52 protein-coding genes, 2 tRNA genes and 1 riboswitch (1 of these 55 only partly in view) are annotated in these 55,993 nt (G+C 66.6%); of the genes, 27 read left to right on the forward strand and 27 right to left on the reverse strand.

Features of this window, described 5'->3' with window-relative positions; genetic code table 11:
* Positions 1-2: 2 nt before the first annotated feature.
* The 5 genes from ACH0CP_RS15165 to ACH0CP_RS15185 form a co-directional block, all read right to left on the reverse strand.
* Positions 3-76 (reverse strand) — tRNA-Asp (locus ACH0CP_RS15165).
* 90 nt (positions 77-166) lie between these two features.
* Positions 167-243: transfer RNA gene (locus tag ACH0CP_RS15170), tRNA-Asp, on the reverse strand.
* Positions 244-267: 24 nt separating this feature from the next.
* Positions 268-1,509 carry an AI-2E family transporter gene (locus tag ACH0CP_RS15175; protein ID WP_406875604.1) on the reverse strand — a complete coding sequence of 414 codons (1,242 nt, stop codon included), beginning with the start codon at positions 1,507-1,509 and terminating at the stop codon, positions 268-270.
* Positions 1,510-1,543: 34 nt separating this feature from the next.
* Complete coding sequence (locus tag ACH0CP_RS15180) at positions 1,544-2,302, reverse strand: Crp/Fnr family transcriptional regulator (RefSeq protein WP_406875605.1); 759 nt, start codon at positions 2,300-2,302, stop codon at positions 1,544-1,546.
* A 32-nt stretch (positions 2,303-2,334) separates the two neighbouring features.
* Positions 2,335-4,032, reverse strand: a complete 1,698-nt coding sequence (locus ACH0CP_RS15185; protein ID WP_406875606.1) for a class I adenylate-forming enzyme family protein — start codon at positions 4,030-4,032, stop codon at positions 2,335-2,337.
* Positions 4,033-4,182: 150 nt separating this feature from the next.
* Here ACH0CP_RS15185 and ACH0CP_RS15190 point away from each other — a divergent pair, with 150 nt between their 5' ends.
* The 8 genes from ACH0CP_RS15190 (at position 4,183) to ACH0CP_RS15225 (ending at position 14,740) form a co-directional block, all read left to right on the forward strand.
* A complete protein-coding gene (locus ACH0CP_RS15190; RefSeq protein WP_294445067.1) occupies positions 4,183-5,406 on the forward strand; it encodes a serine hydrolase in 1,224 nt (407 codons plus the stop codon).
* 61 nt (positions 5,407-5,467) lie between these two features.
* Positions 5,468-7,498 (forward strand): 3-hydroxyacyl-CoA dehydrogenase NAD-binding domain-containing protein, encoded by a 2,031-nt coding sequence (locus tag ACH0CP_RS15195; protein WP_406875607.1) that lies wholly within the window; start codon positions 5,468-5,470, stop codon positions 7,496-7,498.
* A gap of 105 nt (positions 7,499-7,603) precedes the next feature.
* A complete protein-coding gene (locus tag ACH0CP_RS15200; protein ID WP_294445064.1) occupies positions 7,604-8,926 on the forward strand; it encodes an amidase family protein in 1,323 nt (440 codons plus the stop codon).
* Positions 8,923-9,327, forward strand: coding sequence for a VOC family protein (locus tag ACH0CP_RS15205; protein WP_227770390.1), 405 nt, complete (start codon positions 8,923-8,925; stop codon positions 9,325-9,327). Before ACH0CP_RS15200 ends, ACH0CP_RS15205 begins: the two co-directional genes overlap by 4 nt.
* The gene (locus ACH0CP_RS15210; RefSeq protein WP_294445062.1) at positions 9,324-10,508 is read left to right on the forward strand and encodes an acyl-CoA dehydrogenase family protein; all 1,185 of its coding nucleotides are present in this window, start codon (positions 9,324-9,326) and stop codon (positions 10,506-10,508) included. Before ACH0CP_RS15205 ends, ACH0CP_RS15210 begins: the two co-directional genes overlap by 4 nt.
* 139 nt (positions 10,509-10,647) lie before the next feature.
* Positions 10,648-11,775 (forward strand): acyl-CoA dehydrogenase family protein, encoded by a 1,128-nt coding sequence (locus ACH0CP_RS15215; protein ID WP_294441852.1) that lies wholly within the window; start codon positions 10,648-10,650, stop codon positions 11,773-11,775.
* A 130-nt stretch (positions 11,776-11,905) separates the two neighbouring features.
* Entirely contained in the window at positions 11,906-12,817 is a 912-nt protein-coding gene (locus ACH0CP_RS15220; protein WP_294441848.1) for an acyl-CoA thioesterase II, read from the forward strand.
* Between the two features lie 93 nt (positions 12,818-12,910).
* Positions 12,911-14,740 (forward strand): DUF885 domain-containing protein, encoded by a 1,830-nt coding sequence (locus ACH0CP_RS15225; protein WP_406875609.1) that lies wholly within the window; start codon positions 12,911-12,913, stop codon positions 14,738-14,740.
* 19 nt (positions 14,741-14,759) lie between these two features.
* Here ACH0CP_RS15225 and queE read toward each other — a convergent pair whose 3' ends face one another.
* The 7 genes from queE to ACH0CP_RS15260 all read right to left on the reverse strand — a co-directional run bounded on the left by queE (position 14,760) and on the right by ACH0CP_RS15260 (position 21,447).
* Positions 14,760-15,392 (reverse strand): 7-carboxy-7-deazaguanine synthase, encoded by a 633-nt coding sequence (gene queE, locus ACH0CP_RS15230; protein ID WP_294441846.1) that lies wholly within the window; start codon positions 15,390-15,392, stop codon positions 14,760-14,762.
* A 14-nt stretch (positions 15,393-15,406) separates the two neighbouring features.
* Entirely contained in the window at positions 15,407-16,105 is a 699-nt protein-coding gene (gene queC, locus ACH0CP_RS15235; protein WP_294441845.1) for a 7-cyano-7-deazaguanine synthase QueC, read from the reverse strand.
* Positions 16,106-16,268: 163 nt separating this feature from the next.
* Complete coding sequence (locus ACH0CP_RS15240; RefSeq protein WP_294441844.1) at positions 16,269-16,679, reverse strand: hypothetical protein; 411 nt, start codon at positions 16,677-16,679, stop codon at positions 16,269-16,271.
* A 98-nt stretch (positions 16,680-16,777) separates the two neighbouring features.
* A complete protein-coding gene (locus ACH0CP_RS15245) occupies positions 16,778-17,686 on the reverse strand; it encodes an Hsp33 family molecular chaperone HslO (protein ID WP_294441843.1) in 909 nt (302 codons plus the stop codon).
* 107 nt (positions 17,687-17,793) lie between these two features.
* Positions 17,794-18,714, reverse strand: coding sequence for an ornithine carbamoyltransferase (gene argF / locus ACH0CP_RS15250; RefSeq protein WP_294441842.1), 921 nt, complete (start codon positions 18,712-18,714; stop codon positions 17,794-17,796).
* Between the two features lie 127 nt (positions 18,715-18,841).
* A complete protein-coding gene (locus ACH0CP_RS15255; RefSeq protein ID WP_406875610.1) occupies positions 18,842-20,032 on the reverse strand; it encodes an aspartate aminotransferase family protein in 1,191 nt (396 codons plus the stop codon).
* 116 nt (positions 20,033-20,148) lie between these two features.
* Positions 20,149-21,447: an O-acetylhomoserine aminocarboxypropyltransferase/cysteine synthase family protein gene (locus ACH0CP_RS15260; protein ID WP_294441840.1), complete on the reverse strand. Its 1,299-nt coding sequence runs from the start codon at positions 21,445-21,447 to the stop codon at positions 20,149-20,151.
* A 204-nt stretch (positions 21,448-21,651) separates the two neighbouring features.
* Here ACH0CP_RS15260 and ACH0CP_RS15265 point away from each other — a divergent pair, with 204 nt between their 5' ends.
* Both ACH0CP_RS15265 and ACH0CP_RS15270 read left to right on the forward strand, forming a co-directional pair.
* On the forward strand, positions 21,652-22,479 hold the full coding sequence (locus ACH0CP_RS15265; protein ID WP_046410897.1) for a TIGR00266 family protein: 828 nt from the start codon (positions 21,652-21,654) through the stop codon (positions 22,477-22,479).
* Positions 22,480-22,532: 53 nt separating this feature from the next.
* The gene (locus ACH0CP_RS15270; protein WP_136451537.1) at positions 22,533-22,913 is read left to right on the forward strand and encodes a VOC family protein; all 381 of its coding nucleotides are present in this window, start codon (positions 22,533-22,535) and stop codon (positions 22,911-22,913) included.
* A 24-nt stretch (positions 22,914-22,937) separates the two neighbouring features.
* Here the strand turns inward: ACH0CP_RS15270 and ACH0CP_RS15275 are convergent, their stop codons facing one another.
* The 3 genes from ACH0CP_RS15275 to cas5c form a co-directional block, all read right to left on the reverse strand.
* Positions 22,938-23,366 (reverse strand): hotdog fold thioesterase, encoded by a 429-nt coding sequence (locus ACH0CP_RS15275; protein ID WP_294441839.1) that lies wholly within the window; start codon positions 23,364-23,366, stop codon positions 22,938-22,940.
* Positions 23,366-24,901, reverse strand: a complete 1,536-nt coding sequence (gene proS, locus ACH0CP_RS15280) for a proline--tRNA ligase (RefSeq protein WP_294441838.1) — start codon at positions 24,899-24,901, stop codon at positions 23,366-23,368. Before proS ends, ACH0CP_RS15275 begins: the two co-directional genes overlap by 1 nt.
* A 62-nt stretch (positions 24,902-24,963) precedes the next feature.
* A complete protein-coding gene (cas5c, locus tag ACH0CP_RS15285; RefSeq protein ID WP_294441837.1) occupies positions 24,964-25,548 on the reverse strand; it encodes a type I-C CRISPR-associated protein Cas5c in 585 nt (194 codons plus the stop codon).
* Between the two features lie 336 nt (positions 25,549-25,884).
* Between cas5c and ACH0CP_RS15290 the strand changes: the two genes are divergently transcribed.
* Both ACH0CP_RS15290 and ACH0CP_RS15295 read left to right on the forward strand, forming a co-directional pair.
* On the forward strand, positions 25,885-26,790 hold the full coding sequence (locus ACH0CP_RS15290) for a DMT family transporter (RefSeq protein WP_294441836.1): 906 nt from the start codon (positions 25,885-25,887) through the stop codon (positions 26,788-26,790).
* A 40-nt stretch (positions 26,791-26,830) separates the two neighbouring features.
* Entirely contained in the window at positions 26,831-28,585 is a 1,755-nt protein-coding gene (locus tag ACH0CP_RS15295) for a DUF885 family protein (RefSeq protein ID WP_294441835.1), read from the forward strand.
* Here the strand turns inward: ACH0CP_RS15295 and ACH0CP_RS15300 are convergent.
* From ACH0CP_RS15300 to ACH0CP_RS15330, 7 genes are all read right to left on the reverse strand, one after another.
* The gene (locus ACH0CP_RS15300; protein WP_294441834.1) at positions 28,578-28,889 is read right to left on the reverse strand and encodes a hypothetical protein; all 312 of its coding nucleotides are present in this window, start codon (positions 28,887-28,889) and stop codon (positions 28,578-28,580) included. The two genes, ACH0CP_RS15295 and ACH0CP_RS15300, sit on opposite strands and share 8 nt — an antisense overlap.
* Entirely contained in the window at positions 28,889-30,484 is a 1,596-nt protein-coding gene (gcvPB, locus tag ACH0CP_RS15305) for an aminomethyl-transferring glycine dehydrogenase subunit GcvPB (RefSeq protein ID WP_294441833.1), read from the reverse strand. Before gcvPB ends, ACH0CP_RS15300 begins: the two co-directional genes overlap by 1 nt.
* Positions 30,485-30,488: 4 nt before the next feature.
* Positions 30,489-30,638: a hypothetical protein gene (locus tag ACH0CP_RS15310; protein WP_294441832.1), complete on the reverse strand. Its 150-nt coding sequence runs from the start codon at positions 30,636-30,638 to the stop codon at positions 30,489-30,491.
* Between the two features lie 215 nt (positions 30,639-30,853).
* Positions 30,854-32,212, reverse strand: a complete 1,359-nt coding sequence (gene gcvPA / locus ACH0CP_RS15315) for an aminomethyl-transferring glycine dehydrogenase subunit GcvPA (protein WP_294441831.1) — start codon at positions 32,210-32,212, stop codon at positions 30,854-30,856.
* A gap of 125 nt (positions 32,213-32,337) precedes the next feature.
* Positions 32,338-32,709, reverse strand: coding sequence for a glycine cleavage system protein GcvH (gcvH, locus tag ACH0CP_RS15320; RefSeq protein WP_294441830.1), 372 nt, complete (start codon positions 32,707-32,709; stop codon positions 32,338-32,340).
* A 1-nt stretch (position 32,710) separates the two neighbouring features.
* On the reverse strand, positions 32,711-33,856 hold the full coding sequence (gene gcvT, locus ACH0CP_RS15325) for a glycine cleavage system aminomethyltransferase GcvT (protein WP_294441829.1): 1,146 nt from the start codon (positions 33,854-33,856) through the stop codon (positions 32,711-32,713).
* Positions 33,857-34,015: 159 nt separating this feature from the next.
* Positions 34,016-34,117: riboswitch (glycine riboswitch) on the reverse strand.
* 77 nt (positions 34,118-34,194) lie between these two features.
* Positions 34,195-34,842 (reverse strand): hypothetical protein, encoded by a 648-nt coding sequence (locus ACH0CP_RS15330; protein ID WP_294441828.1) that lies wholly within the window; start codon positions 34,840-34,842, stop codon positions 34,195-34,197.
* 78 nt (positions 34,843-34,920) lie between these two features.
* Between ACH0CP_RS15330 and ispH the strand changes: the two genes are divergently transcribed.
* From ispH to rnhA, 3 genes are all read left to right on the forward strand, one after another.
* Positions 34,921-35,871, forward strand: a complete 951-nt coding sequence (ispH, locus tag ACH0CP_RS15335; RefSeq protein WP_406875612.1) for a 4-hydroxy-3-methylbut-2-enyl diphosphate reductase — start codon at positions 34,921-34,923, stop codon at positions 35,869-35,871.
* A gap of 68 nt (positions 35,872-35,939) precedes the next feature.
* Positions 35,940-36,881 (forward strand): homoserine kinase, encoded by a 942-nt coding sequence (thrB, locus tag ACH0CP_RS15340; RefSeq protein WP_294441826.1) that lies wholly within the window; start codon positions 35,940-35,942, stop codon positions 36,879-36,881.
* Positions 36,878-37,330, forward strand: coding sequence for a ribonuclease HI (rnhA, locus tag ACH0CP_RS15345; protein ID WP_294441825.1), 453 nt, complete (start codon positions 36,878-36,880; stop codon positions 37,328-37,330). The genes thrB and rnhA overlap by 4 nt, the downstream gene beginning before the upstream one ends.
* A 44-nt stretch (positions 37,331-37,374) precedes the next feature.
* Here the strand turns inward: rnhA and ACH0CP_RS15350 are convergent, their stop codons facing one another.
* Positions 37,375-38,445, reverse strand: a complete 1,071-nt coding sequence (locus ACH0CP_RS15350; protein WP_294441823.1) for an FAD-binding oxidoreductase — start codon at positions 38,443-38,445, stop codon at positions 37,375-37,377.
* Complete coding sequence (locus ACH0CP_RS15355) at positions 38,442-39,368, reverse strand: alpha/beta fold hydrolase (RefSeq protein WP_294441822.1); 927 nt, start codon at positions 39,366-39,368, stop codon at positions 38,442-38,444. Before ACH0CP_RS15355 ends, ACH0CP_RS15350 begins: the two co-directional genes overlap by 4 nt.
* A 77-nt stretch (positions 39,369-39,445) precedes the next feature.
* Between ACH0CP_RS15355 and ACH0CP_RS15360 the strand changes: the two genes are divergently transcribed.
* Genes ACH0CP_RS15360 through ACH0CP_RS15395 form a run of 8 tightly spaced genes read left to right on the forward strand, consistent with a single transcriptional unit; the run spans position 39,446 to position 47,041 of the window.
* Positions 39,446-39,895: a prepilin peptidase gene (locus ACH0CP_RS15360; protein ID WP_406893926.1), complete on the forward strand. Its 450-nt coding sequence runs from the start codon at positions 39,446-39,448 to the stop codon at positions 39,893-39,895.
* 55 nt (positions 39,896-39,950) lie between these two features.
* On the forward strand, positions 39,951-40,994 hold the full coding sequence (gene cpaB, locus ACH0CP_RS15365) for a Flp pilus assembly protein CpaB (protein ID WP_294441821.1): 1,044 nt from the start codon (positions 39,951-39,953) through the stop codon (positions 40,992-40,994).
* Between the two features lie 2 nt (positions 40,995-40,996).
* Entirely contained in the window at positions 40,997-42,580 is a 1,584-nt protein-coding gene (locus ACH0CP_RS15370; protein WP_294441820.1) for a type II and III secretion system protein family protein, read from the forward strand.
* 23 nt (positions 42,581-42,603) lie between these two features.
* Positions 42,604-43,236, forward strand: coding sequence for a CpaD family pilus assembly lipoprotein (locus tag ACH0CP_RS15375; protein ID WP_406893924.1), 633 nt, complete (start codon positions 42,604-42,606; stop codon positions 43,234-43,236).
* Position 43,237: 1 nt separating this feature from the next.
* Positions 43,238-44,530 carry a pilus assembly protein CpaE gene (locus ACH0CP_RS15380; RefSeq protein WP_294441818.1) on the forward strand — a complete coding sequence of 431 codons (1,293 nt, stop codon included), beginning with the start codon at positions 43,238-43,240 and terminating at the stop codon, positions 44,528-44,530.
* Between the two features lie 58 nt (positions 44,531-44,588).
* The gene (locus tag ACH0CP_RS15385; RefSeq protein WP_294441817.1) at positions 44,589-45,563 is read left to right on the forward strand and encodes a type II secretion system F family protein; all 975 of its coding nucleotides are present in this window, start codon (positions 44,589-44,591) and stop codon (positions 45,561-45,563) included.
* A gap of 4 nt (positions 45,564-45,567) precedes the next feature.
* Positions 45,568-46,569 carry a type II secretion system F family protein gene (locus ACH0CP_RS15390; protein WP_294441816.1) on the forward strand — a complete coding sequence of 334 codons (1,002 nt, stop codon included), beginning with the start codon at positions 45,568-45,570 and terminating at the stop codon, positions 46,567-46,569.
* Between the two features lie 58 nt (positions 46,570-46,627).
* Positions 46,628-47,041 carry a hypothetical protein gene (locus tag ACH0CP_RS15395; RefSeq protein ID WP_294441815.1) on the forward strand — a complete coding sequence of 138 codons (414 nt, stop codon included), beginning with the start codon at positions 46,628-46,630 and terminating at the stop codon, positions 47,039-47,041.
* A gap of 21 nt (positions 47,042-47,062) precedes the next feature.
* On the opposite strand, the gene ppdK is transcribed toward ACH0CP_RS15395, so the two are convergent.
* The 3 genes from ppdK to ACH0CP_RS15410 all read right to left on the reverse strand — a co-directional run bounded on the left by ppdK (position 47,063) and on the right by ACH0CP_RS15410 (position 52,751).
* Positions 47,063-49,756 (reverse strand): pyruvate, phosphate dikinase, encoded by a 2,694-nt coding sequence (gene ppdK, locus ACH0CP_RS15400; protein ID WP_294441814.1) that lies wholly within the window; start codon positions 49,754-49,756, stop codon positions 47,063-47,065.
* A gap of 101 nt (positions 49,757-49,857) precedes the next feature.
* The gene (glyS, locus tag ACH0CP_RS15405; RefSeq protein WP_294441813.1) at positions 49,858-51,885 is read right to left on the reverse strand and encodes a glycine--tRNA ligase subunit beta; all 2,028 of its coding nucleotides are present in this window, start codon (positions 51,883-51,885) and stop codon (positions 49,858-49,860) included.
* Positions 51,882-52,751 (reverse strand): glycine--tRNA ligase subunit alpha, encoded by an 870-nt coding sequence (locus tag ACH0CP_RS15410; protein WP_294441812.1) that lies wholly within the window; start codon positions 52,749-52,751, stop codon positions 51,882-51,884. The genes glyS and ACH0CP_RS15410 overlap by 4 nt, the downstream gene beginning before the upstream one ends.
* Positions 52,752-52,881: 130 nt before the next feature.
* Here ACH0CP_RS15410 and ACH0CP_RS15415 point away from each other — a divergent pair, with 130 nt between their 5' ends.
* From ACH0CP_RS15415 to proB, 4 genes are all read left to right on the forward strand, one after another.
* Positions 52,882-53,778, forward strand: a complete 897-nt coding sequence (locus ACH0CP_RS15415) for a TraB/GumN family protein (RefSeq protein ID WP_294441811.1) — start codon at positions 52,882-52,884, stop codon at positions 53,776-53,778.
* A gap of 134 nt (positions 53,779-53,912) precedes the next feature.
* Complete coding sequence (locus ACH0CP_RS15420; protein ID WP_294441810.1) at positions 53,913-54,527, forward strand: 50S ribosomal protein L25/general stress protein Ctc; 615 nt, start codon at positions 53,913-53,915, stop codon at positions 54,525-54,527.
* A 101-nt stretch (positions 54,528-54,628) separates the two neighbouring features.
* Positions 54,629-55,198, forward strand: a complete 570-nt coding sequence (gene pth, locus ACH0CP_RS15425) for an aminoacyl-tRNA hydrolase (protein ID WP_294441809.1) — start codon at positions 54,629-54,631, stop codon at positions 55,196-55,198.
* A gap of 47 nt (positions 55,199-55,245) precedes the next feature.
* Positions 55,246-55,993: the 5' portion of a glutamate 5-kinase gene (gene proB / locus ACH0CP_RS15430; RefSeq protein WP_294441850.1), read on the forward strand. Its footprint extends 353 nt past the window's final position; 748 of the gene's 1,101 nt are visible here — the first part of the coding sequence; it begins with the start codon at positions 55,246-55,248; the stop codon falls past the right edge of the window.

The following is a 55,993-nucleotide window of genomic DNA, read 5'->3' on the forward strand; positions in this document are numbered from 1 at the left end:
GGCGCGAGTGACGGGGCTCGAACCCGCGACCTCCGGCGTGACAGGCCGGCGCTCTAACCAACTGAGCTACACCCGCTCGTATCAAGCTTGCACCCATGCCGTTTGGCCGGGCGCGCACCCGATCTATTCAAATGCCTTCCTGGCGATCGCAACCATCCGTGAAGGATGGCGCGAGTGACGGGGCTCGAACCCGCGACCTCCGGCGTGACAGGCCGGCGCTCTAACCAACTGAGCTACACCCGCTTGGATCAGCGTGGAGGCGCGCCACTATGCCACGGTTGCGGGGCTGTCAACGACTGACGCCTCGCTTTTTTCACCGCGCCGGAACCGCCCGCGCGGCTGGCGTACCAAAGTGCCATGTTCGAACAGGAAGCCGGCGATGTCCGGCTTGCCCGCCGCGCCCAGGATCGTCTGCACGATGATCAGCAGCGGCACCGCCAGCAGCGCGCCGATCGTGCCCCACACCCACCCCCAATAGCTCAGCGAGACAAGGATCAGCACCGGATTGATCGTCAGCCGGTGCCCGACGATCAGTGGCGTCACCACGTTCGCCTCGATGAGGTGGAGGCCATACATGATCGCCGGCGCCGCCAGCGCGGTCCAGATGTCGGAAAAGGTCATCAGCCCGCCGATCGCCACGAGCAGCGCGGCGATCACCGGCCCGAAATAGGGGATGTAGTTGAAAAGCGCGACGATCCCGCCCCACATCAAGGGGAAGGGCATGCCGAGAAGGTACAGCGCGCCTGCCGTCACCAGGCCCAGCACGATGTTGATCGCGGTGATCGTGCCGAGATAGCTCGACACGTCGTCGATCACGTCCTGGATCACCCGCGCCGTCGCCATCGCGCCGCCGAAGCTTTCGCGGTTGGTGATCATCTTCGCGCGAAACTTCGTCCACCCCGACAGGAAGAAGAAGGTGACGAGAACGGCGTAGAGCACCTGAATGATGACGCCAGGCGCCGAAGTCGCGGCCAGCTCCAGGATCGAGCTCGGCGGCGCGACCGCGGCGGTGGGCGAGGACCGGATCGGCGTCGAGGCAAGCTGCCGCAGCGTCCGGTTCGCATAGCGCTCGAGGTTCGAATAAAGATCGAGCAGCGGCGCCAGGTTCTCCTGGATCCGCCCGATGCGGCTTGGCAGCAGCCGGAAGAAATCGGTCGCCGGCACCACGATCGCTGCCAGCGCCACGTTCGCCGCGATCAGGAACACCAGAACGCAGAACAGCGAGGCGACCGCGGACGGGATCCGCCGCGACTCCAGCCATTCCAGCAGCGGGATCAGCGCCACGCCAACCACCAGCGCCGCCGCGGTCGGCATGAAGAACTCGGCCCCCGCCTTCAACGCAAACGGCAGTCCCAGCGCCAGCCCCGCGCCGGCGGTCAGCGTCAGGGCTGCCAGCAACCGGTCACGTCGGAGGCCGATCCGCGGATCCTCCGGAAGCACCGGAGATGCAGCAGGCGGGGTGCCCGCCGTTAAGGGAGCAAGCGGGTCCTGCGGCGCGGGATCTGACATATGGGCCGATCTTACTGGGGTCAGTGTCCGCCGCCTAGCGATATCGATTGGCGGTTCGGCGCTGCTCGCCTTCGGTCCACGGCCCGTCGCTGAGATACAGGTAATCCGAATCGAACTCGCCCAGCCGGGCAAGCTGCTGGAAGTTGTGGATCTCGGCGCGCCCGCGCCCCACGGTTGCCAGCCCCTCCTCGCGCAGCCGCCGGATCACGCGGTTCACGTGCACGCTGGTCAGCCCCACCGCCTCGCCCAGATCCTGCTGCGTCATCGGCAATTCGAAGCTGCCGTCGCGCACCCGTCCCACCGCCTCCATCCGGCAACAGGTTTCGCACAGGAAGTGCGCGAGCCGCCCGATCGCGTCGAGCCGGCCGATGCGGAAGATCCATTCCCGGTGCATCGCCGCGTCCAGCATCGTGCTGAACCACAATTGCCGGGCAAGGTGCGGCCGCTCCGCCATGATCGCCTCGAGCCGCTCGTGCGGCACCAGGCCAATCGTCGATTCGCTGATCGCCGCGATGTCATGGTCGATATACCGGGTCGGGAAGCCGTGCAGGTCCACGAAGTCGCCCGGAACCTGATAGGACAGCAGCTGCCGGTATCCGTCGCGGGCATCCATGTATCGGCACATGAAGCCGCCGATCAGCAGCGTGCTGTAATGCAGCCGCTCGCCCCGTCGCGAGATCACCTTGCGCGCCGGCACCGTGTCGACGCGCTCGATAGCGGCCTCCAGCGCCGCAAGATCGTCCTCCGACAATTCGTGTCGCCGCCGGCCACGCAGAAAGTCGTCGGTCTTCATCTCGCTGCCCTTCGTTTCGACCGGGTAACGCTTCAGGCCGCAGCACGATCCTCGAAATAGGCCTTCAGGTCACGCTTCAGGATTTTCCCATTGGCATTGCGCGGCAACATCTCGTCGCAAAAGCGGATCGCCACCGGCACCTTGAAGGCGGCAAGCCGATCGCGGACCCACGCCTGAAGCTCCGCTTCGCTGGCGCTGGTGCCCGGCGCCAGGTGCACCACCGCCGCCGGCTCCTCGCCCAGCGTACGGTGCGGAATGCCGATCAGCGCGCAATCGGTGACGGCGGGGTGATCGTAAAGGCAGTTCTCCACCTCGCTGGAATAGATGTTCTCTCCGCCGCGGATCACCATGTCCTTGGCGCGGTCGACGATGAAGCAGAAGCCTTCCTCGTCCAGCCGTGCAAGGTCCCCGGTGCGCACCCAGCCATCGACGAACGTGGCTGCGGTCGCCTCGGGCTTGTTCCAATATCCCTTCACGATCATCGGCCCGCGCGCCCACAGCTCGCCCACCTCGCCAGCCGGCAATTCACGCACGCCATCGGGATCCATGATCCTGAGGTCCGCCACGGCCACGGCGGGGCCGCAGCTTTCGGGCCGGTTCACATAATCCTCGCCGGAATGGGTGGTGACCGTCGCGGTGGTCTCGGTCATGCCCCATCCGTTGCCCGGCGCGCTCTTCAGCTCGCCGGCGATCTTGCGCACCAGTTCCGGCGCGGACGGCGCGCCGCCATAACCGATCGTCTCCAGGCTTGAGAGGTCGTAGCGGTGGCGTTCGGGATGCTCCAGCAACTGCCAGGCGATGGTGGGCACGCCGCCCGTCGAATTCACCTTCTCGCGCTCGATGATCTCCATCGCGCGGATCGGCTCGAACTTGCGCATGTAGATGATGGTGTGGCCGCCAGCCATCGCGCCCATCAGCCCGGCGGACAGGGCGGTTGCGTGGAACAGCGGAATGACGGTCAGCGCCACCTTCGGCGTCGGCTCGGGCAAGGCCTCGCCACGCCGCAGTATCGTCCGCGCGGCGGCATAGGCGGTCGACAGGATGTTGGTCATGAAGTTGCGGTGGGTGCCCAGCGCGCCCTTGGGCTTGCCGGTCGTGCCGCTGGTATAAAGGATTGTCGCCTCGTCCTCCGGCATCAGCGCCACCGCCGGCAGGTCACGCGTTGCCAGCCCGGCCCAGTCGCGCGGCGTGCCGATCACGTCCTCCAGTCGCTCCGCGCCGTACAGCGGCTGGGTGGCGCGACTCACCAGGACGCGCGCCACGCCCGGGATCTCGCTGCGTAGCGGCGCAAGCCGGTCCCAGCGCTCGTCATCGGTGATCAGCACCTTCGCGCCCGCGTCATTCAGGCCGTAGACCAGTTCCTCGCCCGTCCACCACGCGTTCAGCGGGACCGCGATTGCGCCGAGCGTGGTCGCGGCAAAAAAGGCGACGATCCATTCCGGTAGGTTGCGCATCGCCACTGCCACGCGGTCGCCCTTGGTCACGCCACCGGCGGCGAGGTCGGCGGCCAGAGTCGCGATCGCGCGGAACTGCGCTTCGTAGCTGACGCGCTCATCCTCGTAGATCGTCGCCAGCCGTTCGCCATGCGTACGCGATAGCTGGACGAGCGCGGCCATGTGCGGCGGCGCGTTCTTCCATACGCGCGTCGGCACACCGCGAATGTCCACCGTCTCCATCTCGAACTTGGCGCCGGGTGCCGTCAGCAGCGCCTCTACCTCTTTGATGGACATGGCCGGCCATGATGCGGCCGATGCTTGTGTCGCCACGGCGATCCTCCCCAGATCGAAAAACGAGTGTGCAGGACCTCGCATTAGGATTGATTCATGCCTCGCTCAAGCGATAGGGAGATCAGGATTTAGAAACCGGGGTATGGAGGGGCCATGAAGATCGCTGCACCCGAGAAGCACGGGTTCGACGGCAGCCGCCTGCGCGCCATCGATACGTTCCTGAAAGAGCGGTACCTCGATTCGGGCGAGTTCCCGCACGCCCAGCTGCTGGTATCGCGCGACGGCGAAATCGTGCACTTCTCGTCTCAGGGTGCGGCGCGCGAGGGCGGGTCCGCCACCATCGACGAAGGCAGCCTGTTCCGCATCGCCTCGATGACGAAGCCGATCACTTCGGTCGCGTTCATGATGCTGGTGGAAGAGTGCAAGGTCGCGCTCGACACGCCGGTCCACCACGTCCTGCCGGAATTCAGGAAGACCGGCGTCTATGCTGGCGGCGGCGCGGGTGTGCCGTTCATCACCAAGCGCACCGATGAACCGATGCGGATGGTGGATCTCCTGCGGCACACCTCCGGCCTCACCTACGGCTTCCAGAACCGCTCGAACGTCGATGCCGCTCACCGCGAGCTGAAGCTGGAGAACTGGCACGGCAACTACGATCTCGACACCTTCGTCGCCGAGCTCGCGCGGCTGCCGCTCGAATTCTCGCCCGGAACGAGCTGGAACTATTCGGTCTCGACCGACGTGCTCGGTGCGGTGGTGCAGCGCGTCTCGGGCATGTCGCTGGCGGACTTCTTCGAACAGCGCATTTTCAAGCCGCTCGGCATGAACGACACTGGCTTCACCGTGCCGGCAGACAAGCTCGATCGCCTCGTCGATTGCTACACGCTCGTTCCCGGCAAGGGCCGCGTGATGTTCGATCGCGCGCAAGAAAGCATGTGGTCGAGCCCGTTCAAGCTCGTCTCGGGCGGCGGCGGCCTCGTCTCCACTGCGCTCGATTACCAGCGCTTCTGCCAGATGTGCCTCAACGGCGGCACCCTCGATGGCACGCGGATCCTCGGCCGCAAGACGATCGAGCTGATGACGCAGAACCACTTGCCCGGCGGTGCGGATCTGTCGGCCATGTCGAAGTCGCTGTTCAGCGAAACGCAGAATGCCGGCACCGGCTTCGGCCTCGGCTTTGCGGTGACGATCGATACCGCCCGCTCGATGATGCCGGGCAGCGTCGGCGAATATTACTGGGGCGGCATGTTCTCGACCGCCTTCTTCATCGATCCGGTGGAGCGCGTCACGATGGTGTTCATGACTCAGCTGTCGCCCAGCATGATCTACCCGATCCGGCGCGAGCTGAAGACGATGATCTACTCCGCCCTTACCTGACCAGCTTTCGGCCCCGGGCAACCGGGCCGCACGTCCTTCCTGTATTGGAGAGCAACGCACAATGACCTCCCCCGTCCGCTTCGAACGCCACGACGACGTTCTCGTCATCATTTCCGATTCGCCGCCGGTTAACGCGCTTGGCGCCGGCGTGCGTGACGGGCTGAAGGAAGGCGTCTCTCAGGGCATCAACGATCCCGCGGTGAAGGCGATGGTGATCCGCTGTGACGGCAAGACCTTCTTCGCCGGCGCCGACATCACCGAGTTCGGCAAGCCGCCCAAGGGCGCCTCGCTCCACGAAGTCATCGACATGATGGATTCGAGCGAGAAGCCGATCGTCGCAGCAATCCACGGCACCGCGCTCGGCGGTGGCTGCGAAGTCGCGCTCGCCTGCCACTATCGCGTCGCCGTGCCATCGGCGGTGATGGGCCTCCCCGAGGTCAAGCTGGGGCTGCTCCCCGGTGCCGGCGGCACGCAGCGCCTGCCGCGCATCGTCGGCGTGAAGGCCGCGATCGAGATGGTCGCGATTGGCGATCCGATCTCCGCCAAGAAGGCGGCAGAGGTCGGCCTCGTCGACCGCGTCGTTGGAGAGGACAGTCTGGAGGCGGACGCCATCGCCTTCGCGCGCGAGATCGCCGACAAGAAGCCGATCCCACGCGTTCGCGACAAGACAGTCGCCCCGGACCCCGAGGCGGTCGAGGAGTTCAAAAAGAAGCACGGTCGCCGCATGCGCGGCTTCGATGCGCCGGCCGCCAACATCGCCTGCGTCGTCGCCGCCAGCGAATTGCCCTTCGACGAGGGCATGAAGTTCGAGCGCGAGCAGTTCATGAAGCTGATGACCGGCACCCAGTCGGCGGCGCAGCGCCACCTGTTCTTCGCCGAGCGCCAGGCCGCCAAGATCGACGACGTCGATCCCAAGACCCCGCTTCGCCCGATCAACAAGGTCGGCGTCATCGGCGCCGGCACGATGGGCGGCGGCATTTCGATGAACTTCCTGTCGGCCGGGATCCCCGTCACCATCATCGAGATGCAGCAGGAAGCGCTCGACCGTGGCACCGGCGTGATGCGCAAGAACTACGAGGCGTCCGCTGCTAAGGGCCGGATCAAGCCCGACGCGCCCGAGAAGGCGATGGGCCTCCTCACCCCGACGCTTAGCCTTGAGGATCTCGCCGACTGCGATCTCATCATCGAGGCGGTGTATGAGAACATGGACGTCAAGAAGGAGCTGTTCACCAAGCTCGACGCCATCGCGAAGCCCGGCGCGATCCTCGCCACCAACACCAGCTACCTCAACGTCGACGAGATCGCCGCCGTCACCAAGCGTCCCGAGGACGTGCTCGGCATGCACTTCTTCTCACCGGCCAACGTCATGCGCCTGCTCGAAGTGGTGCGCGGCGAGAAGACCGCGAAGGACGTGCTCGCCACCGTCATGGCACTCGCCAAGAAGATCAAGAAGGTCGCCGTCGTCGCCGGCGTCTGCCATGGCTTCATCGGCAACCGCATGCTCAGCCCGCGTCAGATCGAGGCGAACAAGCTCCTCATGGAAGGGGCGACCCCGCAGCAGATCGACAAGGTCCATACCGATTTCGGCATGCCGATGGGCCCGTTCCAGATGGCCGATCTCGCCGGCGTCGACATCGGCTGGCACCGCGATCCGAGCCGGATCGAGAGCATCCGCGATGCGCTCGCCGCTGAGGGTCGCTGGGGCCAGAAGAAGGGCGCCGGCTATTACGATTACGACGAGAAGCGTAACGCGACGCCGAGCCCCCGCGCGCTAGAGATCATCGAGGAATTCCGCGCCAAGTCGAACCTGCCCAAGCGCGAGATCACCGATCAGGAGATCGTCGAGCGCACTTTGTATCCGATGGTCAACGAAGGCGCGCTGATCCTCGAAGAGGGCAAGGCACAGCGCGCCAGCGACATCGATGTGGTCTGGATCATGGGCTATGGCTGGCCGGTCTATCGCGGCGGCCCGATGTTCTGGGCGCAGAATGAAGTCGGCCTGAAGAAGATCGTCGAAGGCCTTGAAAAGCATGGCTTCAAGGTTGCCGAGAGCCTCAAGACCGCAGCCGAGACGGGCGCTGCGCTGAAGTGACCGCATCGTGTTCCGCCCTGCCCGTCACCGCGCGGTGCCGCCTCTCCCTATTCGGGGCTGGCGTTACCACGCGCGCCGGGCAGGCGGGCACAGGAGGAGGGGCCGATGACTGAACGCACCGCTCTTCAAACCGCCGCCGCGGTCCGCTCCGGCACCACCACGGCGCTGGCGGAAACCGAGGCGGCGATCGCCCGCATCGAGGAACGCGACGGCCCGCTCAACGCCGTCGTGGTCCGTGATTTCGATCGCGCCCGCGCCGCCGCTGCCGAGCTCGACGCGCGCATCGCCGAAGGCTTCGACGGCCCGCTGCTCGGCGTGCCGATGACGATCAAGGAAAGCTATGACGTCGCCGGCCTGCCGACGACCTTCGGCTTTGCCGAGCATCGCGATTTCACCGCTGCGCAAGATGCCGTCACCGTTCGACGCCTGAAGGCCGCCGGCGCGATCATCCTGGGCAAGACCAACGTCCCGCCTGCCCTGTCGGATCTCCAGTCCGACAACCCGGTCTATGGCCGCACCAACAATGCGGTGAACCCTGATCGCGTGGCGGGCGGTTCCTCCGGCGGATCGGCCGTTGCGCTCGCCGCCGGCATGGTCCCGCTGGAATTCGGATCCGACATCGGCGGCTCGATCCGCGTGCCCGCCGCCTTCAACGGCGTGTGGGGGCACAAGACCACCTGGGGCGTGATCCCCACGGAGGGCCATTACATGCCCGGCACGGACGGGGCGCGCACCGTCCTGTCGGTGCTCGGCCCGATGGCACGCGACGCTGACGATCTCGAAACGGCGCTCGGCATCGTCGCCGATCACCCGCTCGCCCCGGCACGCCGCCACGGCAGCAACTGGCGCTTCCTGCTCCTCACCAGCCATCCGATGGCACGGGTGCAGCAATCGATCGTCGATGCCCTCGAACGGGTGGCCGCGGCGTTGCGCGAAACCGGCGCGACCGTCGACACCAGCAGCGATCTCCTGCCCGACCTCGAACGCCAGCACGCCGGCTATTGGAAGATGCTCAACATCGCCATGTCACGCCGTGCACCGCGGCCGGAGGGCGAGGCCGCGCCCGAGCTCGAACCCTGGCTCCACCTCCATGACGAACAGGCGCGCAACCAGCGTCAGTGGCGCCGCCTGTTCGAAACCTACGACGCGGTGATCGCGCCAACCGTCGGCATGACGGCATTCCCGCACGATCCCACGCCACTCGCCACCCGCCGCCTCTCGATCAACGGCGAGGATACGCAATTCTTCCACCAGTTCGTCTTCCCCGGCCTCGCGACCTTCCCGATGCTGCCCGCCACCAGCGTGCCGATCGGCAACGATGCGGACGGGCTGCCGATCGGCGTCCAGGTGATCGCGGACCTTTATGCCGATCGCACCGCGATCGCCGCGGCACGCGACATTCACGACGCCGCCGGAGGCGCGCAATGACCGTCGGCCGCATCCTCTTCACCAAGTTCGTCGTGGAGGATCTGCCCCGCGCGCTCGCCTTCTACGAGCAAGCGTTCGGCTTCACGGAACGCAGGCGGATCGCGCTACCGGGCCTGGAGGAGGTGCTGATCGGCCTTCCCGATGATCCCTTCACCCTCGTCCTCTATCATCACACCGACGGCCGCGCCCTTGTGCGCGGGGACAATCACGGGCCGCTCGGCCTCTCGACGCGCGACATCCAGGCCGCCTGGGATCGCGCGATCGCCGCCGGTGCCACCGCCGTTCGCCCGCCGGAGGATCTCCCCGGCATGCGCATCGCCTTCCTCGATGATCCGGAAGGCCACACCATCGAACTCATCCAATATCTGCGCGAGAAGACCCGCGAAGGAGCAAGCGAATGACCGATCTTGATCAGTTCCGCGCCGAGACGCGCGCGTGGCTCGAGGCGAATTGCCCGCCCGAGATGCGCGAGCCGATCCGCAGCGAAAAAGACAGCGTCTGGGGTGGCCGCGACCAGAGCGCCATGACCCCGGCGCAGAAGAAGTGGATGGACGCCATGGGCGCGAAGGGCTGGACGGTGCCCGACTGGCCCAAGGAATATGGCGGCGGCGGGCTGTCTGCTGCCGAAACCAAGATCCTGCGCGAGGAAATGGCGAAGCTGCGGTGCCGCAACCCGCTCTCCTCGTTCGGCATCTCGATGCTTGGGCCGGCGCTGCTGAAATACGGCACCGAGGAGCAGAAGAAGGAGCATCTGCCCAAGATCGCGCGCGGCGAGATCCGCTGGTGTCAGGGCTATTCGGAGCCAAACGCCGGGTCCGACCTTGCGAGCCTCGCCACCTCGGCGGAGGACAAGGGCGATCACTTCCTCATCAACGGCCAGAAGATCTGGACCAGCTACGCGAATTACGCGGACTGGATCTTCTGCCTCGTGCGCACCGACAAGACGAACAAGCACAAGGGCATCAGCTTCGTCCTGTTCGACATGCAGACGCCGGGCGTCTCCACCAAGCCGATCCTGCTGATCAGCGGCTATTCGCCCTTCTGCGAAACCTTCTTCGACAATGTGAAGGTGCCGAAGGAGAACCTCGTCGGTGAGCTCAACAAGGGCTGGGACGTCGCGAAATACCTGCTCGGCCATGAGCGTGAGATGATCTCGAACATGGGCCTTGGCGGCGGCGGCAGGAACCCGCTGATCGAAGGCGCGATCGCCACCATCGGCCTCGATCATGACGGCCGCCTTGCCGATCCGCTGCTGCGCGCCAAGATCGCCGAGTTCGAGGTCCGCTCCAAGGCGTTCGCGGCCCAGTCCGAACGCTTCATTGACGAACTGAAGGCAGGCCGTGCGCACCCCGCGCAGCCGTCGATGATGAAATATTACGGGACGGAGCTGAACAAGGCCCGCCACGAACTGCTGATGGCATCCGGCGGCTCCGATAATCTGGAATGGGAAAGCGAGCGGTCGCGCGGCGGTGCGCCGGCACGCGACTGGCTGCGCACCAAGGCGAACTCGATCGAGGGCGGCACCAGCGAGGTGCAGCTCAACATCATCTCGAAGCGCATCCTGGAGCTTCCGGGCGCGTGATCGGGTCGCCCTTCCCCCAAGGGGAGGGCGCGCTCGCCAGACCATCTACGGGAAGCGGGCGGCGCGGCCGCAGGCGCCAGCCGCCCCTTCCCACCTCCTCCGGGGCCACATGAGTGCCGGAGCGTAAAAGGGACGAACGATGCCTCTTTTCCTGAACGAAGATCAGACCATGCTGCGCGATACCGCGCGCGATTTCGTGGCCGATTCCGCTCCCGTCAGCCACATGCGCAAGCTGCGCGACGACAATGATCAGACCGGCTTCTCGCGCGATTTGTGGAAGCAGTTCGCCGACATGGGCTTCACCGGCATTCTCATCGACGAGGCACAGGGCGGCCTTGGCCTCGGCCATGTCGAGGCGGGCTTGGTGCTGGAGGAGATCGGCCGCAACCTGTCGCCCTCGCCGTTCCTGCAGACTGCCGTCGCCGCGGTTGAGGCGATGAAGGGCACGCCGCACGCAGAACGCTGGTTCCCTGGCATCCTCGCTGGCGAGACCGTCGCCGCGCTCGCGATCGACGAAGGCGCGAAGCACCGTAACAGCGTGGCCATGAAGGCCGAGCGCGCGGGCAACGGCTTCAAGCTCACCGGCGCGAAGCAGTTCGTCCACCACGGCCATGTCGCCGATGTGGTGATCGTCGCCGCTCGCACCGCCGGCGCTGCCGATGATCAGGACGGCGTGACGCTGTTCGCCGTGCCCAAGAATGCCGCGGGCATGACCGCCAAGGCCGAGCGCCTTACCGACGCCAGCCTCGCCGCGCGGATTGAGTTCGCCGGTGTCGAAGTCGATGCCGACGCCGTAATCGGCGAAGTCGATGCCGGCCGCACGCCGCTCGATCGCCTGCTGCGCGCCGGCCGTGCGGGTGCCGCTGCCGAAATGCTCGGCGTCGGCGCTGGCGCGATGGACATGACGGTCAATTACCTGAAGGAGCGCAAGCAGTTCGGCGTGCTGATCGGCAGCTTCCAGGCGCTGCAGCACCGCGCCTCGCACCTCTACAGCGAGATGGAAGTGGCGCGCGCTGCCGTGCTGAAGGCGCAGCAGTTGCTCGACGCCGGTGACGAGAAGGCCGACGCCGCCGTCTCGGTCGCCAAGGCGATGACCGGTCTCGCCACGATGCTCAGCGTGCAGGAAGGCATCCAGATGCACGGCGGCATCGGCATGACCGATGAATATGACATCGGTTTCTACATGAAGCGCCAGCGCGTGCTCGCCGAACTGTTCGGAGACGCCAACTTCCACGCCGATCGCCTCGCGCGCGCGGCCGGCTATTGACGCTTTTCCCCTCCCTCCCGCAGGAGGGAGGGGAGCGACATCAGGGGCAGGTCGCAACGGGTGTGCCAGGCGTGATCCACGGCCGCCCTGCTTGCCTGCCCCATCGCGGCAGGCACAGGGACCGGATTAGATGAGCGACACCTCGAACGACACGCGCATTCCCCCCACCCCCGAGGCTCTGGCCGCCGATCTCGTTGATCTGCTCGACGTTGAGGAAATCGACACCGATCTCTATCGCGGCCGCCGGTCGAAGGGCGGCGTCGGCCGCGTCTTCGGCGGCCAGGTGATCGCGCAGGCGCTCCAGGCGGCGCAGCGCTCGACCGACGCGCCAAAGGTGGCTCATTCACTCCACGCCTATTTCATGCGGCCGGGGGACGAGAATTTCCCGATCATCTACCGCGTCGTGCGCGATTTCGAAGGCCGCAGCTTCGCCACCCGCCGCGTCATCGCGATGCAGCGCGGCGCCCCGATCCTCAATCTTGCCTGCTCGCTGCAGGTGCCGGAGGACGGCTTCCACCACCAGGATCGCATGCCCGACGTGCCCCCGCCCGAATCGCTGCCGACCGAGGCGGAACTGCGCGAGAAGGACGCGGTGAACCTGCCCGAAAAGCAGCGCCGGATGGTCACGCGCCCGCGCCCGATCGAGATCCGCCCCGTCTATCCGCGCAAGTGGTTCAACCCGACGCCGACCGAGCCGATCCAGCACAGCTGGTTCCGCGCCGTCGCCCCCGTCGGCGACGATCCCTCGATGCACCGCGCGATCCTCTCCTACGCGTCTGACATGGCGCTGCTCGGCACCTGTATGCTGCCGCACGGCGTCAACTGGACGACGCCCGGCTTCCAGAGCGCCAGCCTCGACCACTCCGTCTGGCTGCACGAGGATTTCCGCGCCGACGAATGGCTGCTCTACGCCACCGACAGCCCCTGGGCCGGCCATGCGCGCGGCATGAACCGCGGTCAGATCTTCACGCAGGATGGCCGCCTCGTCGCCAGCGTCGCGCAGGAGGGATTGATCCGTCAGCGCACCCCGCGCGCGGAATGACGTTCCATCGCTGCGCATTCGGCATCCATCGCCGCGCGACCACGCGCATTGATGCGCATCGGGCGCCAATCCCCGTCCCTTGAAAGCCATGTCATGACCATTGCGCGCCGCGATTTCCTCACCGGCACCGCCGCCGTCGCGGCCACCTCGGCCGTTTCCGCTCCCGTACTGGCGCAATCCGCCGACGCCGCCGCGCTCGCCACACTCGACCGCCACGCAGAGGCGCTGCTCACTGCGTACCCCGAGGGCGCCGCCTATCTCGGCCTCGACAATGGCAAGCGCATCGCGCTCAAGGCCAAGCTAACCGACCGCAGTGCCACCGCCGAGGCCACCCGGCGCAGTGACGCTGCCCAGAGCCTCGCCGAGCTGCGCCGCATCGACAGCGCTTCGCTTTCCCCGACGGTCGCGACACACGTCAAAACCGTCATCGCAGCTCATGAGATTGCGCTGGACGGCTGGAAGCGGATGCCGGTCGGCGACATGGCCTTCCTGTCGAATAATGGTTATCGCTCAACGCCTTACATAGTCACGCAGGGCAATGGCGCGTTCGTCGACACGCCCGATCTGCTGGAAAACAAGCATCAGGTGACGAACAGCGCGGACGCCGAAGCTTATCTGGCCCGGCTCGAAGCCTACGCAGCGCAACTGGCAGCAGAAACCGAGCGCCTTTGGGCGGATGCCGCGGAGGGCGTCCTCCTCCCGGCGCCGTTCAACGATATCACCGTGGCCCAGCTTCGCGCTGGGGCTGCCCAGCCCGCGGCCGAGCAGGGCATGATCCGCAGCTTCGCCGAGAAAACCGCAAAGGCTGGTCTCAAGGGCGACTGGGTCAGCCGCGCCGCGGCCATGGTCGACCGTCGCATCACCCCCGCCCTGATCAATCAAGCCGACACCCTTGCCGCACTCAAGGCTCGCGCCTCACAGGACGGGGGGATGTGGCATCTCCCCGACACGGCCGACCGCTATGCCTGGCTCGCCGAGGCGGCCACCACCACCAAACGTACGCCTGAACAGATTCACGAACTCGGGCTCGAACAATGCCGCGTTTATGCCGCTGAACTCGATCCTTTACTCCGCGCCCAAGGCCTCACCAAAGGCACGGCGGGCGAGCGGATGGCGGCGCTCGGCAAGCGGCCGGACCTGTTGTTTGCGGACAATGATCAGGGTCGCGCGGAACTGCTCGCCTATCTCAATACGATCGTCGCGAAGTTGCGGCCGAAGCTGCCGCAGGCGTTCGGGAAGCTCGTGCGCGGCAACCTCGTCATCAAACGCGTGCCGCCGGCGATCCAGAACGGTGCGCCCAACGGCTATGCGGGTCCGGGTGCGCTCGATGGCTCAACACCCGGAATTTACTTCATCAATCTCAAGGACATGGATAGCTGGGCGCGCTTCGGCCTGCCCACCCTCACCTTCCACGAAGGCATTCCGGGCCACATCTGGCAGGGCGAATATACCTTCGATCTGCCGCTGATCCGTACCCTCCTCGGGTTCAACGCCTATTCGGAAGGCTGGGGGCTCTACGCGGAGCAGATCGGGGCCGAGCTTGGCTATTACGATGACGATCCCCTCGGCCGCATCGGCTATCTGCAATCGATGAACTTCCGAGCGGCGCGCCTCGTCGTCGATACCGGCTTGCATCACAAGCGCTGGTCGATCGATCAGGCAACGCGCTGGATGATGGCAGCCACTGGCTACACTGAGGCGCATGCCCGGTCCGAGATCAACCGCTACTGCATCTGGCCCGGCCAGGCACTCGGCTACAAGACAGGCCACAACGAGATCAATCGCCTCCGCGACGCCGCAAAGGCGAAGCTCGGCCAGCGCTTCGACGTGCGCGGCTTCAATGATGCCGTGGTGCAGGCCGGGGGCATGCCGCTAGGCGTGCTCGGCAAGGTAGTGGATCGCTGGACGGCGAGCCGGGTCTAATCCCGGCGAGGCCGAAGCTTTAGCGGAGGCCGAGCAGCTTGTGCGTCTGCAGCGACAGGCGCCAGCGAGGCCGCGCCATCACCATCGCCATTGCTTCATCGCGGTTCGCATCGGCATGCGGATCATCAAGCGGCTGCAGCAGGAAGTGACGGAAATCCCACTCTTCCATTGCCGCGATGTCACTGCCCGGCTGTGGCCAGACCAGCTTCAACTCGTCACCGCGCCGCTGCACGGTAACGCTACCCGCCTTGGGACTGATGCACACCCAGTCGATGCCCGGGTGCACCGCCAGCGTTCCGTTGCTTTCGATGGCGATAAAGAAGCCGGCGGCGTGCAGTGCGTCGATCAACGCGTCGTCGATCTGCAACATCGGCTCCCCACCGGTGAGAACGACGAAGCGATCTTCCATCCCCTCGCCCCACATCGCGGTTACGGCAGCCACCAGCGCCTCGGCATCAGCGAAGCGGCCGCCACCAAGGCCATGGATGCCCACGAAATCGGTGTCGCAGAAGCGGCAGATCGCGCTCGCCCGATCCTGCTCACGGCCAGACCACAGGTTGCAGCCGGCAAAGCGCACGAACACCGCGCGCCGACCCGCTTGCACGCCTTCACCCTGGAGCGTCAGGAACATTTCCTTGACCGCATAGCTCATGCCGGCGCGATCCGTCAGGGCGCCGGCGGCGTCACGGCATAGACGGTAGGGTCCGAAACCCCGGCGTCCTCAAAGCCTTTGTGGCGGAGACGGCAGCTGTCGCACAGTCCGCAATGAACATCGTTCGGCGCCGGGTCATAACACGACCAGCTAAGTCCAAGATCGAGGCCTAGCCGCGTGCCCTCACGCACGATATCCGCCTTCGTCATGCTCTGCAGCGGGGCCTGGATGCGGAAGGCATTCCCCTCCACGCCTGCCTTGGTGGCGAGTTCCGCCAGCGCCTCGAAGCCGGCGATGAACTCGGGGCGACAATCGGGGTATCCCGAATAATCCAGCGCGTTCACCCCGATGTAGAGTGAGCGCGCACCTGCCGCCTCTGCCCAGGCGAGCGCCAGGCTGAGAAAAACCGTGTTGCGCGCCGGAACATAGGTCACCGGGATATCGCCGCCGACCCCGTCTTTCGGAACGTCGATGTCGGCCGTCAGGGCCGATCCGCCGAAGGCCCGCAGATCAATCGGCAGCACCACGTGCCGGATGGCCCCCAGCACTCGCGCGATCCGGGCGGCAGCCGCCAGTTCGACCTGGTGGCGCTGGTTATAATCGATCGACAGGGCGAGCAGCGGGTGTCCCGCCTCGCGCGCCAAGGCAGCGGATACCATGGAATCGAGGCCCCCGGAGACCAGCGCGACTGCGGGTGGAAGTTGGCTTGTCATGATCGCGCGGCGGCTAGGCGCATTGGGCGCGCGGCGCAAGAAAAAGGGCCGCACCGGCAAACCGGGCGGCCCAGGGTGCCCTTGTGAGGCGAAAAAACTAGGGAGAGAAAGTGCTCGGCTAGAAGCACGCGGCGCATTTAACGCCCAAAGCGTTAACACCGCGCTAATTTTTGGCCGATCGCACGCATATCCCGTCGCGTCTCGCCTCGTAATCCATGTCGAAGGGCGCCCCTTGAGCGAGCCCCTGCGTCTGAATGCGAACGAGCGTCGGACTTTCAGCGGTCAGGGTGGTGCGGCCGTATCCCTGGCCTGCGCAGGTGTAGCTCACGGTTGTCGTACGTTGATCGCTGGAGACGACGAAGCGCGCACATTGTGCCGCGCCGTGATGAACCTGCAGCAGGGACGCGGCATCGGTGACGCAAATCGTCCTTCGTGCGGCGGGCGAACCGATCTCGTGCAGCGTCCAGCTGCCCGGACGCAGCTGATCGAGCAATGCGGGTCGCGCGCCCTGCGCTGCGGCGGCCGCGGCAACGGCAGCCAGCCCGATCGCGGCTAGGTAAGCGAAGCGAAGCATGTCTCTTTCCCTGTCCTCACCGACGCGCGATCCTCAGCGCTCGGCTTGGCGATCCGGCAATAGCATAATCGTTGCGGTTGAAGGACGGCTGTCGACCGTCATGCGACGAGTTCGTCGACCCGAATTGGGAACACGGTCGAGCAGAAAGCGCAATCGACACCGATGACCCCTTCTTCATTGGCCATGGCGCGCTGCTCTTCGGGCGGGAACTTCGCCAGGACCGAGCGGATGTGCTCGATCGTACAGCGGCATCCCTTGACGATGGTCGTCTCCGCGAGGACACGAACCTCTTCCTCTTCGTTGAAAAGTCGCCACACCAGCGTTTCAAGCGGCAGCGTCGGGTCCGCGAGTTCCTCGCTCCCCATCGTGGCGCCAAGGGCTGCGACATGATCCCACTCGGGGTGGTCGAGCTTCGTATGCAGCCGCTCGCGGCCCTCTTCGCCCTCCGGCAAGTGCTGAAGCAGGAGACCACCGGCAACGCACTTACCATCCCGCTTGGCGAACCCGACCTGTACCTGCGTCGGGATCTGCTCGGACTGGGCAAAATAGCTCTGCACAGCGTCGCACAGGCGATCGCCGTCCAGAGGTACGATCCCCTGGTACCGCTCGCCGGTCGCTGCCAAGTCGAAAGTGATCGCCAGGTATGCCTGTCCGAACAGGCCGAAGAGCGTGGGGTCAGCCGGGGCGTCCGCCAGCTTGTCCGGATCGAACTGGACGTAGCCGCGAAGCTCCCCGGCGCGGTAATCGCACACCAGAAGACGCACGACACCATGCTCGCCCTGCGATTGCAGCGTCAGTTGTCCGCCCACATCCTTCAGCGTCGAGCCGACCAGCGCAGTGAGCGTCAGGGCCTCTGCCAGCAGCGACTCAATTGCCGGAGGATAGGCGTGAGCGGCAAGGATTTCGTCCAGCACCGGTCCCAGCCGAACGAGGCGGCCCCGAGCATTCTGATGCGGGATCGTGAATCCGATGGCGCGATCAAAGTCGTGATTGATGAGGTCAGTCATTTCCACCGTGCGGGGCTGAGAAGATGAAGCCCTGTCGTCGCGCCGCGAGCGGCAGGACAGCGGACGGGGATTCGGTCAGGCGCAGATGGGTATCGGGGGCGCTTCGATCAACCGATCTGGCCGAAGCACCAGCGAAGGATAGATTTCTGCGCATGCAGCCGGTTCTCAGCCTCGGCCCAGATCAGCGACTGCGGACCATCGATGACGTCCTCGGTCACCTCTTCGCCACGATGCGCCGGGAGGCAGTGGAGGAACTTCGCGTCGGGCTTGGCGGTGGCCATCAGCGCTGCATCGACCTGGAACGGCATCATGGCCGCGAGCTTCGTGTCGGCGTGCGCCTGACCCATCGAGATCCAGGTGTCGGTGACGACGATATCGGCGCCCTCAACGGCTTCGCGCGCATTGCCCACGACCTTCGCGCGCCCTTTTCCAAGGGCGAGGTCGGAGTCGGATGGCTGGAAGCCCTGCGGGCAGGCGGCGACAACGTCGAACTGCATCAGCCCGGCTGCCTCGACGATCGAGGCAAGCACATTGTTGCCATCGCCGAGCCAGGCGACCTTCAGGCCCGGCAGCGCCTTGCCCTGCTCCAGAACGGTCAGAAGGTCGGCGACGATCTGGCAAGGGTGCGAGGCGTCGGTCAGGCCGTTGATCACCGGAACGCTGGCGTAATGCGCCATTTCCTCGACCTTGGCATGGTCGTCGGTTCGGATCATGATCGCGTCGACATAGCCCGAGAGGACGCGGGCGGTGTCGGCCACGGTTTCGCCGCGACCGAGCTGCATCTGGCCCGCCTCCATCACGATCGACTGGCCGCCGAGCTGGCGGACCGCCATGTCGAACGAGACGCGGGTGCGGGTGGAGTTCTTCTCAAAGATCATCGCCAGGACGTGGCCGGCGAGCGGGGCGTCGGCGTCGACGCGGCCCTTGGTCCAGCCGGCGCGGGCCTTTTTGCGATCGAGCGCGTCCGCGAGGATGGCGGCGAGGCCGTCGGCACCAGCGTCCGACAGGTTCAAGAAATGGCGGGTCACTTCAGCTCCTCCAATGGCCTCATGCGCATCATGGGCGGCCGCTATCCGGCGAACATCGGCCTCAATCGGACTCGCGGCGGCCAGATCCGTCCAAACGGCTCCGGCGCGAGGCGCCGGAGCCCGTTCATCAATCGTCGCTGGCGGGAACGTAGACGCGTGCCGCCTCGCTGAGCTTCTCGATGCACTCGGCGATGTGGCTTTCGTCGATCACCAGCGGCGGCAGGACGCGCACGACATTCTCGCCGGCCGAGACCAGCAGCAGGCCGTGGTTGTCGCGGGCGAATTCGACGAAGCGGCGGCTGTCGCTCTTGAGCTTCAGGCCGAGCATCAGGCCGTGGCCGCGCACGCTGTCGAACAGGTGATCGTAGTTCGGGATCATCTGCTCAAGGGAGGAGCGCAGCCGCTCGCCCATCTGCGTCACCCGATCAAGGAAGCCGTCTTCCAGGATCACGTCGAGCACGGCCTCACCCGCCGCCATCGCGAGCGGGTTGCCGCCATAGGTGGAGCCGTGCGTGCCGATCACCATGCCCTTGGCCGCTTCCTCGGTGGCAAGGCAGGCGCCGAGCGGGAAGCCGCCGCCGATGCCCTTGGCCGAGGCCATGATGTCGGGCGTGATGCCGTAGAGTTCGTGCGCGAACAGCTTGCCGGTGCGGCCATAGCCCGCCTGCACTTCATCGAGCACCAGCAGCAGGCCGTGGTCGTCGCACGCCTTGCGCAAGCCCTTGAGGAATTCCGGCGTCGCGGCGCGGATGCCGCCTTCGCCCTGGATCGGTTCGACCAGGAAGCCGGCGGTATTTTCATCGATCAGCGCCAGTGCGCCTTCGAGATCGTTGAACTCGGCATATTTGAAGCCCGGCAGCAGCGGCTCGAACCCGTCACGCATCTTGGCCTGGTTGGTGGCCGAGATGGTGCCCATGGTGCGGCCGTGGAACGCCATCGAGAAGGTGATGAGGTCGTGGCGCTGCGGATTGCCATTGGCGAAGTGATAGCGGCGCGCGGTCTTGATCGCGCATTCCACCGCCTCTGCGCCCGAGTTGGTGAAGAACACCGTGTCGGCAAAGGTATTGTCGACCAGCCGCTGCGCGAACTGTTCACCCTGCGGGCTGCCGTAGAGGTTGCTGACGTGCATCAGCGTGGCGGCCTGATCGGCGATCGCCTTCACCAGTTTCGGATGGCCATGGCCGAGCGCGTTCACTGCGATGCCGCTGGCGAAATCCAGGAAACGGCGGCCATCCTCGCTGATCAGATGGCACCCCTCGCCTCGCACTGGCCGCACCCCGCAGCGGGGATAAACGGGCATCAGGGCGGTGATCGACACGGGGCGTCTCCTTGAAAGAGCAAGGGCGGCCCAACAGGGACCGCCCTGACGCCCTGATACGGATTCGGTGCCGGGGGCGTCAACACCGTGAAAGGCGTGACGCCATAACCGGCGGATCAGCCCTTCGCCGCGTCCAGCGCCTGCGCCAGATCGGCGAGGATATCGTCGATATGTTCAAGCCCGATCGAGAGGCGGACGTAGCCAGCCGAGACGCCGGTCGCGAACTGTTCCTCCTCCGACAATTGCGAATGGGTGGTGGAGGCGGGATGGATCGCGAGGCTGCGCGCGTCCCCGATGTTGGCGACATGGTAGAACAATTGCAGCGCATCGATGAAGCGCCGGCCGCCATCGCGACCGCTGGCAAGCTCGATGCCGATCAGCCCGCCGAGGCCACCGGTGAGGTAACGATCGGCGCGGGCGCGCTGCTTCCCCTCCTGAACCGAGGGGTGGATGATGCGGGTGACGTCCGAGCAGCCCTTCAGGAAATCGACCACCTTCAGCGCATTGTCGCAGTGGCGCGGCATGCGCAGCGGCAGCGTTTCCAGCCCCTGAAGGATCTGGAAGGCGTTGAACGGCGAGAGCGCGGCGCCGAGATCGCGCAGCAGCACGGTGCGGGCGCGTAGCGCATAAGCGATCGGGCCGAGCGGCTTTGCCGCCTCCGCCCAGACGGCGCCGTGATAGCTGGGATCGGGCGTGTTGAGCAGCGGCTGACGATCAGGATAGGCCGACCAGTCGAAATTGCCGCCGTCGACGATCATGCCGCCGATCGAGGTGCCATGGCCGCCGATGTACTTGGTGGTCGAATAGACGACGATCGCCGCGCCATGATCGAGCGGGCGGGCAAGCAGCGGCGCGGCGGTATTGTCGACGATGAGCGGGATGCCGAGCTCGCGCCCCGCGGCGGCAGTCTCCGCCAGCGGCGAGACGACCAGCTTCGGATTGGGCAAAGTCTCGACATACCAAGCGCGGGTGCGATCGTCGGAGGCAGCGGCGAAGGCGCCCGGATCGCTCGGATCGACGAAACGGGTCTCGATCCCCATGTCGCGCAGCGTGTTGGCGAAGAGATTGTAGGTACCGCCGTAGAGGTCGGTCGCGCTGACGATATTGTCGCCGGCGCGGGCGAGGTTCTGCACCGCATAGGCCGACGCTGCCTGGCCCGAGGCGACCGCGACCGCCGCCGCGCCGCCCTCGATCGCGGCAATCCGCTGTTCGAGGATGTCGGTCGTCGGGTTGCCGATGCGGGTGTAGATGTTGCCGAGTTCCTGCAACGCGAACAGCCCGGCGGCATGGTCGGCATCGCGGAACTGGTAGGAGGTCGTCTGGAAGATCGGCGGGGCCACCGATCCGGTGGCGGGATCCGCGCGCCAACCGGCATGCAGCGCCAGCGTTTCCGGACGGTAATTGGCCTTGCTCACGAACACTCTCCCTTGGCTTGGTTGCGGGCAGGCTATCGCCTCGCGCCCCGATCGCGAACCTAGAAAGGGTTTCGATCCCCCAAGATGGTATCGCCGTGACGCCAGACCGAGTGGCGCGTGCGACGATCCCCCCTTCCCCGGCGATGCCCGGCCGGAGTATCCATGTGTGTTAAGTGATCAACACAGACGAATGGAGCATGTCACATGGCCGGTCCCTGGTCCCATCACGCCCGTACCGGGCTGTCGGACGATATCGATTTCGAGATCAAGGGACAGGAATTGCAGTTCGTCGAGATCGAGCTGGACCCGGGCGAAAGCGCGGTCGCCGAGGCGGGGGCCTTCGTGTGGAAGGATGCCTCGATCGAGATGACCACCGTCTTCGGTGATGGGTCCGGCGGCAGTGATGGCGGGTTCATGGGCAAGCTGCTGGGGGCGGGCAAGCGCCTCGTCACCGGTGAAAGCCTGTTCACCACCGTCTTCACCCATCGCGGATCGGGCAAGGCGCGGGTCGCCTTCGCCAGCCCGACGCCGGGGACGATCCTGCCGATCCGCCTCGCCGACCTGGGCGGCACGCTGATCTGCCAGAAGGACAGCTTCCTTGCGGCGGCGAAGGGCGTGTCGATCGGCGTCGCGTTCCAGCGGCGGATGATGACCGGGCTGTTCGGCGGCGAAGGCTTCATCATGCAGAAGCTGGAGGGCGATGGCTGGGTGTTCGTTCAGATGGGCGGCACGCTGGTGGAGCGCGAGCTTGCCCCCGGCGAGCAATTGCACGTCGATACCGGCTGCCTTGCCGCGTTCACGCCCTCGGTCGATTTCGACCTGGAGATGGTGCGCGGCGTGAAGAGCATGATCTTCGGCGGCGAGGGCATGTTCTATGCGCGGCTGACCGGGCCGGGGAAAGTGTGGGTCCAGTCGCTGCCCTTCGCGCGGCTTGCGGGCCGGATGATGGCCGCAGCGCAGGGCGGCGGCGGCAACCGTGGCGAAGGATCGGCGCTGGGCGGGTTTGGCGATTTCATCGGCGGCAATCGCTAGCCGCGCAACCGGGGCGGCGACCGGCGTCGCCCCGCGATTTTCGGGAGGTAGCCATGCTGGATCATGTGAGCATTGCGGTGGGCGACATGCGGCGCTCGCTTGCCTTCTATGACAAGGCGCTGGCGCCGCTCGGCATCACGCGGGTCATGGTGCAGGGCGGCAGCGAAGAGTTGCCCGACCAGGTGGGCTATGGCGTCGGACCCAAGCCGTTCCTGTGGATCGCCAAGGGACGGGCGATCAGCGGCGCCATCCATATCGCGGTTGCGGCCCCCGACCGGGCCAGCGTTGACGCCTTTCACGCGGCGGCGCTGGCGGCCGGCGGGCAGGACAATGGCGCGCCCGGCCTGCGGCCCCATTACCATCCGGGCTATTACGCTGCCTTCGTGCTCGATCCCGACGGGTGCAATCTGGAGGCCGTCCACCACAGTTTCTGAGGCGTGGCGGGCGGCCCCCGATGCTCAGCCGGCGGCGGCGTCGATCACCGCGGCGGTCATGCGCGAGAGGCAGATGAGCTTGCCCGCATCATCCTCGATCCGGATCGTCCACACCTGAGTCGTGCGGCCGAGCTGCTCCGCCTTTGCGGTGGCGTGGACATAGCCGTCGCGCGCGGCGCGCACGTGATTGGCGTTGATGTCGAGCCCGACGGTCACCTTGCCGTCGGGCACGACCATCGCGCCGGCGACCGACGCCACCGTTTCGGCCAGCACCACCGAGGCGCCGCCGTGGAGGCGGCCGAAGGGCTGATGCACCTTCTTGCCCACCGGCATCCGCGCGCGCAGCCAATCGTCACCGTGATCGGTGAACTCGATCTCCAGCAGCCCGGGAAGGACGCCCTCCCCCAATGTGTTGAGCTGCGCCAGGTCGATCGGGCGGGTCCAGATCGCCATCAGTAGGACCGTCCGATCAGCACACGCTCGACCGCCGGGCCGCCGGTGAAGATGCAAGGCGCGCCGGGGTGGCCGGTCTGTCCCATCGGTGCGTTGCGGATGGTGAGCTTCAGCGCCTTCAGCCGCTCGACCACCTTGTCGAGTTCGGCGCCGGTCGGGCGCGACCAAGCGACGTCGGCCCAGCCGGGTTTCGCCGCGCTGTCGGCGAACATCGCCTCGACGCCGGCCCAGTCGTCGACGGGGCTGATGCTGGCCTTCAGCCGCTCGGACGCCTCCTTGTGGAGCGCGACCTGGATATCCTCGAGCATTGCGCCGGCCTGTTCGACGAACGTGTCCCGCGTGACGATCGCGCTGTCGAGCTTGCCATCCTCGCGATAAAGGCGGTCGCGACGGACGACCGAGACGTTGCCGCCGGCCATGTCGCGTGGGCCGACCTCGACAATGATCGGGGCGCCCTTCTTCACCCAGCCCCAACGCTTCGTCGCGGCCTTGGCGGGCTTCAGGTCGAGCAGCGCGCGGACCGGCTCGCCGAGCGCGGTCTGCTTCGCCAGCGACGCCTGCAGCGCCTTGCAATAATCGACCAGCTCCGCGTCCTCCGGCTTGTCGCGCAGCATGGGGACGATCACGATCTGCCACGGCGCGATGCGCGGCGGCACGCGCAGGCCATCGTCGTCGCCATGCACCATGATGACGCCGCCGATCATTCGGGTCGAGACGCCCCAGCTGGTGGTGTTGGCGAACTCAAGCTCGCCATTCGCATTCTGGAAGCGGATGTTCTGCGCATGGGCGAAATTGGTGCCGAGGAAGTGGCTGGTGCCCGCCTGGAGCGCCTTGCCGTCCTGCATCATCGCCTCGATCGAATAGGTCGCGACGGCGCCGGGGAAACGCTCATTCTCCGGCTTCTCGCCAGCGACGACCGGGAGCGCGAGGCAGTTTTCGGCGAAGTCGCGATAGACCTCGAGCATCTTCAGCGTCTCGTCACGCGCCTCGTCGGCGGTGGCGTGGGCGGTGTGCCCTTCCTGCCAGAGGAATTCGCTGGTGCGCAGGAACATGCGGGTGCGCATTTCCCAGCGGACGACATTGGCCCATTGGTTGATGAGCACCGGGAGATCGCGCCACGACTGGACCCAGCGGGAGAATGCGGTGCCGATCACCGTTTCGCTGGTCGGGCGGACGACCAGCGGCTCCTCCAGCTTGGCCTCGGGATCGGGGGTCAGGCCGCCCTTGCCATCGGCGACGAGGCGGTGGTGGGTGACGACCGCCATCTCCTTCGCGAAGCCTTCGACATGCTCGGCCTCCTTCTCGAAATAGGAGAGCGGGATGAACAGCGGGAAATAGCAATTTTCATGGCCGGTCGCCTTGATGCGATCGTCGAGCAGGCGCTGGATGCGTTCCCAGATGCCATAGCCCCATGGCCGGATGACCATGCAGCCGCGCACGCCCGATTCCTCGGCGAGGTCGGCTTCCGAAATGACGGCCTGGTACCAGGCGGCGAAATCCGCCTCGCGCGTGACGGGGAGTGCATGCTTGATCATTAGGCGCGGATAGCGGCGGTTGGCGCCATGTGCCAGATAGGACGTCTGCTGCCATCCACTGGCTAACCGAAGAGCCGAGGATCTCCCGGAGGCGGCACGGTGACCACTCCAGCTATCATGTGCGCGCGGAAGAACCGCAGTCGGCCGCGATCCTGGTAATCGGCTTCGTGAACCATCCAACCTAGGTCCCGCGTCTCGTTGATGGGCACTCCCTCTTCCGGCGCGGCATCCTCCAGCAATCGTATTTCGCCTGGATACGCCTCTCCTCCTAAGAAAACTGATGCGCCGCTTCGAACTTGACGCCTGAACATCCCTCTATGGCGTTCCGGTTCGTCCAAGGGTCCAGCCTTGGCCGTCAGATCAAAATGGGCGTCGATGAGATAACCGACATCGCGCAAGATGATGGAGCGACGGCGAAGGTGCTCATCTGCAGAGGTGCGGTACTCGCAAACACAGATCGGACGAAGAATGCTGATCGCGTTGATGCCCCAGCGAATTGCCGGTCGCCAATGTACACGATCTAGAACGCCTCGCGTGGCCGAAGGCGTCAGAACGTCGTAGGTGACTTCGTCGCGACGAAACTCCGGTCTTGGAAAACACGCGCTTTCCGCTGTCAGTAACACGCGAACGGCCGTCAGATTCGCCATACGTTCCTTGTATGTTCATATTCGGCAATCGCAAATGGGTGGTTAGTCCGTTCTGGAGCAACATGACGTTGCGACGATTCCGATCCTTAATGGACCCATCTGGATAGCCGCACGGCTTTGATCAGGAGGGTGCTTTGGGCTCAATCAAGATTGCTATAACGGTCAGCGCAGACAGTCAGTTGGCGTATTCAATATGTGTCGCGGCCGGCCCGCAGCCCTCACCCGCTCCAGTCGACGCTCGCAGGACTAGTCACGCTACGCCGAAACCAAAATCCTGCGGTTGCTGGCGGCAATAGAGTTTTCCTAAACAACGATCGTCGCATATGCGCGGGCGCAATGCCCGCGGCCCCTGAGTCTCTTTCAAACGCCATCGGCCTGCGCCTAATTTCTGTTGCGCTCTTTGCGACGATGAACGTCGTGATCAAGCTGGCAGAAGCCGAAGGGGCGGGTCTGGGCGAGATCCTGTTCTGGCGGCAGTTCGGAGCGGCACTGCTGGTTGCGGCGATTGTCGGCACGGGGCCGGGATTCGCCTCGCTCAAGACGCAGCGATTTGGTGCGCATGTGCTGCGCTGCGTGATCGGGCTGACCGCGATGTCGCTCACGTTCTGGACGTTGCTGCTGCTGCCGCTGGCCGAGGCGACGACGCTGGGGTTCTCCATGCCGATCTTCGCGACGATGCTGGGCGCATTGTTGCTGCACGAGGCGACCGGGTGGCGGCGCTGGGCGGCGGTGCTGACGGGGTTCATCGGCGTGCTGATCGTGACGCAGCCAGGCGACGGGCATATTCCGCCGCTGGGGATCATGACCGGGCTGGGCGCGGCGTTCTGCACCGCCTGTATCTCGATCCTGCTGCGGACCATCGGCAAGACCGAATCGGGGCTGACCACCGTCTTCTGGTTTTCCAGCCTGTCGCTGGTGCCGCTATCACTGGTCTATGCCGTGTCGGTGAAGGCGCATCCGCCGCTGGTATGGGTGCTGCTCCTCGCCATCGGCCTGCTCGGCGGCGTGGCGCAGATCGCGATGACGCGGTCGTTGCAGCTGGGCGATGTCAGCCTGGTGGTACCGATGGATTATACTGCGCTGCTCTGGGCGACGCTGTTCGGGTGGGTGGTGTTCGGGATGCTGCCGGTGCCGAGCACCTGGCTGGGCGCGCCGGTGATCATTGCATCGGGCCTCTACATTGTGTGGCGCGAGCATGTGCGGCGGCGGAAGGAGACAAAGGGCGCGATTTCGATGGAGTGACCGCTTGCGAGGACCGCAATGATCGGACACCTAGCCTGACATGCCCTTCCTTGCCCCGCTCGCCCTCGTTGCCGCTGCCACCGCTCCCGCCCCTGCCGCTACCGCCGCCGATGCCGCCTTCGACGCGATCTGGCGCGCGGAATGGGCGTGGCGACAAAGCGAAGGCCTGGCGGATGCCGGGCCGGGCGTGGTCGATGACCGGCTGCCCGACGTTTCAGCGGCAGCGCATGCGAAGCGCCTCGCCTATTGGAAAGGGATTCTGGCAAAGCTCGACGTGGTCGACACCAAGCGGCTGTCGCCCGACACGCTGATCGACTGGCAGGTCTATCGCGCGCAGATCGCCGCGCTGATCGACGAGGAGCAGTTCCGCGAGTGGGAAAAGCCGCTGAACGGCGACAGCGCGTTCTGGAGCGACCTGCATTATACCGCGCGTGGCAGCTTCGCCGGGGGCGAGAAGGATTATCGCCGATACCTGAGCTGGCTGCGCACCATGCCGCGGTACCTGGAGCAGCAGACCGACAATATGCGGCTGGGCCTGAAGCGCGGCTTCACCCCGCCCGCCGTCATCATGCAGGGCCGTGACAAGGCGGTGGAGACGATCGCGACGGCGACCGACCCGACGACGGTGGTCTATTACGAGCCCTTCGCCAAACTGCCGGCGTGGATGCCGGCGGATCGGCGCGCCGCGTTGCAGGCCGAAGCGCGCGCGATCATCGCCGAGCAGATCGTACCCGCGCACAAGACGCTGCTGACGTTCCTGCGCGGCGAATATTTCCCGGGCATGACGAACGAGCTGGCGGCGACGCGTTATGACAATGGCGCGGATTATTACCGCAGCCGGATCCGGGCCTTCACCACGCTGGACATGACGCCCGACGCGATTCACGCGCTGGGGCTGGCCGAGATCGCCAAGATCCGCGGCGAGATGGAGCAGGTGAAGAAGGATGCGAAGTTCGACGGCGACCTGCCGGCGTTCCTGAAGGTCCTGCGCACCGACCCGCAATTCTACCCCAAGACCGCCGACGAGCTGATGAAGGAGGCGGCGTGGCACGCCAAGCGTTTCGACGCGATGGCGGGCAAGTGGTTCGGCCGGCTGCCGCGGCAGCGGTTCGCGATCATCGAGGTTCCGCCCGACATCGCCCCCTTCTACACCGCGGGGCGCGGCGGGCCGGGCACGTATCTGGTCAACACCTATGACCTGCCATCGCGACCGCTGTTCCAGCTCCCGGCGCTGACGCTGCATGAAAGCGCGCCGGGGCATGCATTCCAGATGCCGCTGTCGATCGAGAATACGACGCTGAAGCCGTTCCGGCGCAACAGCTATATCTCGGCATTCGGCGAAGGCTGGGCGCTGTATACCGAGCGGCTGGGCGACGAGATGGGCTTCTATCGCACGCCCTATGAGCGGTTCGGCATGTTGTCGTACCAGGCGTGGCGGGCGGCGCGGCTGGTGATCGACACCGGCATTCACGCCAAGGGATGGACCCGCGCCCAGGCGCTGCAATATTTCCGTGAGAATACCGCGCTGAGCGAGCATGAGATCACCACCGAGGTGGATCGGTACATCGGCTGGCCGGCGCAGGCGCTGAGCTACTACCTCGGGCAGCTCGCCATCCAGCGGACTCGGACCAAGGCGGAGAAGGCACTTGGCGACAAGTTCGACATCCGCAACTTCCACGACATGGTGCTGAGCCTGGGCAGCGTGCCGATCCCGGTGCTGGAAGCGCGCGTCGACCGGTTCATCGCGGAAGGCGGCCCCTCCCCCTATTCCCAGGACGACGCGCCGGTCAGCTGACGAGCAGGCCGAGCCAGGCGAGGTCGAGCAGCAGCGCCGCGGCCAGGACGAGGCTCCATCGATGGGTCGACCGGCCCGTCGATGTGCGCCAGGCCATGACGGTCGCACCGGCGAGGGCACCGACCGCCAGCGCGCTGGGTAGCATGGGTACCAGCCTGATGAGGCCCGGCCGGGCGCCGTCGTCCAGCACGGTCAGATGATAGACGTCGAACCAGAAGGTGACGATCACGATCGCCGCCAGCACCACGAGCGCGGCACCGCCGACGAGGCCGAACAGCCCCGCCAGCGCTGCGCGCGCCCACATTATTCGGCGGCCTCGCTCGTCAGCACCGGCTCCTTCCACACGAGCTTCGGCTTGCGCGCGGCTAGCGTTTCATCGAGGCGGCTGCGCGGCGCGAAGTGCGGCGCGGTCTTGAGGCTGGCGTCGCCCGCCTTCGCGCGCTCTGCCACCGAGCGCAGCGCACCGATGAACTGATCGAGCGCGGCCTTTGACTCCGTTTCCGTCGGCTCGACCAGCATCGCGCCATGGACGACCAGCGGGAAATACATGGTCATCGGATGGAAGCCCTCGTCGATCAGCGCCTTGGCAACGTCGATCGTCGAGAAGCCCTCAGGGAAGCCTTCGTCGGAGAAGATCGCCTCGTGCATGCACGGGCCGGAGAAGGCGAACGGCGCGTCGAGCGTGTCCTCAAGGCTGCGCAGGACGTAGTTCGCGTTGAGCACCGCGTCTTCGGCGACCTGACGCAGACCATCGGCGCCGTGGCTGAGGATGTAGGTGAGAGCGCGGGTGAACATGCCCATCTGGCCGTGGAAGGCCGTCATGCGGCCGAAGCTGTGGAGCTTGCCGCCGAAATGCTCGGCCGAGAATTCCTCCGCACGCTCCTCCTCGATGAGGTGGATGTGACCGTCCTTGGTGCGCGCGGTGTAGGGCAAAGGTGCGAAGGGGCTGAGCGCCTCCGACAGCACGGTCGGGCCCGAGCCCGGGCCGCCGCCGCCGTGGGGGGTGGAGAAGGTCTTGTGCAGGTTGATGTGCATCGCGTCGACGCCAAGGTCGCCCGGACGAACCCGGCCGACGATGGCGTTGAAGTTCGCACCGTCGCAATAAACATACGCGCCCGCCGCATGGACCGCGTCCGAAATCGCCTTCAGATCACGCTCGAACAGGCCGCAGGTGTTCGGATTGGTGATCATCACCGCCGCGACGTCCGGCCCGAGCCGCGCCTTCAGCGCCTCGGTGTCGACGCGCCCCTCGGCGGTGGCGGGAATGTCCTCGACGCTGAAGCCGGCGAACGCCGCGGTCGCGGGGTTGGTGCCGTGCGCGCTTTCGGGCACCAGCACGACCTTGCGGTGACCCTCGCCGCGCTTTTCCAGCGCCGCCTTGATGCACAGGATGCCGCACAGCTCACCATGCGCGCCGGCCTTGGGGCTCATCGCGACGCCATGCATGCCGGTCAGCTCGATCAGCCACATGGCGAGTTCGTTGATGACGCCGAGCGCGCCCTGCACCGTATCGACCGGCTGGAGGGGGTGAACGTCGGCAAAGCCCGGCAGCCGCGCCATCTTCTCGTTCAGGCGCGGATTGTGCTTCATCGTGCACGAGCCGAGCGGGAACAGGCCGAGATCGATGGCGTAATTTTGCCGGCTGAGGCGCGTGTAATGCCGCACCGTCTCCGGCTCGCTGAGGCCGGGCAGGCCGATCGTCGCGGTGCGCGCGAGATTGCCGAGGCGGCTCGTCGTGGTGACGGGCTCCGCCACTTCGACGCCGGTCGTATCGGTCGAACCGATCTCGAAGATCAGCGCTTCCTCAAGCATCAGCGCCTTGTTGCCGGTGAAGGTTGCCGAAGTTGCCGAGCCCTGCTCCGGGCTCGTCGGACGCCAGCCGCTCTGGTTCAAGGCCATGGAATCATTGCCCTTTCAGCGTCTCGACGACATTCGCCGACGACGATTGCAAAAAACGAATGTTGAGGAAGTTGAGGCGATAGCGCGTTTTTCTCCAACGCCGCGCCGGGGTGCTTTCGCGGGCGGCAGGCGGGAAAGGCAGATGATCAGCCATGTTCCGAGAGAACCACGACTTTTCCAACTTTTGAAGAGGGCTAGCATGGTCGCCTTCGCCCCTTCGCAACCCGGTGCGAGCCTGCGCATCATCTCCGCAGTTCGTGCCGAGCAGCGTCGAGGCACGGCCAGCGAGGGCGGCGCTTCGGGCACGTCCCTCGACTTCGCTCGAGACGAACGGAGGGGATTTGGTCCCCAAGGGATGCCTCGACGAGGTCACGCCAGCGCTGCTTCGAGCGCGGTGGCCAGCGCTTCCACGTCCTCTGCCGTCGTCGTTTCGGTGACGGCGACGACGAGGCCGTTCTGCAACGCCGCTTCACCCGGATAGAGCCGGCCGAGCGACACGCCGGCAAGGATTCCCTGATCGGCAAGGGCACGAACGATCGGGCGCGCCTCATGCCCGAGATCGAGCGTGAATTCGTTGAAGAAGGTGTCGTTCACGAGGGTAACGCCTGGCACACGGGCGAGCCGTTCTGCCGCCGCGACGGCGCCCGCGTGATTCGTCGCTGCAAGCGCGCGCAGACCCGCCTCGCCCAGCAGCGTCATGTGGATCGAGAAGGCCAGCGCGCACAGGCCGGAGTTCGTGCAGATGTTGCTCGTCGCCTTCTCACGGCGGATGTGCTGCTCGCGCGTGGAGAGCGTCAGCACGAAGCCGCGGCGGCCGTCGGCGTCCACCGTCTCGCCACACAATCGGCCGGGCATCTGGCGGACATATTTGTCCTTGCAGCCGAACAGGCCCACGTAGGGCCCGCCGAACTGAAGCCCGACGCCGATCGACTGGCCCTCGCCGACCACGATATCGGCGTCCATCTCACCCGGCGACTTGATCGCGCCGAGTGCCACCGGCTCGGTGACGACGGCGATCAGCAGCGCCTTCTTCGCGTGGCACGCGTCCGCCAGCGGCTGAAGATCGGTGATGCGGCCGAGGATGTCGGGGTACTGCACGACGACGCAACTGGTGTCGTCATCGATGCTGGCGATCAGCGCGTCGACGTCCGTCTCTGCGGTCAGTGCAGGGACCGAGGTTTCGAGCGAGTCGCCGGTGTATTTCGCCATCGTCCTGGCGACGGAGACGTAATGCGGGTGGAGACCGCCCGACAGGATCGCCTTGGCGCGCTTGGTGATGCGACGCGCCATGCCGATCGCTTCCCAGCAGGCGGTCGAGCCGTCGTACATCGATGCATTGGCCACATCGGTCCCCAGCAGGCGCGCGACCTGCGTCTGGAACTCGAACAGCATCTGCAGCGTGCCCTGCGCGATTTCCGGCTGGTAGGGCGTGTAGGCGGTCAGGAACTCGCCGCGCTGGATCAGGTGATCGACGCTGGCGGGGACGTGATGGCGGTACGCGCCGCAGCCGAGAAAGAACGGCGCCTCGCCGGCGGACAGATTCTGCCGCGCGAGCTTCGTCATGTGGCGTTCGACCGCCAGTTCGCTGGCGTGCGCGGGAAGGTTCGCGATCGGGCCGGAAAGGCGCGCGGATTCGGGCACGTCGACGAACAGGTCGTCGATCGAGCCGGCACCGATGACGGCGAGCATCTCGCGGCGGTCATGGTCGGTAAGCGGTAGGTAGCGCATTCGATACACTCCTCCCCTCCCACCAGCGGGAGGGGCTGACAGGGTGTGTCACCCTCACGCGGCACAGCGCCGGCGGAGAGACCCCACCCCAACCCCTCCCCTGAAGGAGAGGGGCTAGTTGCCAATCACAGCTTCGCGACGAAGGCCTGGTAGGCGGCTTCGTCCATCAGGCCGTCGAGCTGCGACGCGTCGGACAGGGTCAGCTTGAAGAACCAGCCCTCGCCTTCCGGATCGGTGTTCACCAGGCCCGGCTCGTCAGCGAGCGCGGCGTTGCCTTCGATCACGGAGCCCGAGACCGGCGAATAGACGTCGCTGGCGGCCTTCACGCTTTCGACCACGGCTGCCTCGTCACCCTTGACGAGCGACTTGCCGGCTTCCGGCACGTCGACGAACACGATGTCGCCAAGCTGGCCCTGCGCATAATCCGAGATGCCGACCGAGCCGACATCACCGTCGACGTCGATCCACTCATGATCCTCGGTGAAATAACGGCTCATCTTACTTCGCTCCTCGGACATAGCGGTGGGGGACGAATGGCATGGGAGTAACGGTGGCGGCGTGGACCTTGCCACGCTGCGAAAGCTGGATGCGGGTGCCCGGCGTCGCCATCGCGAGCGGAACGTACGCCATGGCGATCGGTGCCCCGACGCTGGGAGCGAAGCCGCCGGACGTGACGTTGCCGACGGTGCTGCCGTCTTCATCGAGCACGGTGGCGCCCTCGCGCACCGGCTGGCGCCCTTCCACCAGCAGGCCGACCCGCTTGGTGACGGGGCCGTTCTCGCGCTCGGCCAGGATGCGCTCGGCACCGGGGAAGCCGCCTTCCTCGCGACGGCGCTTGAACAGCGCGAAACCGAGGTCCGCCATCACCGGGGTGATCTCCGGCGAGAGGTCATGACCGTAGAGCGGGAGCCCAGCCTCGAGGCGCAGCGAATCGCGTGCGCCAAGGCCGATCGGCTTCACTTCGGGCTGTTCGAGCAGCGCATCGGCGAACGCCCCGACGCCCTCCGCCGGGATCGAGATCTCGAAGCCATCCTCGCCGGTATAACCCGAGCGGCTGATCCACAGATCATGCCCCTCCCAGGTGAAAAGCGCGGCCTGCATGAACACCAAAGCATCGACGCCCGGCACCAGCCGCACCAGCGCATCCACTGCCTTGGGGCCCTGCAGCGCCAAGAGCGCATGGTCCTCCATCAGGTTCAGCGTGATGTCGTCCGGCAGATGATCGAGCATGTGCGCGATGTCGTCGTACTTGGTCGCGCCGTTGACGACCATGTAGATGCGCTCGCCATCCTCGTCGGCCGGCAGGCGCGTCAGCATCAGATCGTCGAGGATGCCGCCGCCCTCGTCGAGCAGCAACGAATAGCGTGCGCGATTGAGCGCGAGGCCGGCGATGTCGGCGGGCATCATCGCCTCGAGCGCGGGCACCAGCCCCTCGCCGCGGAAGGTGATCTGCCCCATGTGGCTGACATCGAACAGGCCGGCGCTTTCGCGCGTCCACAGATGCTCGGCCATGATGCCTTCGTACTGCACGGGCATCCAATAGCCAGCGAACTCGACCATCCGGCCGCCGCGCGCACGATGCCAGCCGTCGAGCGGCAGCGTCATGGTTTCGATGATTACGTCTTCGTCGTCGTGATCGCTCATCGCGGATCGTCCGTCTTCAAGGGCGATCGTCCGCCATTGCTGGCGAAACGAACCGAACCCCCTCTGTCACGGAACCTGAGAGCTTTCGCACGAGGACGCGCCCGTGCTTACACCTTCGGTGGGCCACGCCGCTGGCGGGGCCGCTTTCCAGAGCGTCGATGGGTGTGCGCGGTCCCTGCTGCCTGAGAGATTCCGGGGTGGTTGCTCCTTCGGCGGCGGATCGTGCCTGAAAGGCCATCCGCGCTCTCCCGCGCGCCCACGCCGGTTGCCCGGCATCGACAATTGCGCCTGTGGCGGGGCGCGGGGGGCGAGTCAATCGCCCATGATCGCGGCCCGTCTCAGCGCTGTGCGTTGTAGCGCAGTTGCTCTTCGGTGAGCTGGAAACCGACCAGCGCCTCGAAGCTGGCGGAGAGCACCGCCTGGCGCACGTCCGGCGCCGACAGCGGATCGATCGCGGCATCCTCGTCACCCGCCTTGCGCTTGCGCGTCAGGCGTTCGCGGACGGAGTCCGGCAGCGTCGCGGCGGCGCGGCTGACGCTGGCACTGGCCTGCGCGCTGGTGCTGGCGATCGCCTGGCCGGCATCGAAGTGCACCGTGACCTGACCGACGCGCTTCGCCACCACCTGCGTGCCGCCGCGAACGATGGTGATGAAATAGGGCAGCGTCACATCACGCGCGGCATCGGCACGGGCGCGGCGGGCGCGCACGTCGAAGGTGACGGTGCTGGTGACGTCCGCGCCGACGTCATTGCAGGTGCCGCGCACGTTGGTGATCAGCGCGGAAACGTCGATCGCGCTGGCGTCGCGGCTCGCCGGGGGATCGAACAGCGTGATGTCGCCCGTGCCGGCCGGCACGCCCACCACCGGGCAGACCGAGCGGACCGAACTGATGCCGACACCGCCATCGACGAGAATGTCCCCGCTCTTGGCGCAACCGCCGGCAAGCAGGAGCAGGGCGATGGGAGCGGCGGTGATGCGGAAGGACACGTGGCGGACACCTTATACGATACGGCCGCGCTCATAACCGCCTTCCGTGCGGGCAGGCAATCGCGTAAGCGCGGGAGCATGACCGACAAGCCTGTGCTCGAACTGCTGATCGCCGCGCCGCGCGGCTTCTGCGCCGGGGTGGACCGCGCGATCCGCATCGTCGAACTCGCGATCGAGAAGCACGGCGCGCCCGTCTATGTCCGGCACGAGATCGTCCACAACAAGTTCGTTGTCGACACGCTGAAGGCGAAGGGCGCGGTGTTCGTCGAGGAGCTGGACGAGGTGCCCGATGGCGCGCCGGTCGTCTTCTCGGCGCATGGCGTGCCCAAGTCCGTCCCGGCCAATGCCGAGGCGCGCGGGCTGGAGTATCTCGACGCCACCTGCCCGCTGGTGTCGAAGGTGCATCGCCAGGCGGAACGGCTGGTCGCCGCGGGGCGCCACATCCTGTTCATCGGCCACGCCGGCCACCCGGAGGTGATCGGGACGTTCGGCCAGGTGCCCCAGGGTGCGATGACGCTAGTGGAGGATCTGGCGGATGCCGAGAGCATCCAGCCGGCGGATCCCGACAATCTCGCGTTCCTCACGCAGACCACGCTTTCGGTGGACGACACGTCGGAGATGGTGCGCACGCTGCAGCGCCGCTTCCCCAGCATCCAGGCGCCGCGCGGCGAAGACATCTGTTATGCGACGTCGAACCGCCAGGCGGCGGTGAAGGCGATCGCGAGCGCGTGTGACGCCGTGCTGGTGATCGGGGCGCCCAATTCGTCGAACTCCCTTCGTTTGGTCGAGGTGGCCGAACGCGAGGGCGTGCGCGCGGCGCTGATCCAGCGGGCGAGCGATCTCGACTGGGCGTTCCTCGACGGCGTCGGCACGCTGGGGCTGACGGCGGGCGCGTCCGCGCCGGAGCTGCTGGTGCGCGAGCTCGTCGAGCGGCTGTCGACCCGCTACGAGGTGAGCGAGCGCGAGGAGGAGACGACGCGCGAGACGATCGCCTTCAAGCTGCCGCGCGCGCTGGAAGAGGCGGCCTGAGCCGCCGTCGGGGCACAAGACAATATCGGTAAAGGGAGACGCCGGCCTCGCGCGGGCGTGACGGGTGAATGGCGGTCTACACGCATGTCTCGGCGGAAGCGCTCGCCGATTTCCTCCGGCGCTACGACGTGGGCGAGCTCGTCTCCGCCAAGGGCATCGCGGAGGGCGTGGAGAACTCCAACTACCTCGTCGACACGACTCGCGGTCGCTTCATTTTGACCTTGTATGAAAAGCGCGTGGCGGCGGATGACCTGCCGTTCTTCATGGCGCTGCTCGATCATCTCGACGCAAAGGGCCTGCCGGTGCCACCCGCGATCAAGGATCGCGAGGGACAAGAGATCCAGGAGTTGGAGGGTCGCCCGGCCTGCCTGATCAAGTTCCTGTCAGGCGTTTCGCTGTCGCACCCCACCCCGGCACAGGCGCTGTCTGCCGGCGACGCGATGGGCGCGATGCACCGCGCCGTCGCCGATTTCCCGGAGACGCGCGAGAATTCTATGGGCGTCTCGACGTGGCAGCCGCTGTTCGAGCGCTGCGGCCGCAGCCTGGATGAAATCGCGCCCGGCCTCTATGACCGGCTCGGCCGCGCGCTGGACGATGTGCTGGCGCAATGGCGCCCCAAAGCGTTCGATCAGGGCGCGATCCATGCCGATCTCTTCCCCGACAACGTCCTGATGCTGGGCGACCGGGTGACGGGGCTGATCGATTTCTACTTCGCCTGCACCGATATTCGCGTCTACGACCTGGCGGTGATGCACAGCGCCTGGTCGTTCGATTTGCACGGCCGCGCCTTCGATGCCGCGATCGGCGACGCGCTGATCCAAGGTTATGAGCGCCACTATACGCTCTCGGACTTCGAGCGGGCGCAGTTCGCCACGCTGGCGAGCGGGGCGTGCATCCGCTTTGCGCTGTCGCGCGCTTGGGACTGGCTCAACACGCCGGCCGACGCGCTGGTGATGCGCAAAGACCCCCTCGCTTATGTCCGCCGGCTCGACCATTACCGCGCCGCATGAGCGAATTACCCAAGGTCGAAGCCTTCACTGACGGCGCGTGCAAAGGAAATCCCGGTCCCGGTGGCTGGGGCGTAGTGCTGCGCATGGGCGAGCACGAAAAGGAACTGTCTGGCGGCGAGCCCGTCACCACCAACAACCGAATGGAACTGACCGCCGCGATCGAGGCGCTGAAGGCGTTCACCCGCCCCTGCAACGTCACGCTCTACACCGACAGCCGGTATGTCATGGACGGGCTGACGAAATGGATCCACGGCTGGCGCCGCAACGGCTGGAAGACGGCCGACAAGAAGCCGGTAAAGAACGTGGAGCTGTGGCAAGCGCTGGTCGAGGCGGCCGATCGCCATCAGGTGCAATGGCAATGGGTGAAGGGCCACGCCGGCCACCCCGAGAACGAGCGCGCCGACAAGCTGGCGAGCGACGCAGCGATGGCCGCAGGAAAGCGCGCCTGACAGGACCAGCGCGGCGTTCGGGCCGCGCCGACCCGTTCACAGCGTCAGAATCGTCCGGGCGAATAGCGGGCGATATCGAATCCGAGCTCCGGCTCCTCGCCCATCAGCAGGGCCGCGCCGATCATTGCCGCGGCCGGCGCGGTCTGGATGCCGAAGCCGCCCTGCCCCGCGAACCAGAAGAAGCCTGAGGTGCGTGGATCGAAGCCGTAAACCGGCAGGCGATCAGGCGCGAAACTGCGCAGGCCGGCCCATTTGCGCTCCACCTGCGTGACGCGCCAGTCGACGAGATGCTCCAGCCGATCGATGGCGATGGCGACGTCGAGTTCCTCGGGCTGTGCGTCGCAGGGATCGCATGGCGTTTCGTCATGCGGGCTGAGCCACAGGCGGCCGCCGGCCTCCGGCTTGAAGTAGAAGTCACCGCCGAGATGCGCGACGTGCGGGATCGCCGGCGTCGACGGCGGATCGGTCTGCAGCTGAACGAGCGTCCGGCGATACGGCTGGATGCCGAGCGGTGCCGCGCCCGCGATGGCCGCCACGGCATCGGCCCAGGCACCGGCGGCATCGACCAGGATCTCGGCCTCGAACTCACCCGCACGGGTTTCGATGCGCCACTGCGCGCCGTGCCGGGTCGCCGCCTTGAGCGACGCGCCGAGCACCAGCGTGGCGCCCGCCCGCCGCGCACGGGCCAGCGCATCGGCGTGAAGCGCGGCCACGTCGATATAGGCGCAGCTGCGCTCCATCACGCCGATCGTCCAGCCCGGCCGCAGCCCGGACAGATAGTCGCGCGGGTCCACCCGCTCCAGATCGACGCCCGTTCCGGCGAATTCGGCGAGGAACGCTTCGGCGCGGCCCTCGTCCTTCGCCTCCCCGACATGGAGCGAACCAAGCGGCTCCAGGAAGCCGCCATGGCGCAACGGGGCACCGGAAAGCGACGTGAGCGGCTGGATGCCCGGGCCACCATAGGTTTCGGACCAGAAGGCGGCGGACCGCCCGGTCGCGTGATAGCCCGCGACATCCTCCGCCTCGAGCAGCAGGACACGGGCCCGGTCACCGAGTTCGGCGGCGAGCGTGGCGCCGGCAATCCCGGCGCCGACGATGGCGATATCGTAGGTCATGGTGCCTCGGCTGTAAGGAACGCATCGATTGCGGCAAGCGCCCGACCACGCACCGGATCAGCCTCACGCAGGATTTCGTGTGCCGACTCGCGGCCGAAGCGGACGAGTTGCGCATTGGGCAGCAGCCCCGCGACCCCGATCGCCGCCCGCGAATCGACCAGCCCATCCGCCTCCGCGACCAGCATCAGGATCGGGATAGCGAGCGTCGCGAGCCGAGGATCGGCGCGCTGCAGCCGGGTCGAAGCAAAGGCTTCCGCCAGCCAGGACCAGCTCGGCGGTCCGAGCTTGATCTCCGGCACCTGCTCGTACCAATATTGCTCGTCCTCGTAGCGACTGCGATCGCTGGTCAGCAGCTTCTGCCGATCGAGCCGCGCGCCGGGGCGCTCATGGCCTTTCCACGCCGGCCGTGCGGGATCGCCCAGTCCGCGCATCAAGCGCGCCAGCCGTTCGGCCATTCCCGCGCCGATCGGTGTCTTCAGCCCGAGCATCGGGGCGATCAGCACCGCGGCGGCCGGATCGATCGCCTGTTCCAGCATCGCGCGCAGCACGAGGTGCCCGCCCATCGAATGGCCCATCACCACGCGTGGGCCGTGCGCGTCCAGCGTTCGCCAGACGGCCGCGAGATCCGCGATCCACGGCGCAAAATCCGTGGCATGGCCGACATGCGGATCGGCGCTCAGTCGCCCCGAGCCGCCCTGCCCGCGCCAATCGAACGCAGTGATTGACCAGCCCGCTGCATGCCAATGCTCGAACGCCTCGAGATACTTCTCGATCACGTCACCGCGGCCGCCCTGGAACAGGATCGTGCCGCGGCCGGTGCCCGCCCAGTCGAAGCGGCGCAGCGGCCAGCCGTCCGCCGCCGCCCAGCGCGTGATCGCGGCTTCTGCCGGCAGCGCACGGCGGATCGGGCGTCCTGTCATCATGTCCATGCGCTGGTTACGGTTTGGCAAGCCATTCCGTCTACTGCCGTTCCTTCATGGGGTGGGACGTTCTTTCCTGGATGTTGCCGGCACTGCTGGTCCTGCTGCTCGTTTCGGCGGGCATCGAGGATGCGCGTACCCGCGAGATCGCCAATTGGAAAAACGCTGCGATCGCGCTGATGGCTCCGCTGTGGTGGGTTTCGATCGGGCTGGCGCCCTGGCCCGACATGGCGATCCAGATCGGCATAGCGACGGTGGTGCTGGCGCTGTTTTGCGTCGCCTTCCACTTCGGCCAGATGGGCGGCGGCGATGTGAAGCTGATCGCGGCGCTGGCGCTGTGGCTGCCGATCGCGCCGCTGATGCAGATGCTGCTGCTGATGTCAGTTCTCGGCGGGGCACTCACGCTGGTGATGCTAATAGAGCACAAGTTACGCAAAAATCCGCGAGCTCTAGAGATCCCATATGGCGTCGCAATCGCAATAGCCGCGCTGCTCGGCCTCCGCGAACCGCTTCTTAACCAATTCACGTAATCATATGCCGGCAACGAAAGAACAGCCCGCGCTGATGCGAAAGGCATGACAGGTCATGGATAGTCGGAAGGTCATCTTGCTGGTGGGTGCGCTGATCGTCGCCGCGATCACTGCATTCATGGCACGCACGCTGATCATGGGCAGCAGTGCCCCGATGGCGACCGCCATGCCGAACGAGGCGCAGCCGATCAACGGCCCGAAGGTGCTGGTCGCGACGCGCGCCCTGCCGGTCGGCACGATCATCGATCCCGGCTCCGTCAAGTTCCAGCCCTGGCCGCAGGAGCTCGTCGAGGGCGCCTATTTCCAGGAGCTGCCGGAATTCGACATGAAGACCGTGCTTGGCACGGTGGTGCGCAATCCGATCACCGCCGGCCAGCCGATCACCCAGGGCGCGCTGGTGAAGCCCGGCGATCGCGGCTTCCTGGCCGCGGCGCTAGGCCCAGGCATGCGCGCCGTGACGGTGCCGGTGTCGACCCAGTCGTCCGTCGCGGGCTTCGTCTTCCCGGGTGACCGCGTCGACCTGCTTCTGACCCAGGCGGTCGAGGGCGGCGGTGATGGCCCGCCGCTGAAGGCGGCGGAGACGATCATGCGCAACCTGCGCGTGCTGGCGACCGACCAGCGCACCAGCCAGGAGAAGGACGAGAACGGCAATACCGTCGTGCGCACCTTCTCGAACGTGACGATCGAGGCGACGCCCAAGATCGCCGAGCAGATTGCGGTAGCGCAGACACTCGGCTCGCTCTCGCTGTCGCTGCGCTCGATCGCGGACAATACCGCGGAACTGGAACAGGCGATCGCATCGGGTGACGTGAGGGTGCCGGAGGGCACCGATCCGAAGGCCGAGAAGGCGATGCTGCTTCAGCTCGCCACCGCCCCGCAGGCGGGCAACAGCACCTATGCCGTCGGCGCCGACGTGTCCCGCTTCCAGCGCCGCACGGTGCCGGGGAAGACCGAGCAGCCGGCGATGAACGGCCCGGTGATGGCGGGCGGCGCGCCCGGCGCGCCCTATCCCGGCGCGGCGGTGCGGGTGTCCGGCCCGGTGGTGCGGATCGCACGCGGAAATTCTGTGACCGAGGTTCCGGTCGGGGGGAAGAACTGAAGATGCGTATTCGCTCGACATCGATCGCCCGCTCGCTCGCGGTTGCGCTTGCCGCCGCCGCGGCGCTTGGCGCGCCGGCCGCGGCGCCCGCCCAGAGCGTCTCGGCCCGTCCGGAAACGCTGTCCGTCGCAACGGACCGCGGCCGCCTGATCACCCTGCCGCGCCCGATGAGCGACCTGTTCGTCGCCAACCCGGAGATCGCCGACGTGCAGGTGCGCTCGCCCACCCAGCTGTATGTCTTCGGCAAGAAGGCGGGCGAGACGACCGTGTCAGCCACGGCCAAGGGCGGCGCAGTGGTCTATGCCGCCACGGTTCGCGTGGGCAACAACTTCGACACGCTCGGCCAGATGCTGGCCATGGCGATGCCGGACGCAAACGTCACGACGACGACGATGAACGGCCTCGTGTTGCTGACCGGCACGGTCGCGAGCCCCGATGACGGCGCCGAGGCCGAACGGCTGGTGCAGGCATTCGTCGGCGAGGGCACGAAGGTGATCAGCCGGCTGCGCACCGCGACGCCGCTGCAGGTGAACCTGCAGGTGCGCTTCGCCGAGGTGAGCCGCAGCTTCGTGAAGAATATCGGCAGCAACTTCGCCACCGTCGACCAAACCGGAGGCTTCAAGTTCGGCCTGTCACGCGGCCGGTCCACCGGCCCTCAGTTTACGCCGGGCGGGCCGCTGGGCGTTGGCTTCACCGTGCCGCCAGTCGGCGGCTCGCTGGTGACTCAGGGTTCCAATGCCTCGACGGTCGGCCTTGCCGGCAAGCTGCTCGGCCTCGACGTACTCGGCGCGCTCGACCTGGGTGAACGCATCGGCCAGGTGACGAGCCTTGCCAACCCGAACCTCACCGCGCTGTCGGGCGAGACGGGCACGTTCCTTGCTGGCGGTGAGATCCCGATCCCGATCGCTCAGGGACTTGGCGGCGTCGGCGTCGAGTACAAGCAATATGGCGTGAGCCTGGCCTACACGCCGACGGTTCTGGCAGACGGGCGGATTTCGCTTCGCGTACGCCCGGAAGTGTCGCAGCTCGATTATTCGAACGCGGTGACGGTTGGTGGCGCGCAGGTGCCGGGGCTCACGACGCGGCGGACCGAGACCACGGTGGAGCTTGGTTCAGGCCAGAGCTTCATGATCGCCGGGCTGCTGCAGAACAACCACAACAACTCGATCGAGAAGACGCCGGGCATCGGTGACGTGCCTATCCTGGGTGCACTGTTCCGTTCGAACGGCTTCCAGCGCAACGAAACCGAGCTGGTGATCGTCATCACGCCGTATCTGGTGAAGCCGGTCAACGCGAACGACATCGTGCTGCCGACGGACGGCTACAAATCGCCGACCGACGTGGAGCGCGTGCTGCTGGGGCAGCTGAGCTCGGGCAAGTCGGGCGAGACCCGGCCGAAGCCGAGCATGGAAGCGCTGCCGCCGGCAGCACCGGCGGTCGGCGCGGTGGCGCCTGTCGCCCCGGTCCCGCTGCCCGGCACCGCGGCGCCCGCCGTTGCCGACGCCAAGGCGCCGCGCGATGCAGGCCGCAAGAGCGGCAAGAAGGGCGGCGGCTCTGCCCCTGCCCCCGGCTTCTCGATCAACTGATGATGACGGACGGGAACATCATGATGCTCAAGCGCTCGCTCCTCCTCGCCATCGCACCGGCCGTGCTGGCCGCCGGGTGCACGGGCACGCAGAACCGCGGGCTCGAATCGGTCCATCAGCCGGTCGTCTCGCGCGCCGATTATGCCTTTGACGTGGGCGCCGGGCCGAACGGCCTCGCGCCGGGCGAAGCACGCCGGCTGAGCGGCTGGATGTCGTCACTGCGCGTCGGCTACGGGGACCGGATCGCGGTCGACGATCCGTCGCGCGACCCGGCGACCCGGGCCGATGTTGCGGCCGCTGCTGCCCGTCATGGCCTGCTGGTGGCGGATGAGGCGCCGGTCACGGCGGCGCCGATCGCGCCCGGCACCGTCCGCGTCGTCGTCAGCCGCGCGCGTGCCTATGTGCCGGGCTGCCCCGACTATAGCCGCATGGCGCAGCCCGATTACGAAGCGCACACCTCGTCCAACCAGGGATGCGCGGTGAACAGCAACTTGGCCGCGATGGTCGCAAGGCCGACGGACCTTGTCCGCGGCGAAGGCAACGACGCCTACGATCCGGCGGTCGGCACGCGCGCGATCGACACCTTCCGCAAGGCGACGCCAACGGGCGGCGGCGGGACGACCGTGCGGTCGGAAGGCACCGGGGGAGGCCGCTAAGATGAATGCACCCTGGAAACCGGCTGGCGCCAGCAATCGCGAGCCTTTCGTCGCCTATGTCTGCGACGAAGCCACGGCGCAGGCGCTTCGCCCCGTCGCCAGCGAAATGGGCTGGTCGGCGGAGAAGGTGAACAAGGGCGGCCTGCGCAACGCGGTCCAGTCGCTCAGCGTCTCCGCCAGCCCGCAGATCCTGTTCGTTGACCTCGCCGAATCGGGCGATCCGCTGAACGACATCAACTCGCTTGCCGAGGTATGCGAGCCGGGGACGATCGTCATCGCCGCCGGCCAGGTCAACGACGTCCGCCTCTACCGTGACCTGATCGCGAGCGGCATCCAGGACTATCTGCTGAAGCCGCTCAGCCCCGAGGCGCTGCGCGACACCTTTGCGCATGCCCAGGCGATCCTGAACGCACCCAAGCATGTCGAGCCGACGACCGAACATCCGCATTGCGCGGTCGCGGTGATCGGCACCCGCGGCGGCGCCGGCGCATCGACCATCGCGACGTCGCTCGCATGGCTGGTCAGCGACAAGGAACGCCGCTCCACCGCCCTGCTCGATCTCGACGTTCATTTCGGCACGGGCGCGCTCGCGCTCGACCTCGAGCCCGGCCGTGGCCTGACCGACGCGATCGAGAACCCCAGCCGGATCGACGGTCTGTTCATCGAGCGCGCCATGGTGCGCGCTTCGGAGAATCTGGCCGTCCTGTCGGCCGAGGCGCCGATCACCTCGCCGATGGTGACGGATGGCAGCGCCTTTCATCAGCTGCAGGGCGAGATGCGCGCAGCATTCGAGGCAACGATCATCGATCTGCCGCGCTCGATGCTCGTCAACCACCCGCACCTCATCAATGACGTGCAAGCGGCGGTGATCGTCACCGAATTGACGCTGGCGGCAGCGCGCGACACGATCCGGATCCTCGCCTGGCTGCGCTCGAACGCGCCTGAAACGCAAGTGCTTCTGGTCGCCAACAAGGTGCAGCCCGGCACCCAGCTGGAGATCACGCGCAAGGACTTCGAGACGTCGATCGAACGCAAGATCGATTACGTCATCCCGTTCGACCAGAAGCTCGCGGCCCAGGCCGCGAAGCTAGGCAAGCCGTTCGCCGAAGCCGGCAAGACCTCCAAGACCGTCGCGCCGCTCGCCGATCTCGTCACCAAGCTCTGCGTGATCAGCGCGGAAGGCGAGACGGCGAAGGGCGCCGGCAAGGGACGCAAGGGCGGCAAGGGCACATCGCTGATCGGCAAGTTTGCCGATTTGAAGGGTTTGATGCCCAAGAAGCCCGCGAAGAACTGACCAGCCTCCGGCGCGCGCACCATGTGCGTGCCGGCCGCAACGGAGCACGGAACGCAAGATGCCGTTGATACCCATCATCACCGTGGCGGTCGGCGGGCTCATCGTGCTCGGGATGATTTACCTCGCCTTCGCTGGACCATCGGCCGAGCGCGCCGGCAATCGCCGCCTCGCCGAACTGCGTGAGCGGCATGCCGCCTCGCCCGGCGCGGTGATGGAGGCGCAGATGCGCCGCATCACCGGCCGTAGCGCGACCAAGGCGGACAAGGCGGCGATGCGTTTCCTGCCGCGCCCGGAGGAGCTTCAGAAGCGCCTCAACATGACGGGCAAGTCATGGACGGTGGGTCGCTATGGTGCGGCGACACTCGGCATCACGATCGGCGTCGCGCTGCTGCTGCTCGTCGTCGGCTTGCCATTCCTGATCGCGCTGTTCCTTGGCCTAGCGCTTGGTGCGGGCATCCCGCACTTCGTGGTCAGCTATTTCATCGGCAAGCGGATCAAGGAGTTCAACGCCAAGTTCCCGGATGCGATCGAACTGCTGGTGCGCGGCCTGCGTTCCGGCCTGCCGATCACCGAGACAATGGCGGTTGTCGGCAACGAAGTGCCCGGCCCCGTCGGCGAGGAATTCCGCTCGGTCGCGGACAAGATGAAGATCGGCCGGTCGATGGATGTGGCGCTGCAGGATACGGCGGACCGCCTCGGCACCCCGGAATTCCAGTTCTTCGTCATCACCATCGCGATCCAGCGCGAAACCGGCGGCAACCTCGCCGAAACGCTGCAGAACCTCGCCACCGTGCTGCGTCAGCGCGGCCAGATGAAGCTCAAGATCCGCGCGATGGCGTCGGAATCCAAGGCATCGGCCTATATCATCGGCTCGCTGCCTTTCATCGTCTTCGTGATGATCTGGTTCATCAACGGCGGCTATATGCAGACCTTCTTCACCGATCAGCGGCTGATGGTGGCTGGTGGCGGCGGGCTCATCTGGATGGGCATCGGCGCGTACATCATGGCCCAGATGATCAACTTCGAGATCTGACGCGATGGAACCGACCCAGGGACCGACGCTGCTTGGCGTCGACGTATTGTGGGTAGCGACGCTGCTCTCCGCCGTCGCCGCGTTCGCGGTGATGGTCGCCATCTATGCCGCGCTCAGCGTACGCGATCCCATGGCAAAGCGCGTGAAGGCGCTTAACGACCGCCGCGAGCAGCTGAAGGCGGGCATCACCGCCTCCACGAGCAAGCGCCGCGCGAAGCTGGTCCAGAAGAGCGCGAGCGCCGATCGCATCCGCGATTTCCTGGAATCGCTGAAGGTCCTGCAGGACAGCCAGCTGAAGGAAGCGCAGACCAAGCTGCTTCAGGCCGGCATCCGCAAGAAGGACTGGGCCGTCGGCGTGATCTTCGGCCGACTGGTGCTGCCCATCGTGCTCGGCGGCTTCATGGTGTTCCTGGTCTATGGCACCGACACCTTCGCCGACTGGACGCCGCTGAAGCGCTACGGCCTTGTCGCCGTCACCTTCCTGCTGAGCTACAAGGCACCGGATCTCTACCTCAAGAACAAGATCACCAAGCGTTCGGCGGCGATCCGCAAGGGCCTGCCCGATGCGCTCGACCTGCTGGTGATCTGCGCCGAGGCGGGGCTAACCGTGGACGCAGCCTTCCATCGCGTGGCGAAGGAACTGGGCAAGGCCTATCCCGAGCTTGGCGACGAATTCGCGCTGACCGCGATCGAGCTCGGTTTTCTTACCGACCGTCGCCATGCCTTTGAAAACTTCGCCAACCGCGTCGCGCTGGATGAAGTGCGGGGCATCGTCACCACGATGATCCAGACGGAGAAATACGGCACCCCGCTGGCCAGCGCGCTGCGCGTCCTGTCGGCCGAATTCCGCAACGAGCGCATGATGCGTGCGGAGGAAAAGGCCGCGCGGCTGCCCGCGATCATGACGGTGCCGCTGATCCTGTTCATCCTCCCCGTGCTGTTCGTCGTCATCCTGGGGCCCGCCGCCTGCTCGATCAGCGACGCCTTCATCGGCGGCAGCGCCTGAGCCTTCGGGAACGCGCAAACAGGAGCATCGTTGTCCTTCCGTAACAGGGAGGATCGCGATGCTCTTCACCACGCCCACACAATGGCTGGCACTCGCCGTGGCGCTGATCGCCGGATGGCTGTTCGGTCTGGCAAGTCACCCCGGCGGCCGCAAGTGGAAGCAGCGCTACGCCGACGAGCGTGACGTCCACGCCCGTACGCGCAAGGATCTCGAAGGCCGCGTCGTCGAGCAGGAAGCTCGGATCAAGGAACTGGAGCGCGAGAATGCGCGACTAGCGTCGGCGACGCCGGTCGCAGCCCCCACTGCTGCCCCGGTCGCCACCACCGCCGCAGATACGCGCGTCGTGCAGACCGAAACGGTGCGCGAACCCGTCGCTCCGCGAACGACGGTAGCGCAATCGGCCGCGCAGCCCGCGGGCATGACGCGCGCGCGCTGGTTCAACTGGACCAACCGGGTCGGGACGAACGGCTGACCGTTCGCCCCGCCGATCGGCTTAGCCCTTCGCCTTGAGCGCTGCCTGCGCCGCAGCGAGCCGGGCGATGGGCACGCGGTAGGGCGAGGCGGAGACGTAATCGAGGCCGACGCTTTCGCAGAAGGCGATCGACGCGGGATCGCCGCCATGTTCGCCGCAGATGCCGAGCTTCAGCCCGGGCTTCGTCGCCCGGCCACGCTCGGCCGCTAGCTTCACCAGTTCGCCCACGCCCTCGACGTCGATGCTGACGAACGGATCCTTGGCGTAGATCCCCTGCTCGACATAGGAGCCGAGGAAGCGGCCCGCGTCGTCACGGCTGACGCCGAGCGTCGTCTGCGTCAGGTCGTTGGTGCCGAACGAGAAGAATTCGCCAGCCTCGGCGATCTCGCCAGCCCGAAGCGCGGCGCGCGGCAGCTCGATCATCGTGCCGACGAGATAATCGACCGTCTTGCCGCGCTCCTCGAACACCGCCTTAGCGGTGCGGTCGACCACGGCCTTCATCAGCTCCAGCTCGCGCTTCGTGGCGACGAGCGGGATCATGACTTCCGGGATCGGCGCCTCACCCGATTTGTCCGCGACATCCAGCGCCGCCTCGAAGATCGCGCGGGCCTGCATCTCGTAGATCTCGGGGTAGGTGACGCCGAGGCGGCAGCCGCGGTGGCCGAGCATCGGGTTGAACTCGTGCAGCTCCGCCGCGCGGCGCTTCAGCGTCTCGACGTCAACGCCAGCCGCGGTCGCGACCTCGCTGAACTCCGCCTCCTCATGGGGCAGGAATTCGTGCAGCGGCGGATCGAGCAGCCGGACGGTGACCGGCAGGCCAGCCATCACCTCGAAGATCTCGGCGAAGTCGCTGCGCTGTTCCGGCAACAGCTTTTCGAGCGCGGCGCGCCGGCCGGCTTCGTCCTCCGCCAGGATCATCTGGCGAACGGCGGTGATGCGCGCGGCATCGAAGAACATGTGCTCCGTGCGGCACAGGCCGATACCCTCAGCGCCGAAATCGCGCGCCGTGCGGCAGTCGAGCGGCGTCTCGGCGTTTGCGCGCACCTTCAGGCGGCGAACCTCGTCGGCCCATTCCATCAGCGTGCCGAAGTCACCGGCCAGCTCCGGCTGGATGGTGGCGACTTCGCCCGCCATCACTTCGCCCGTCGCGCCGTCGATGGTGAGAAGATCACCCTCCCTCACCTCGCGGCCACCGACGCGCGCGATCTTCGCCTTGGCGTCGATCGACAGCGATCCGGCACCGGACACGCAAGGGCGACCCATGCCGCGTGCCACGACGGCGGCGTGGCTGGTCATGCCGCCCCGCGCGGTGAGGATGCCCTTCGCCGCGTGCATGCCATGGATGTCCTCCGGGCTGGTCTCGGTGCGCACCAGGATCACCGACTTGCCCTCGGCCGCCCAGGTCTCCGCGGTATCGGCGTCGAACACCGCCGCGCCGCTCGCCGCGCCGGGCGATGCGGGCAAGCCCTTGGTCAGCACGTCGCGCTTGGCAGCGGGATCGAGTGTCGGATGAAGAAGCTGATCGAGCGCCTGCGGATCGACCCGCGCAATCGCTTCCTCGCGGCTGATCAGCCCCTCGCCCGCCATGTCCACCGCGATCTTCAGCGCCGCCTTCGCGGTGCGCTTGCCCGAGCGCGTCTGGAGCATCCAGAGCTTGCCCTGCTGCACCGTGAACTCGATGTCCTGCATGTCGCGGTAATGCCGCTCCAGCCGGTCGAACACCGCGGCGAGCTCCGCATAGGCGGCAGGCATCGCCTCTTCCATGCTGAGCGGCTTGGCGCCCGCATCCTCACGCGCGGTCTTGGTCAGATATTGCGGCGTGCGGATGCCGGCGACGACGTCCTCGCCCTGCGCGTTGATCAGGAATTCGCCGTAATAGGCATTGTGGCCGGTCGACGGATCACGCGTGAAAGCGACGCCGGTGGCGGACGTTTCGCCCATGTTGCCGAACACCATCGCCTGCACGTTGACGGCGGTGCCCCAGCTGGCCGGAATGTCGTTCAGCCGGCGATAGACCTTGGCGCGATCGGACTGCCACGATCCGAACACCGCGCCGATCGCGCCCCACAGCTGATCATGCACGTCCTGCGGGAAGGGCTTGCCCCATTGCTCCTGGACCAACCCCTTGAACTCGGCGACCAGTGCCTTCAGGTCATCGGCCGACAGCTCGGTATCGAGCGAGAAGCCGCGGTCCTCCTTGGCGATCTCCAGCGCTTCCTCGAACGCGCCGTGGTCGAGGCCGAGCACCACGTCCGAATACATCTGGATGAAGCGGCGATAGCTGTCCCACGCGAACCGCTCGTCGTTCGAGGTGGCCGCGAGCCCCTCGACCGTCTCGTCGTTCAGGCCGAGGTTGAGGACGGTGTCCATCATGCCCGGCATCGAGACGCGCGCGCCCGAGCGCACCGAGACGAGCAAAGGATCGGCCGCATTGCCGAACGTCTTGCCGGTGATGCCCTCGATATGGGCGATGCCATTGGCCACTTCGGCGCGCAGGCTGTCCGGGAAGGCCTCGCCTTCCTCGTAATAGCGCGTGCACATCGCCGTGCTGATCGTGAAGCCCGGCGGCACCGGCAGGCCAATCGACGCCATCTCGGCAAGGTTCGCGCCCTTGCCGCCCAGCAGGTTCTTGTCCCCGTTACCGCCATCCGACACGCCGCCGCCGAAGCGATAGACGTAGCGCTCGTCCGCCTGGGGTTTCACCGCGGTCGCCATCGTCGTCGTCTCCTGAGTACGTAACTTGCGCGCTGCAACACACCGGCAGGCCGGCTATTGCAAGGACAAACCTGTCCGGGTTCGGATGTAACCGTTTACCCTTATCCCTCGATCCGCGAGAAATCCGCGACGCCATGCACCGCCGCCCGAACGCGAGCCAGCAAGGCGAGACGCGCCGTGCGCTTGGCGGGATCGGCATCGTTCACGGTGACCGTGTCGAAGAAGGCGTCGATCGGCGCGCGCAGCGTGGCGAGCGCGGCCATCGCCGCCTCGAAATCCTCGTTGGCGACAGCATCGGCCGCCGCCGGCTCCGCGGCATCGAGCGCCGCCGCGAGCGCGGCTTCCGCAGGCTCCGGATCATAGGCACCGCTCACGGTCGGGGCGGAGGCCTCGATGCCTTCCTTCTTCAGGATGTTCGCGGCGCGCTTGTAGCCGGCGAGGAGGTTTGCGCCATCCTCGGTCCCGACGAACGATTGCAGCGCCTTCACCCGAGCGAGCAGGCGGACGAGATCGTCCTCGCCGCCGAGCGCGAACACCGCGTCGATCAGATCGTGGCGGACGCCGGCTTCGCGCTGCTGGACCTTGAGGCGGTCGGCGAAGAAATCGAGAACGTCGCCGTTGGCGATGCGCGACAGCGGGAAGCGGAGACCGTTGTCGAGGATCAGCGCGAGGATGCCCAAGGCCGAGCGGCGCAACGCGAACGGATCCTTGGAGCCGCTGGGCTTCAGGTCTGCGCCGAAGAACTGGGTGATGCTGTCGAGCTTGTCCGCCAGCGATACCACTACCGTGACCGGCGCGGTGGGGACGTCGTCGCCCTGCCCGACCGGCTTGTAGTGATCGCGGATCGCCTCGGCGACTTCGGCGGGCTCGCCCTGTGCGGCGGCGTAATAGCCGCCCATCAGGCCCTGGAGCTCGGGGAACTCGCCGACCATGCCGGTGACGAGATCGGCCTTGGCGAGGCGCGCGGCGCGCTCAGCCAACTGGGGATCGGCACCCTTGACGATGCCTTCCTCGGCCAGCCAGCGGGCGAGGTTTGCGACACGCTCTACCTTGTCGGCGACGGTGCCGAGCTTTTCGTGGAAGACGATCTTTTCGAGCTTCTTCGCCTGGTCGGCGAGCGGTACCTTGAGATCGGTTTCGTAGAAGAAGCGCGCGTCGGCGAGGCGCGCGGCGAGCACCTTGCGGTTGCCCTCCACGATCCGCTCGCCGCCATCCGATGCGTCGATGTTCGCGGTGCAGACGAAGGCGTTGGCGAGTTTCCCGCCGGCATCGCGGCAGACGAAATACTTCTGGTTCACGCGCGCGGTGAGCTGGATCACCTCGGGTGGCACATCAAGGAACGTCTCGTCGAAGCGGCCGAGCAGCGGCACCGGCCATTCGGTGAGGCCGGCGTTCTCGCTGACCAGCCCCTCATCCTCGATCAGCGTGAGGCCGGCCATGTTCGCGGCAAGCTTCGCGCCGAGTGCGATGGTGGTGCGGCGTTCGTTCTGGTCGACGATGACATGGCAGGCGCGCAGTTTCTCGACATAGTCGGCGGCGCTGCCGATGGTGATGACGCCCGGGTGATGGAAGCGGTGGCCGACGGTGGCCGCGCCGCTTTCGACGCCGGCGATCGCGCAGGGCACCACATCGTCACCGAACAGCGCGATGATGCCCTGCAGCGGGCGGACCCAGCGCGGGCTTTCGGTGGAGATCGACGCCTCGCCCCAGCGCATCGACTTGGGCCAGGGGAAGGCGCGGATGATCGCGGGGATCGCGTTAGCCAGCACATCGGCGGTGGCGCGCCCGGGCTTGTCGATCACCGCGAACAAGGTCGCGCGGCCCTTCACCTCGCGGGTCTGAAGCGCGTCGCGCGTCAGGCCGGCCTTGCGCAGGAAGCCTTCGACCGCAGCGTCAGGCGCGTCGGCGGGCGGGCCCTTCAGCTCCTCGCTCACCGCCGCAGTCTCAGCCGGCAGGTCGCGCGCGATCAGCGCCAGGCGGCGCGGCGTCGCATAGGTGACGAGTTCGGCCGCCTTCAGGCCAGCCTTGGCGAGTTCGGCGGTGAACAGGCGGGCGAGATCCTCGCGCGCCTTGTCCTGCATGCGCGCCGGGATTTCCTCCGAGCGCAGTTCGAGCAGAAAATCGGTCATGCCGCGCTCCAGTTCGGGAAGCGGGCTTTCCAGCCCTCGGCATTCTTTTCCATATACGCCGTGCAGGCACCCTTCGCGAGATCGCGGACGCGGCCGATATAGGCCTGACGCTCGGCGACGGAGATGACGCCGCGCGCGTTCAGCAGGTTGAAGATGTGGCTCGCCTCGATCGCCTGCTCATAGGCCGGGATCGGCAGCTTCGCGGCGAGGCAATTCTCGCACTCGGCCGCCGCCTTGCGGAACAGGTCGAACAAGGTGTCGGTGTCGGCGACCTCGAAATTCCAGGTCGACATCTGCCGCTCATTTTCGAGGAACACGTCGCCGTAGGAAACGCCCGCGTCGTTGAAGCGCAGGTCGTACACATTGTCGACGTTCTGGATGTACATCGCCAGCCGTTCGAGCCCGTAGGTGAGCTCGCCCGCGACCGGCTTGCAATCAAAGCCGCCCATCTGCTGGAAATAGGTGAACTGGGTCACCTCCATCCCGTCGCACCACACTTCCCAGCCGAGGCCCCAGGCGCCCAAGGTGGGGCTTTCCCAGTCATCCTCGACGAAGCGGATGTCGTGGCGGGTGAAATCGATGCCGATCGCCGCGAGGGAGCCGAGATACAGCTCCTGCAGATCGGGCGGGCTTGGCTTCAGGATCACCTGATACTGGTAATAATGCTGCAGCCGGTTCGGGTTCTCGCCATAGCGGCCGTCGGTGGGGCGGCGGCTGGGCTGGACGAAGGCGGCGTTCCACGGATCGGGCCCCAGGGCACGCAGCGTCGTGGCGGGGTGAAAGGTGCCCGCGCCCATGCGCATGTCATAGGGTTGCAGAATGGCGCAGCCCCGCGCTCCCCAATAGGAATGGAGGCGCAGGATCATGTCCTGGAAGCTCAATGGCGCGTCTGTTGAGGTGGCGTTCATCGCGCGGCGGGCAATGGCGGATGGCTCGCCAACAGGCAAGGCCCGCGCTAGGCTCTCGCCACCCCGAAGAGGAAGGTCTCAACCACTCGTGTTCCGTTCGCTGACTTCCGTATTCGCCAGCCTTGGCCTCGCCTTCGCGCTCCCCGCCTGCGCCGAGCCCGCACCGGTCGTGAAGCAGGATGCCGATCCCGCGCTGTGGGTGGTGAAGGACAAGGACACGACGATCTACCTGTTCGGCACGATCCACGTGCTGAAGCCGGGGCTGAGCTGGTTCGACGAAGCGGTGAAGAAGGCGTTCGACCGTTCCGGTACGCTGGTGCTGGAGATGGTGGAGCCGGATGCGGAGACGCAGCAGAAGGTGGTCGTCTCCAAGGCGTTCGACACCAAGGGCCCGCCGCTGACCGAGAAGCTGCCCGAGGGCAAGCGCGCCCAGTTCGTGAAGACGCTGGAGGAGAACAAGCTGCCCCTCGGCTCCTATGAGCGGATGCAGCCGTGGTTCGCCGCGATCAGCCTCAGCGTGCTGCCGGTGCAGAAGCTGGGCTATGACGCCAAGAACGGCCCGGAAGGCATCCTCACCCGCGCGGCCAAGGCGCAGAAGAAGCAGGTGATGGGCCTCGAGACGTTCGAGGGGCAGCTCTCGATCTTCGATTCGCTGTCCCAGAAGGCCCAGATCGAACTTCTCACCTCCACGATCGACGAATTGCCCAAGGCCGGCGAGACGATGAACCGGATGGTCGACAATTGGGCGAAGGGCGATCCCGATGCGCTGGCCGCGACGATGAACGAGAGCCTGAAGGAATCGCCCGAGGTGGCGAAGGCACTGCTGGTCGATCGCAACGCCAAATGGGCGGCCTGGATCGCGGAACGGATGCGCACCCCCGGCCGTGTCTTCATCGCGGTCGGCGCGGGGCACCTCGCCGGGCCCGACAGCGTCCAGGCGCATCTGCGCAAGTACAAGCTGAAGGCGGTACGCGTCAGGTATTGAGCGGCGACGCACGCCCCGCTCCTCGCGTGAGGATTGCCTTTCGCGCCTCTCCCCGCTATGCGCGCCCGCTTCCGGCCATGGTCATCCCTGGAGGCGTGGCGCGGAAGGACACACATGAGTTTCGGAGAATATCGATGAGCGACCAGTTGACGCTCGCAGCCGAGACGCGTGACCGGGTTGGCAAGGGAGCCTCCCGGGCGCTGCGTCGTGCAGGCCGCGTCCCCGCCGTGATCTACGGCCAGAACAAGGAACCCACCTCGATCCACCTCGAGGAAAAGGAGCTTGTGAAGGCGCTGGGCACCGGCCACTTCATGAACACCGTCGTGATGATCAACGGTGAGCGCACCCTGCCCAAGGACGTGCACTTCCACGCCGTGACCGATCGTCCGGTCCACGTGGACTTCCTGCGCATCGCCGCCAACACCACTGTCACCGTCGCGGTGCCGGTCGTGTTCGCCGACGAGGAAGAAGCACCGGGCCTCAAGAAGGGCGGCGTGCTGAACGTCGTTCGTCACGAGCTGGAACTGGTGTGCGACGCGGCCAACATCCCGTCGGAAGTCATCGTTTCGGTGAAGGGCCTGGACGTGGGCGATTCGCTCCACATCTCGGCGGTGACGCTGCCCGAGGGCACGCAGTCGGCGATCGATGACCGCGACTTCACCATCGCCACGGTGGTTGCACCGTCGGCGCTGAAGTCGGCCGAGGGCGACACGTCGACCGAGGCGACCGAGGAAGCTACGGGCGAGTAACATCGCCTGGTGCCGCCCGGGGCGGCACGGTTTCGCGGGCGGGTGGCGGCGACGCCCCCCGCCCGTTTTCGTTTGGCGCCAGTGAGACGATGGGATCGGAGATGCAGCTTTGGGTCGGCCTGGGCAATCCGGGCCCGCAATATGCGATGCAGCGGCACAATGTCGGCTTCATGGCCGTCGACGCCATCGCCGAGGTGCATGATTTCGGCGCCACAGCGAAGAAGTTTCAGGGTTGGGTCCGCGAAGGCCGGCTGGGCAATGAGAAGGTCCTGCTGCTGAAGCCCGCCACCTTCATGAACGAAAGCGGCCGCAGCGTCGCCGAGGCGCTGCGCTTCTACAAGCTGGGCGTCGAGGCGCTGACCGTGTTCCATGACGAACTCGACCTTGCGCCGATGAAGGTGAAGGTGCGCGTCGGCGGTGGGCTGGCCGGGCACAATGGCCTGCGCTCGATCGACCAGCATCTCGGGCCGGAATTCCGCCGCGTGCGCATCGGCATCGGTCACCCCGGCCACAAGGATCGCGTGACCGGCCACGTGCTCGGCAATTACGCGAAGAGCGAGCTTGATCCGCTGACCGACCTGCTCGGCGCACTGGCCTCGGAGGCGCCCACGCTCGCGGCGGGCGACGACGTGCGCTTCATGAACGATGTTGCGCTGCGGCTTCAGGGCTGACGGGCGCCCTTCCCCATTGCCGTGGCGCGCAGTATCGCGTGGCCGCCATGCTGTTCCCGCCCGACACCTGCCGCCGCCTCGTCGTCAAGATCGGCTCGGCGCTGCTGGTCGACCCGTCGGGCGCCGTGCGGCGCGAGTGGCTGGCCGGCATCGCCGCCGATGTCGCGGCGCGGGCGACTGCGGGGCAGCAGGTCGCGATCGTCTCCTCCGGCGCGATCGCGCTTGGTGCCCGCCGCCTCGGCCTGCCGCGCGGTGGCCGCGCCAGTCTGGAGGACGCGCAGGCCGCCGCTGCCACGGGTCAGATCGCACTCAGCCAGACCTGGGCCGAGGTGCTGGCCGCCAATGGCCTCACCGCCGCGCAGATGCTGGTGACGCTGGACGATCTCGAGGATCGCCGGCGCTACCTCAACGCCGCGGCGACGCTCGGCCGGCTGCTTCAGCTCGGCGCCGTTCCCGTCATCAACGAGAACGATAGCGTCGCGACTGCTGAGATCCGCTTCGGCGACAATGATCGCCTCGCCGCACGTGTTGCCCAGGCAGCGGGCGCACAGGGCGTGGTGCTGCTGTCCGACATCGACGGCCTTTACGATCGCAATCCTGCACAACCCGGCGCCGTCCATATCCCGGAAGTCGCGCAGATCGATGCGCGGATCGCAGGCATGGCGGACGATGGCTCCGCCTCCGGCATGGGATCGGGCGGCATGGTGTCGAAGATCGCCGCTGCCCGGATAGCGACCGGCGCAGGCGTCGCGCTCGCCATCGCTTCGGGGCGGATCGATCGCCCGCTCTCTACCG

Origin of the sequence: Sphingomonas sp. 179-I 2A4 NHS, from assembly GCF_045369135.1 — a bacterium.
In the GTDB taxonomy this organism is placed as follows: Bacteria; Pseudomonadota; Alphaproteobacteria; order Sphingomonadales; family Sphingomonadaceae; genus Sphingomonas.

Bases quoted from the DNA above. Each gene is read 5' to 3' on its own strand.
- ACH0CP_RS15375 (WP_406893924.1), top strand. From the start codon at position 42,604: ATGCTCAAGCGCTCGCTCCTCCTCGCCATCGCACCGGCCGTGCTGGCC.
- ACH0CP_RS15205 (WP_227770390.1), top strand. From the start codon at position 8,923: ATGACCGTCGGCCGCATCCTCTTCACCAAGTTCGTCGTGGAGGATCTG.
- ACH0CP_RS15220 (WP_294441848.1), top strand. From the start codon at position 11,906: ATGAGCGACACCTCGAACGACACGCGCATTCCCCCCACCCCCGAGGCT.
- ACH0CP_RS15370 (WP_294441820.1), top strand. From the start codon at position 40,997: ATGCGTATTCGCTCGACATCGATCGCCCGCTCGCTCGCGGTTGCGCTT.
- gcvT (WP_294441829.1), bottom strand. From the start codon at position 33,856: ATGAGCGATCACGACGACGAAGACGTAATCATCGAAACCATGACGCTG.
- ACH0CP_RS15245 (WP_294441843.1), bottom strand. From the start codon at position 17,686: ATGACTGACCTCATCAATCACGACTTTGATCGCGCCATCGGATTCACG.
- ACH0CP_RS15175 (WP_406875604.1), bottom strand. From the start codon at position 1,509: ATGTCAGATCCCGCGCCGCAGGACCCGCTTGCTCCCTTAACGGCGGGC.
- ACH0CP_RS15225 (WP_406875609.1), top strand. From the start codon at position 12,911: ATGACCATTGCGCGCCGCGATTTCCTCACCGGCACCGCCGCCGTCGCG.
- ACH0CP_RS15380 (WP_294441818.1), top strand. From the start codon at position 43,238: ATGAATGCACCCTGGAAACCGGCTGGCGCCAGCAATCGCGAGCCTTTC.
- ACH0CP_RS15295 (WP_294441835.1), top strand. From the start codon at position 26,831: ATGCCCTTCCTTGCCCCGCTCGCCCTCGTTGCCGCTGCCACCGCTCCC.
- pth (WP_294441809.1), top strand. From the start codon at position 54,629: ATGCAGCTTTGGGTCGGCCTGGGCAATCCGGGCCCGCAATATGCGATG.
- gcvPB (WP_294441833.1), bottom strand. From the start codon at position 30,484: ATGGCCTTGAACCAGAGCGGCTGGCGTCCGACGAGCCCGGAGCAGGGC.
- ACH0CP_RS15290 (WP_294441836.1), top strand. From the start codon at position 25,885: ATGCCCGCGGCCCCTGAGTCTCTTTCAAACGCCATCGGCCTGCGCCTA.
- ACH0CP_RS15190 (WP_294445067.1), top strand. From the start codon at position 4,183: ATGAAGATCGCTGCACCCGAGAAGCACGGGTTCGACGGCAGCCGCCTG.
- gcvPA (WP_294441831.1), bottom strand. From the start codon at position 32,212: ATGCGCTACCTACCGCTTACCGACCATGACCGCCGCGAGATGCTCGCC.
- ACH0CP_RS15275 (WP_294441839.1), bottom strand. From the start codon at position 23,366: ATGGCGATCTGGACCCGCCCGATCGACCTGGCGCAGCTCAACACATTG.
- proS (WP_294441838.1), bottom strand. From the start codon at position 24,901: ATGATCAAGCATGCACTCCCCGTCACGCGCGAGGCGGATTTCGCCGCC.
- ACH0CP_RS15200 (WP_294445064.1), top strand. From the start codon at position 7,604: ATGACTGAACGCACCGCTCTTCAAACCGCCGCCGCGGTCCGCTCCGGC.
- queC (WP_294441845.1), bottom strand. From the start codon at position 16,105: ATGACAAGCCAACTTCCACCCGCAGTCGCGCTGGTCTCCGGGGGCCTC.
- ACH0CP_RS15310 (WP_294441832.1), bottom strand. From the start codon at position 30,638: ATGGCTGATCATCTGCCTTTCCCGCCTGCCGCCCGCGAAAGCACCCCG.
- ACH0CP_RS15185 (WP_406875606.1), bottom strand. From the start codon at position 4,032: ATGTCCATCAAAGAGGTAGAGGCGCTGCTGACGGCACCCGGCGCCAAG.
- cas5c (WP_294441837.1), bottom strand. From the start codon at position 25,548: ATGGCGAATCTGACGGCCGTTCGCGTGTTACTGACAGCGGAAAGCGCG.
- ACH0CP_RS15385 (WP_294441817.1), top strand. From the start codon at position 44,589: ATGCCGTTGATACCCATCATCACCGTGGCGGTCGGCGGGCTCATCGTG.
- ACH0CP_RS15410 (WP_294441812.1), bottom strand. From the start codon at position 52,751: ATGATCCTGCGCCTCCATTCCTATTGGGGAGCGCGGGGCTGCGCCATT.
- ACH0CP_RS15265 (WP_046410897.1), top strand. From the start codon at position 21,652: ATGGCCGGTCCCTGGTCCCATCACGCCCGTACCGGGCTGTCGGACGAT.
- rnhA (WP_294441825.1), top strand. From the start codon at position 36,878: ATGAGCGAATTACCCAAGGTCGAAGCCTTCACTGACGGCGCGTGCAAA.
- cpaB (WP_294441821.1), top strand. From the start codon at position 39,951: ATGGATAGTCGGAAGGTCATCTTGCTGGTGGGTGCGCTGATCGTCGCC.
- gcvH (WP_294441830.1), bottom strand. From the start codon at position 32,709: ATGAGCCGTTATTTCACCGAGGATCATGAGTGGATCGACGTCGACGGT.
- ppdK (WP_294441814.1), bottom strand. From the start codon at position 49,756: ATGGCGACCGCGGTGAAACCCCAGGCGGACGAGCGCTACGTCTATCGC.
- queE (WP_294441846.1), bottom strand. From the start codon at position 15,392: ATGAGCTATGCGGTCAAGGAAATGTTCCTGACGCTCCAGGGTGAAGGC.
- ACH0CP_RS15420 (WP_294441810.1), top strand. From the start codon at position 53,913: ATGAGCGACCAGTTGACGCTCGCAGCCGAGACGCGTGACCGGGTTGGC.
- ACH0CP_RS15180 (WP_406875605.1), bottom strand. From the start codon at position 2,302: ATGAAGACCGACGACTTTCTGCGTGGCCGGCGGCGACACGAATTGTCG.
- ACH0CP_RS15300 (WP_294441834.1), bottom strand. From the start codon at position 28,889: ATGTGGGCGCGCGCAGCGCTGGCGGGGCTGTTCGGCCTCGTCGGCGGT.
- ACH0CP_RS15360 (WP_406893926.1), top strand. From the start codon at position 39,446: ATGTTGCCGGCACTGCTGGTCCTGCTGCTCGTTTCGGCGGGCATCGAG.
- glyS (WP_294441813.1), bottom strand. From the start codon at position 51,885: ATGACCGATTTTCTGCTCGAACTGCGCTCGGAGGAAATCCCGGCGCGC.
- ACH0CP_RS15215 (WP_294441852.1), top strand. From the start codon at position 10,648: ATGCCTCTTTTCCTGAACGAAGATCAGACCATGCTGCGCGATACCGCG.
- ACH0CP_RS15195 (WP_406875607.1), top strand. From the start codon at position 5,468: ATGACCTCCCCCGTCCGCTTCGAACGCCACGACGACGTTCTCGTCATC.
- ACH0CP_RS15210 (WP_294445062.1), top strand. From the start codon at position 9,324: ATGACCGATCTTGATCAGTTCCGCGCCGAGACGCGCGCGTGGCTCGAG.
- ACH0CP_RS15355 (WP_294441822.1), bottom strand. From the start codon at position 39,368: ATGATGACAGGACGCCCGATCCGCCGTGCGCTGCCGGCAGAAGCCGCG.
- ACH0CP_RS15395 (WP_294441815.1), top strand. From the start codon at position 46,628: ATGCTCTTCACCACGCCCACACAATGGCTGGCACTCGCCGTGGCGCTG.
- ACH0CP_RS15270 (WP_136451537.1), top strand. From the start codon at position 22,533: ATGCTGGATCATGTGAGCATTGCGGTGGGCGACATGCGGCGCTCGCTT.
- ispH (WP_406875612.1), top strand. From the start codon at position 34,921: ATGACCGACAAGCCTGTGCTCGAACTGCTGATCGCCGCGCCGCGCGGC.
- ACH0CP_RS15390 (WP_294441816.1), top strand. From the start codon at position 45,568: ATGGAACCGACCCAGGGACCGACGCTGCTTGGCGTCGACGTATTGTGG.
- ACH0CP_RS15350 (WP_294441823.1), bottom strand. From the start codon at position 38,445: ATGACCTACGATATCGCCATCGTCGGCGCCGGGATTGCCGGCGCCACG.
- ACH0CP_RS15240 (WP_294441844.1), bottom strand. From the start codon at position 16,679: ATGCTTCGCTTCGCTTACCTAGCCGCGATCGGGCTGGCTGCCGTTGCC.
- thrB (WP_294441826.1), top strand. From the start codon at position 35,940: ATGGCGGTCTACACGCATGTCTCGGCGGAAGCGCTCGCCGATTTCCTC.